This is a genomic window from Stenotrophomonas sp. Sm6012 (assembly GCF_030985895.1).
GTDB classification, from domain to species: Bacteria; Pseudomonadota; Gammaproteobacteria; order Xanthomonadales; family Xanthomonadaceae; genus Stenotrophomonas; species Stenotrophomonas forensis.
In genome coordinates this window covers 1-43,392 of record NZ_JAPTFX010000021.1, presented here as the reverse complement: position 1 = coordinate 43,392, position 43,392 = coordinate 1, and the positions used below count along the sequence as shown (strand labels likewise).

The following is a 43,392-nucleotide window of genomic DNA, read 5'->3' as shown; positions in this document are numbered from 1 at the left end:
CGCCCCCCCCCCCCCCCCCGCTACCCCCTACCTGATCGTCACCAGCTGCTTCAGCACGCCGTCCAGGCCGCCGAACACGGTGAGCGTGTCGATCTTCTCGGTGACCTTCTCCAGCGCCTCCAGCTCCTTCAAGCGCATCAGCACCGGGTTGTCCTCGATCAGCTTTGCGGTGTTGAGCTGCGAACGCGTGGCATTGGCCTCCTCGCGCCGGCGGATCACGCTGGCCTGGGCCTGCTTCTCGGCCAGCACCACGCCGTTGAGGATCTCCTTCATCTCGCCCGGCAGGATCACGTCCTTGATGCCGACGCCGAGCAACCGCACGCCGTGGCCCTCGATCGCCGCCTGCACATGCGCGGCGATCTCGCCGTCCAGTGCCGCCTTGTCGCCCAGCAGCTCGTCCAGGCTGCGCGCGGCGATCGCCTGGCGCAGGCCGAACTGCAGTTGCCGGTAGACGAACTCGTCGGCATTGCTGAGCGTGCGGTGTGCCCGCACCGGGTCAACCACCTGCACGGTCGCGGCCAGGTTCACCCGCAGGGTCACCTTGTCGCGGCTGAGCAGTTCCTGGCCGGACACGTCCAGCGAACGTGCACGCAGCTCCACGCGCTCCACCGACACGTTGCCGTTGAAGTTCCAGAACGCGTGCAGGCCGGCGTCCAGCGTCTGCCGCAGCGTGCCATCGATGAACAGCAGGCCGACCGACTCGCTCGGCACGGTGCTGATCACTGCCACACGCGGCAGCACACCCAGTTGGCCCAGGCGCTGCTGCACGTCCACCGCAATGCGCGGCTCGTCACCCAGCGCCATCACCCGCACCTGGGTGTCGACCGAACCCCGCCAATACAGGCGGCGGCTGCCCGGCGGCAACACTTCATCGATGCGGCCATTGCGCAGCAACAGGCCGACCTCGCTGGCGCCGACATTGGCCAGCACGAAGTGCGTGTCCAGCGTCGCGCCCAGTGCCTCGATCAGGCTGTCCTGATCGCTGCCGGTGTAGGCCGCGCCCTTCGATGCGGTGTGGATGTCCACGTGCGGGCGGCCGCCGAACGGCGACAGGCGGTGCACGCCCGGCAGCAGGATCTGCTGGAAACGACGGTTGCGATACACCAGGCCGCGCTCGCCGTCGCCGATCACGACCTTGATGGTCCAGAACATGGGAATCTCTCCTTGTATGGCTCTGGTGGTTCGACCCGATGCGATGAAACGCCATGACCCGGGCCGATCAGGTCGTGGCGTGGCCGGCTGCACAGCGTGTGCAGCCCGCGGAAGAGGGCGGCCATCGCGGGACGGTCCGCACGCGGAGCCTGCGGCGCGTCATCACCCGTGCCATCGTCGTTGCCGGCAGGCAGCGCCGGTGCGGAGCGGAGCAGCAGATGGCGACGGGCCAGGGCCCGGCGTGTGGTCCGTTGCCTTCCTGGCCGCGCCCGAAGGCGGTGGCAGGGAAGGCGACGATGGCCGCTGGGGCTTGCGCCCCGGGTGTTGCTTCAAGTCATGACGTGACAGGTCATGTGGTTGGAGTGGGAATCGAACCCACGACAGACGGAATCAGGATCCGTTGCTCTGACCAAGCTGAGCTATCCAGTTGGGAACCGCGCGGAATCGAACCGCGTACCGGCGAACCGGCGCCTGCGTCCAGCAGGCGATCCAGGCGATGGCCTGTCCGCGACCTCCGGCATACGCCACGGCAACGCCGCGCGCACCAGCCCGTGGTTGAAACGGGACCGTTGGAAAATCGAGGGTGCAGGCCGCCGACATTATCGCGAGCGATAATGTTTGGGTGCGATGCAGATAATGTCCAGGCGCTGTCGGTCGCGCGAAGTAAATCCTTCGGCGGGGCGGAGAACCTGGGTCAGTGAGCGGCGGGTTGCCGCGCGGGGTGCAGTTCTGGCATCGCGGGTCCTTGTGCCGACGCAAACGAAAACGCCCCCGGGACTTGCATTCCGAGGGCGTCGTCAGGCCTCGGAGATCGGGGTGGCCGATCTCCGCAGGGCGGGTATCAGGCCGTTGTCAGCTGGACGTCCTTGCCGAACGCGCGCGCCAGCACGTCCATGCGCAGGCATGGCAGCAGTTTGGCGATGGCGACGGAATGCGCGTTCAAGGGAAGTTTCCAGTGGTTGTTGAAACGAGGTGCGCACGATAAACCACGATTTAGTCGTGCGCAACCATTTTGTTCAACTATTTTCTTCGCTGTTGTGCGATGCCGGCCAGCGGCCGGCACTACACCTCAGCCCTCTTCGCTGGCGGCATCCAGCTGCGCGACATCCTGCACGCTCAACGACACGTTGGCCGCCGCCAGCAGGTCGTGCAGCTGCTCGACGCTGGTGGCGCTGACGATCGGTGCGGTGATCGAGGGCCGCGCGATCTGCCACGCCAGCGCGATCTGCGCGGCGCTGGCGTTGTGCTTGCTGGCCACATCATCCAGCGCTTCCAGGATGCGCAGGCCGCGCGGGTTGAGGTAACGCTTCACCACGTTCTCGCCCCGCGCCGGGCTCTTGGCCGCGTCGGCCGCGGTGCGGTACTTGCCGCTGAGGAAGCCACTGGCCAGCGCGTAGTAACCGATCACGCCGATCTGCTCGCGCTGCACCAACGGTTCCAGCTCCTTCTCGTAGCCGGCGCGGTCGTACAGGTTGTACTCCGGCTGCAGGGTTTCGTAACGCGGCAGCTTGTAGTCGGTGGACACCTTCAGCGCATCGGCCAGGCGCGTGGCGCTGTAGTTGGAGGCACCGATGGCGCGCACCTTGCCGGCTTCGATCAGCCGGCCGAACGCGGCCAGCGTGGCTTCCAGCGGCGTCGACTCGTCATCCTCGTGGGCCTGGTACAGATCGATCACGTCGGTCTGCAGGCGGCGCAGTGAATCCTCGACGGCGGCATTGATGTTGTCCGGGGTCAGGCCCGGGCGCTCGGCCCACTTGGCGACCTTGGTCGCCAGCACCACCTTGTCACGCTTGCCACTGCGGGCAAACCACTTGCCGATCAGCGTTTCCGATTCGCCGCCGGTATTGCCCGGCACCCACGCCGAATACACGTCGGCGGTGTCGACCAGATTGAAGCCGGCGTCGACGAAGGCATCGAGCAGGGCGAAGCTGGCCTTCTCATCGGCGCTCCAGCCGAACACGTTGCCACCGAAGGCGAGCGGACGTACATGCAGGCCGGAACGGCCCAGTTCGCGGGTTGCCGTCATGGGCACGGACTCCTTGGGGGGAAGTGTTCCAGAATAGAACGCGTTGTGTGACCGCGCTGCGGCGGCGACCACAAAACAGTGTTCCGCCGCACGACTCCGGCTAACGTTTTGTGAACACCTGGGACGCTGCGACTGCTAGTCTCGCCGCATCTTCCGCTGGAGTCGCCCCGATGATGCCTGCTTCGTCCCTGCGTGGTTGCCGCCTGCTGCTTGCCTCGGCCCTGCTCGCCGCTGTTCCCGCATTCGCCGCACCGGCCACGGTGGCGCCGGCGAAGATCCAGGTTTCTCCGGCCATCGATGCGGCGGTGAAGGCGCCCACCCGCGATGCCAACAACGTCAAGCGCGACACCTATCGCCATCCGGCGCAGACGCTGTCGTTGTTCAAGGTCGCGCCTGAAAAGACCGTCATCGAGATCACCCCCGGCAACGGCTGGTACTCGGAAATCCTGGCGCCGCTGCTGCATGACAAGGGCCACTACGTCGCCGCCGTGGTCGATCCGATGGCGGTGCCCGAAGGCCGTGGCCGTGACTACCAGCAGCGCAGCCGCGACAGCCTTGAGAAGAAGTACGCCGCTGCACCGGCACAGTTCGGCAAGACCGCCGTGGTCGCCTACGATCCGGCCAAGCCGGTGTTCGGCCCGGCCGGTTCAGCCGATGTGGTGCTGACCTTCCGCAACGTGCACAACTGGCGCAAGGCCGGCCAGGCGCAGGGCATGTTCCAGGGCTTCTTCAACGTGCTCAAGCCGGGTGGCGTGCTGGGCGTGGTCGAGCATCGCGCCAAGGCCGATGTGGCCGACGACGATGACACCGGCTACGTCGGCCAGCAGCAGGTGATTGCGATGGCCGAGGCGGCGGGCTTCAAGCTGGATGCGCGCAGTGAGGTCAACGCCAACCCGCGCGACACCAAGGACCACCCGAACGGCGTGTGGACGCTGCCGCCGACCAACCAGCACGACAAGGCCGACGATGCGAAGTACCAGGCAATCGGCGAAAGCGACCGCATGACCCTGCGCTTCATCAAGCCGTAAGGCGGCACGCCGCATTGCCAGCGCGGAGTGCCCACCACGGAGCCGGGCCCATGCCCGGCTCACCGCGCGCGCCGGAGTTCAATCGTATTCAAGGACATGGACTGTTGAAGAAGATCCTTTACATCGCCGTCGCGGTACTGGTGCTGACGCGGCTGATCGATTTCGTGTTCTACGGCGGTCACGCCCACGACCTGGTCGGGACTGTTGGTTTCGGAGTGCTGTTCGCCGGCGTCCTGCTGGAGGATCGTGCACGCAGCGCCCGCCCGCCGTCCGCACGCCTGCGCCGCCGCGCCACTATCATCGCGGCGTGCGGCATCGCGCTGGTGCTGGGGTCGTTCCTGCTGGAATGGAAGGTGTTCGGCTGAGCCGGCGGTGATCGCGGCGGCGGCGCGGGAATGGGACAATGCCATACCCGCCGCCTGCCGCACCCGCGATGCTGATTGCCTTCAACAAGCCCTTCAACGTGCTCTGCCAGTTCACCGACCGCAGCGTGCCGCCGCGGCCGACCCTGGCGGGATTCGGCCTGCCGCCGCGGGTGTACGCCGCCGGCCGTCTGGACCACGACAGCGAGGGCCTGCTGCTGCTGACCGACAACGGCACGCTGGCGCACAAGCTCACCGACCCGAAGCACAAGGCCGACAAGACCTACTGGGTGCAGGTGGAGGGAACGCCCAGCGACGAACAGCTGCAGCAGCTGCGCGACGGTGTGCTGCTCAATGACGGGCCGACCCTTCCGGCGAAGATCGAACGCCTCGATCCGGCGCCCTCGCTGTGGACGCGCGATCCGCCGGTGCGCTTCCGCAAGACTGTGCCCGATGCGTGGCTGGCGATCACGATCCGCGAGGGCCGCAATCGCCAGGTGCGGCGGATGACCGCGGCGGTGAACCTGCCGACGCTGCGGCTGGTGCGGGTGGCGATGGGGCCTTACCGGCTGGACGACCTGCAACCGGGGCAGTGGCGGCAGATCGGCTGAACCCAGCCGCAGAAACGGAAAGGGCCGGAGCGCCTCCCGTGGAAGCGGTCCGGCCCCGGCAACGCGCAATGCCTCAGGCGTCGCTGCCGATGTCGCTATGCTCGTCAACCACGGTGGCATTGCGGCGGTCACGTGCGCTGATGCGCTGCGCCTGCCCATTCACCACGTGGCCATTGGCGGCCTTCTTCTTCTGCTGCTTGCGGTACAGCGCATAGCCCAGCAGGCCGACACCCACCGCGGCTGCGGCCACGGCCACTGCCGGGTTGCGGCGCACGAACTTGGTGGCGGCCTTGCCGCCGGTCTTCACTGCGCCGATGGCGGCACCGGTCTTGATCCAGTCCGCATTGCGCAGGCTGCCACCGGCGCTCTTCAGGCCATCGCCGGCGGTGTGGGCCAGCTCCAGGGCGCGCTCCAGAGCGCGGTCGGTGATTACAGTCAGCTTGCTCATGCGGGGGTCCTTTGCCTCGGGTCGAAGTCCAGTGTCGCGTGTTGCCCGTAAACGGTATGTCAGGCGGGGCCGTGCGTGGCGTGACTCCAGCGCAGCCATTCAGGATCAGGCAGGGTCTGCAGCCGGCACAACCGGTCAGGTCCCGCGCGGCTTGGCGCGGTGCGTCGCGGTGGCCGTCCACGGGTCATCCGGCCACGGATGACGCGGGTAACGGCCCTTCATTTCCTTCTTCACTTCGGCGTAGGTGTTTTCCCAGAAATTGCGCAGGTCCTGGGTGACCTGCAGCGGGCGGCCGCCGGGCGAGAGCAGGTGCAGGGTCAACGGCACGCGGCCCTCGGCGATGCGTGGGGTGTCGGCCAGGCCGAACAGTTCCTGCAGCTTCACCGCCAGCACCGGCGGCAGCGGTTCGCCGTTCTCGCTGTCCAATGCATAGGCGATCGGCCGCTCCAGCCCGGAAGGCACGGTGATGCGGGTCGGCGCATGGCGTTCGACCTGCTGCCGTTGTGACCACTCCAAGGGCGACTTCAGCGCCTCGCCGAAACTGGCCTCGTCCAGCGCATCCAGGCGGCTCTTTCCGGCGAACGCGGGTTGCAGCCACTGCGCGCGGTTGGCCAGCAGGGCGGCGTCGCTGCAATCGGGCAGTTCCAGCTCCGGCATCCAGCGCCGCAGCGATTCCGCCCGGGCCTGCCATTGGCGCAGGCCTTCGGTCCACGGCAGCGCCTGCAGGCCGAGCTCGGCCACCGCATCGGTCAGCGCCTGCGCAGCCTGCTGCGGATCGACACGGCCGGCCGAGCGGCTGTCCAGCACGATGCGGTCGAAACGGGTCTCGCGCAGCGCCACCAGGGCGCGACGCTCGCTGTCCCAGCGCACCACATCTTCGGTCACGAAGCGTTCCGGCCACGCCGTGCGCAGCTGGCCTTCATCCACCGGTGCGGCGCGCAGCAGCAGCGCATCGCGCGCCTCGAAGCGCAGCTCGCTGGCCACCAGCCAGGGCTCGCCGCGCAGGTCGCTCAGCTCATGCAGGCGCGCGCTGCGGCCATTGGCCAGCAGATAGCGCAGCGGATCGCTGGGGTGCTGGACGCCAATGCGGTCGGGGAAGGCATGCGCCAGCAGGTCACCCAGTTCGTGCGCCTCGACGCTGTTGGGCGGGGTGGCCTCGCAACGCAAGCGTCGGCGCCACTGCTTGGCGGCCGCATCGATGGCGGCCAGCCCGCTGCGGTTGGCATCGCCCGGCGCACGGCCATTGCGGAACGCCGCCAGCGCCCGCCAGCGCGCCGCCAACGCGTCACCGCCCTGGCGCAGCGGATCGCGCGCCTCCAGCAGCGCGGCCAGATCGGCCGCCAGCGCCTGCGCACGTGGGTCCGGTGCGGCCAGCAGCATCGCCGCCATCCGCGGATGCGTGCCCAGCGCCAGCACGCGGCGACCGAGCGCGGTGATCGCGCCGGACTCGGACAGCGCGCCCAGTCGTTGCAGCAGTTCGCGTGCCGCGCCCATCGGGCCGGCCGGCGGCGGGTCGAGGAAGCGCAGGTCGCTGCTGCCCCAGGCCGCCAGTTCCAGTGCCAGCCCGGCCAGTTCCACCTGGTCGATCTCGGCACGGCGCTGTGGTTCCAGCCGCTGCGACTGCGGCCACAGCCGCCAGGCCACGCCTTCGGCCACGCGCCCGGCACGGCCGGCGCGCTGGTCGGCCGAGGCCTGCGCGATGGCCACCACATCCAACCGGGTGAAGCCGCTGTTGGGGTCGTAGCGCGGCTCGCGTGCCTGGCCGCTGTCGATCACCACGCGCACGCCAGGCAGGGTCACCGAGGACTCGGCCACGTTGGTGGCCAGCACCACGCGGCGGCGGCCATCGCTGGCGGCCTGCAGTACGCGCGCCTGCTGCTCCACCGGCAGTTCGCCGTGCAGGGCCAGCACCTCGACACCTCCATCGATAGATTCCTGCAGGCCGGCCTGCACCCGCGCGATCTCGCGCTGGCCGGGCAGGAACACCAGCAGGTCACCGGGATGTTCTGCCAGCGCCTGCTGCACCGCGCGGCGCACCTGCAGTTCCAGTGCTTCGTCGCGACGTGCCGGGAAATGGCTGATCGCCACCGGGTAGCTGCGGCCCTCGCTGCTCAAGCGCGGTGCATCGAGGAAGCGCGCCAGGCGCTCGCCATCCAGCGTCGCCGACATCACCACCAGGCGCAGGTCGTCGCGCAGTTGCGCCTGCACGTCCAGCGCCAGCGCCAGGCCAAGGTCACCACTGAGGTGGCGTTCGTGGAATTCGTCGAACAGGATCGCGCCGACCTGTTCCAGCATCGGGTCGTCCTGCAGCATGCGGGTCAGGATGCCTTCGGTGACGACCTCGATGCGGGTGCGCGCCGAGACCTTGTTCTCGAAGCGGATGCGGTAGCCGACCGTGCCGCCCACCTCTTCACCCAGCTGCCGCGCCATGAACAGCGCCGCGCTGCGTGCGGCCACCCGCCTCGGTTCCAGCAGGATGATCTTCCGTCCCTGCAGCCACGGCGCATCCAGCAGCGCCAGCGGCACCTGGGTGGTCTTGCCGGCGCCCGGCGGGGCTTCCAGCACCAGCCGCGGCTGTGCGGCCAGGTGCTGCTGGATCTGTGGCAGCAGCGGGGAAATCGGGAAGAGCGGGGCGTTCATGTGCAAAGGATAAGGGGCCACGGCGGGCGCAGGTACAATGCGCGGGCACTTTTCCCCCGCGATGACCATGCACCTGATCGATATCGGCGCCAACCTGACCCACGACTCCTTCGACCGCGACCGCGATGCCGTGCTGGACCGCGCGCGCCAGGCCGGCGTGGTGCAGATGGTGATCACCGGCGCCAGCCGCGAGCACTCGCCGCTGGCCCTGCAGCTGGCGCAGCAGCATCCGGGCTTCCTGTACGCCACCGCCGGCGTGCACCCGCATCACGCGGTGGAGTACACCGAAGAGTGCGATGCCGAGATGCGCGCGCTGCATGCCCACCCGGAAGTAGTGGCGGTGGGCGAGTGCGGGCTGGACTACTTCCGTGATTTCTCGCCGCGCCCGGCCCAGCATCGCGCGTTCGAACGCCAGCTGCAGCTCGCCGCAGACAATGGAAAGCCATTGTTCCTGCACCAGCGCGACGCGCACGCCGATTTCATGGCGCAGATGAAGAACTTCGAAGGCCGCATTGGTCCGGCGGTGGTGCATTGCTTCACCGGCGAACGCGATGAACTGTTCGATTACCTGGACCAGGACTGGTACATCGGCATCACCGGCTGGTTGTGCGATGAGCGCCGGGGCGCACACCTGCGCGAGCTGGTGAAGAACATCCCGGCCAATCGCCTGATGATCGAAACCGATGCGCCATACCTGCTGCCGCGCACGCTGAAGCCGCTGCCGAAGGACCGCCGCAACGAACCGATGTTCCTCTCGCACATCGTGGAGGAACTGGCACGCGACCGAGGCGAGGACGTGGCGATGACCGCAGCCAACGCGACCGCAGCAACCCGTGCGTTCTTCCGTCTGCCCGACGCCGGTTGATCCGGTAGTGCCGGTTCAACCGCGAAGATCCGCATCTGCCAATGCGCGCAGCCCTTCGCGATAGGTCGGAAACTGCGGCTTCCAGCCGAGCGCTGCACGCGTGCCACGGCTGTCGATGCGCTTGTTGCTTTCGTAGAAGCGCCGCAAGGTCGGGCCCAGCAGCGGGTCGTCCCACGCCACGGCAGGCGGCATCGCGAACCCGCCCAGCTGCGCGGCGAAGGCCAGCACGTCCTGCGGCGGCGCCGGCTCGTCATCGGCCGGCAGGTACACGGCATTGCGTGTGGGCCGTTGCATCGCAGCGATGATCACCGCTGCCAGGTCCTGCACGTGCAGCCGGTTGAACACCAGGCCAGGCCGCACCACATGGCGTGCGCGCCCCTGTGCCAGCTGCAGCAGCGCATTGCGTCCAGGCCCATACAGGCCGGGCAGGCGCAACACCGCCGAAGCGATGCCGCGTTGTTCGGCCAGTGCGCGCCACTGTGCTTCGGCGAGCCGGCGCTGCCCGCCCGCGGTCTCCGTGGCGTCCGCCACGCTGGTTTCGTCGATCCAGCCGCCCGCCCGGTCGGCGTACACCGAGGTCGACGACAGATAGCCGACCCAGCGCAGCGCGGGGCTGGCCTGCAGTGCCGGCAGCACCAGGCGCAGTGCAGGATCGCCTTCAGCGTCGGGTGGCACGCTGCACAACACCGCGTCGGCCTGCGCGACTTCGTCGAGCAGAGCCGGTGACAGTGTCGCGTCGGCCCGCAGTTGATGGCGCCGCACGCCGTCGTGCGGTGCCGACGCCGGATCACGCACCGTGCCAGCCACATGCACGCCCCGCGCCTGCAGCTGCGCGGCCAGCACGCGCCCGCTCCAGCCCAGCCCGAGGATCAGCACCCTTGCGGGCAAAGCATTCGCGGGCGAGGCCAGGCTCACGCGCTGCGCAGCGCCTGGTAGGCCTGCAGGCTGCTGTAGGCAACCTGCAGCAGCAGGGCTTCCTGGTCGGCCTTGCGCGCGCGCGCCAGCATGTTGCCGACGATCTGTTCGGCCTCCACCTGCTGGCCGGCTTCCAGGTCGCGCAGCATCGACGCCTTCAGCGCTGAACCCGGCTGGGTCAGTGTGCCGCGTGCGATCTCCTGCGCGGCATCGGGTATCGGCTCACCAGCGGCCTCGGCCACCGCCAGGCATTCGTCGTACAGCCCCCGCACGATGGCCTGCCCATCATCGGTGGCGACGATGCTGCCGATATCCGCGCGCAGCAGGCAGGTGGCGGCAGCCAACGCGGTGAGGAAGGTGTACTTGATCCACTGCTCCTGGCCGATGTGTTCGCTGGCCAGGTGATCGAGGCTGGCCTGCGCACAGGCGGCGGCGAAGGCCTGCACGCGCGCGGAGATCGCGCCGCCATCACGCTCGCCGAACGTCAGCTTGGCCGGCTTGCGCAGATGCAGCACCGCGCCATCGGGCGCCTTGGTGGCGCTGATGAAGCACAGGCCGCCGAGCACGGCGTCGCGGCCGAAGCGCGCGTCCAGCACGTTGTAGTGATGCAGGCCGTTGAGGATCGGCAATACGGTGGTGCTCAAACCCACCGCAGGGGCGATGGCGTCAATCGAGCTGTCCAGGTCGTAGGCCTTGCAGCTGAGGATGACCAGATCGAACGGTCGCTGCGCGGCGAGCGCGGGCAGGGCGTCGGCGGTGACGTGCTGCACCGGGAAACTGGCATCGCCCAGCGGACTGCGGATGACCAGGCCGTCGCGGTCCAGCTGGGCGGCGCGTGCAGGGCGGACCAGGAAGGTGACGTCCACGCCGGCCTGGGCCAGCCGACCGCCGAAGTAACCGCCGGTACCACCGGCGCCGAGAATCAGGATGCGCATTGCACGTTCACCGTTTCTGGGGGAATCAGGCCTGCGATTGTGCCGGAGATTGCAGGCAAGAAAAGAGCCGAGCATGGGCTATGCCGGTCGTCCTGACCGGCACCCTTTGGGCCGTCGCACGCGACGTTGGCAGCGGCTCCTGCCGCTGCCTTCGGCTCTACGGGTAATGCCTTGTCCACGCATGCCGTGAGTCCTTCGTGTCGACCAAGGTCGACACCCACCAGGAGCGGGTCATGCCACCCTGCCATCCCGCGGAATGCATGCTTTTGCTTTTGCCGGCCAGCGGCCGGCACTACCACTGCGGGTGCAGGGCCGCAGGCCCTGCGCGCAGAACTCAACTACGCATGCCCACGCCACGGCGAAGCAGCCACAGCGCCAGCGCCGTCAGCACCACCACGAAACCGATCATCAACCCGTAGGCCATCGGCAGCGGTACATCGCTGCTGCCCAGCAGGCCATAGCGGAACGCATTGACCATGTAGAAGATCGGGTTCGCGTGCGTGGCCGCCTCGGCCCAGCCCGGCAGCAGCTTCACCGAATAGAACACGCCACCCAGGTAGGTCAGCGGGGTCAGGATGAAGGTCGGCACGATCGCCACGTCGTCGAACTTCTTCGCATATACCGCGTTGATGAAGCCAGCCAGCGAGAAGATCGTCGCGCCCAGGATCACCGTGGTCAGCATCACGATCGGGTGCGGGATGCGCACCGGGGTGAAGAACATCGCGATGATCAGCACGATCACGCCCACCATCAGGCCGCGCAGCACCGCACCGGCCACATAGCCCCACAGGATCACCCAGTTCGGCATCGGGCTGACCAGCAGTTCCTCCACGTGGCGGCCGAACTTGGCGCCGAAGAACGAGGAGCTGATGTTGCCGTAGCTGTTCTGGATCACGCTCATCATCACCAGGCCCGGCACGATGAACTGCATGTAGGTGTAGCCGCCCATGTCACCCACGCGCGACCCGATCAGGTTGCCGAAGATCAGGAAGTACAGGGTCATGGTGATCGCCGGCGGCACCAGGGTCTGGCCCCAGATGCGCATGATGCGGGCGACTTCGCGGCGCACGATGGTCATCAGCGCGACGCGGTTGCGCTGGCCGTCGGTCAGCTCGGTGGTGCTCATGCGGAGGTCTCCAGGTTGCCGGTGAGGCGCACGAACAGCTCCTCCAGGCGGTTGCTCTTGGTACGCATCGAACGCACGCGGATGCCGGCCTCGTTGAGCGTGGCGAACACGCGGTTGAGGTCCATCGCGCGGGGCATGTCGATGTCCAGCGTGTGCGGGTCCGGTGCGGTCAGGATCGCGCCCTCGATCACCGGAAGCTGCGCGGGCAGCTCACCGTCGATGTCCAGCAGGAAGCCTTCCACGTCCAGCTTGGCCAGCAGGGCGCGCATCGGGCCCTGCTCGACGATCTGGCCGTGGTTGATGATCGCCAGGTGGCGGCACAGGTACTCGGCTTCTTCCAGGTAATGCGTGGTGAGGATGATCGTGGTGCCGGCCGCGTTGATTTCCTTGAGCACGCGCCACATGTCGCGGCGGATCTCGATGTCCACGCCGGCGGTCGGCTCGTCCAGGATCAGCAGGCGCGGGCGGGTCATCATCGCGCGCGCGATCATCAACCGGCGCTTCATGCCGCCGGACAGCGTGCGGCTCATCACCTGGGCCTTCTCCCACAGGTGCGCCCGCTTCAGTTCCTCTTCGGCGCGCTGCTCCGCTTCCTCGCGCGGCACGCCATAGAAGCCGGCGTAGTTCACCAGGATGTCGAAGGGCTTCTCGAACAGGTTGAAGTTGATCTCCTGCGGCACCAGCCCGATCAGGCGCATGGTGGCGCTGCGGTTGCGCACCAGGTCGCTGCCGAACACCTCCACCTGGCCCTCGCTGAGGTTGACCAGGGAACTGATGATGCCGATCAGGGTCGACTTGCCGGCGCCGTTGGGGCCGAGCAGGGCGAAGAAGTCGCCCGGGGCCACTTCCAGGGAAACCCCCTTCAGGGCCTGAGTGCCGTTGTCGTAGGTCTTGCGCAGGTCGCGCACGCGCAGGGCGGGCGCCATATCGTTCTGGGATGCCAAGCTCGAAGCCTTCGCGCCCATGGGCTGGCGCTGGAGAGGGGGCGGGGAGGGGCTATTATAGAAGACCCCGAGGGCTTGCCCCGGCTACACACTGTCCCGAAAAGTCGTGCCTGTTCAATTCCCCCTCAAGCTGGTCGGCCGCCGCATGCTGGCCCCGACCGTCGGCCACTACCAGTTCGTGCGTGATGACGGACAGCCGCTGGATTTCCAGCCCGGCCAGTTCATCCAGGTCCATTTCAGCTACGCCGACGGCACCGAGACCAAGCGCAGTTATTCGCTGGCGACCATCCACGACCACGCGCTGGGCCCGGGCGAGGCGGTGGATATCGCGGTCAGTTTCGTGCCCGGCGGCGCCGCCACGGCCCTGTTCGAGGCGCTGGAGGACGGTGGCCAGGTCAGCGCGTCCGGCCCCTATGGCCGCTTCTGCCTGAATCCCGGTGACCACAACGGCCGCTACCTGCTGATCGCCACCGGTACCGGCGTCACGCCCTACCGCTCGATGCTGCCGCTGCTGGAAACGGCGATGGCCGAGCGTGGCGTGCAGATCGTGCTGCTGCAGGGCGCGCGCAGCCCGGGCGAGCTGCTGTACAGCGAAGACTTCTACAGCTTCGCCGAAAAGCACCCGAACTTCCGTTATGTTCCGTGCCTGTCGCGCGAACTGCCGGCTGATCCGCACCCGGACGTACAGCACGGCTACGTGCAGCAGGCGCTGGCTGGCTTCACCCCGGACCCGGCCACCGACATCGCCTACCTGTGCGGCAACCCGGACATGGTCGATGCCTGTGCCGAGCTGCTCAAGGCCGCCGGCCTGGGCAACCCGCAGATCCGGCGCGAGAAGTACGTCAGCAGCAAATGATTGCGGGTCGTGCCGGCCGCGGGCCGGCAATCCGAACAACCGGAGGCGGCATCACGCCGCCCCCGGTGCCGTGACTCAGTACTCGATCCAGGCATCACGCCAGGCAGAGCCGGTGCCCGGGCGGTAGGCCTCGGCATTGATGTTGCACCAGGCGCCTTCCGGGAACGGGCGGCAGGCGTACAGCTTGCCATCGGTGCCCTTCACCACGGTCTGGCCCGGGATGTAGCTGCCGATACCCGCCGGGTACACGAAGTCGTAGTCGCCAGGCGGCGGATCGACCGGATCGACCGGACCCGGCACCTGGGTCTCGAGCTGGAAGCGGTTGCCCGGCTTCAGGTAGACGCGGTTGTCGCTGGCCGAAGCGACCGGGGTGACCACACCGTTCTTCATCAGGCCGACGCGAGCGTGCTGCGCGCTGGCATTGACCTTGCGGGCCAGGGCCAGCGGCCACTGTGTTGCGCCGGTCTGGCCGGCAGCCAGGATGATTTCCGGGCGTTCGAGGTCGTTGCCGTTGCCATTGAACACGCGCAGGGTCAGGGTCGTGCCCACTTCCAGCGCGCCACGGGCAGTGACCGGGCCGGCGTCCTGCCACTGCGGGGGTGGAGTCACGCCGCCACCGTCTTCAAAGCGCACGTCCATGCAGGTGTAGAACGCTTCGGTGGAATCGGAGCGCTGCCAGGTGTTGTAGATCACGTGCTGGCCGCTGCGCTTGGGCAGCGGGCAGTCCAGCTTGTAGACGTCGCCGGAAAGCGGCACGTTGCCCAGCGTGCAGAACTCCTGCAGGTCGGCCCAGCGCAGCGGGCTGCCCGGTTGCCAGCCCTCGCGGGTGACGTAGAACTTCCAGTCGCGGGTGGCGTGGGGTGCCGGTGCCTTGAATTCGAAGGTATAGCGACCGCGCGCGTCGGCACGGATCGGTGAGGTCTGCCAGTCACTGCGGTTCAGATCCAGCCCGCGGTACTTGCTGTTGCCACCGCTGCACAGCTCGCCATCGGGCACCACGGCCTGGTGGTTGCCATTGGCGCCGGCCTGGTTGACGCCTGCCCAGTCATAGAAGGGTTGCGCGCCACCGATGGCCTTGGCTGCCGCACAGGCCGGGTTGGTCGGGTTTTCAGGATTGCCCTGGTAACAGGAATAGACACGGCTGGATGGCTTGGACATGGTGCCGTGGGCGAACGCGCTGCCTGAAGCGGCTACGCCGGCGATCACGGACAGCGCGAGGACGGCCCGGTGGGACAGATGCATGGAGATCTCCTGTGGGTGGTGGAACCCGGTGAAGTCTCGGTATGCCGACTGCCTCTATCCATCGGATTACTTTGAAAAAAAAAGCTGCGTGATCTCGAGTGGGAACGACTTCACGCTTGCAAGCCAGTGCGTTTCACGATTTGCAGGGAACGGTGCTCAGGCACCGTTCCCTGCATCCGGTCTCAGTACGCGATCCACGCATCGCGCCAGGCTGCGCCCACGCCCGGCCGGTACGCGTCGGCGTTGACGTTGCACCAGGCGCCTTCCGGGAACGGGCGGCAGGCATACAGCTTGCCGTCGCTGCCCTTCACCACGGTCTGGCCGGGCACGTAGCTGCCGATGCCGGCGGGGTACACATGATCGAAATCGCCGCCCGGCGAGGGCGTGCCCGGCTCCGGTAGCTGGGTGTCGAGCTGGAAGCGGTTGCCGTTCTTCAGGTACACCCGGTTGCCGGTGGCCGAGGCGGCGGGTGTGATCACGCCGTTGCTGAGTACACCCACGCGCGCATGCTGGGCGCTGGCATTGACCTTGCGTGCCAGCGCCAACGGCCATTGCGCGGGCGCGGTCTGGCCACTGGCCAGCGTCGCCTCCACGCGCTCGACATCGTTGCCGTTGGCGTTGAACACCCGCAGGGCCAGGGTGGTGCCGACCGGCAGTTCGCCACGTGCGGTCACTGGGCCGGCATCCTGCCATTGCGGCACCGGCGTGGTGCCACCGCCGTTGCCTTCAAAGCGAACGTCCATGCACGTGTAGAACGCTTCGGTCGAATCCGAGCGCTGCCAGGTGTTGTAGATCACGTGCTGGCCGCTGCGCTGCGGCAGCGTGCACTGCAGCTTGTAGGTGCCATCTGCCGACAGCGGCGTGTTGCCCAGCGTGCAGAACTCCTGCAGGTCGGCCCAGCGCAGCGGGCTGCCCGGCTGCCAGCCGTCGCGGGTGACGAAGAAGCGCCAGTCGCGCGTGGCGTGCGGCGCGGTCGCCTTGAAGACGAAGGTGAACCTGCCATTGGCATCGGGCTGGATCGGCGTGGTCTGCCAGTCGCTGCGGTCCAGATCCAGGCCGCGGAAGGTCGGGTTGTTGCCGCTGCACAGCTTGCCGTCGGGGACCACGGCCTGGTGATTGCCGTTGGCATTGGCCTGGTTGATGCCGTTCCAGTCGTAGAACGCCTGCGAACCGCCCACTGCCTTTGCGGCGGCGCAGGCCGGGTTGGTCGGGTTCTCCGGGTTGCCCTGGAAACAGGCATAGACGCGGCTGACCGGCGTGGTCATGGTGCCGTGGGCGAACGCAGTGCCGGCCAGGGCCAGGCCTGCGGCAGCAAATGAGGTGGCCAGCAACAGCGGTGTGGATCGGAATGACATGGCGCATCCTTGTGGTCGTCGAAAGGGAGCGGTGACCGCAGGAACTGCGCTGCGCGGCGGACTTCCGGCGCCACCCCGGCGAGTATCGAGTCGCACTGCAGGGCGTGGAACCCTGGACGTTCCGATCCGTGACTGCGCATGTGAAGCCCTTCCCGCGGGCTTCACGTGGGGCTGAACGGATGCGCTGGGCATCACGCGATCGGCGTGGCGCCGATCACGTCGTGGAGGCCACGCTACGCGGCCTGTGCATCGACCCTGTCGGCCTGGCACGAGAAGCAGCCATGCGCGGCGTTGTGCAACTGCACGAACGCCACCGCCGCGTTGGCGAACAGCACATCCAGCTGCGCGGCGACCTCGCTGCCCGCGCAGACCCGGGCACCCAACATCAGCGCAGACCGGTCGTAGGCACGCACCGAGATCATCCGCCGCTGCACATAGGACGGCACCACGCCGGGTGGCAGCACGCACCGGGTCACGCCGCGCTGTACGAAGATCGGGCCGGACGCGTGATAGGGCGAGTGCAGGGGCAGATGGACATGCGACAGCAGGAGCAGTTCGCTGCCACTGGGCGGGTCGCTCAGGCTGATCCGGCAGGGATGGCCGCCGCCGTCGCCCGCCCAGCGGCGCTGGATGCCCAGCGTGGCAAGCGCAGTGTCGTTCTTCTCGAACAGGTGCTGGAAAGGGCGGTGGTCGAGGCCACCGAGGTACCACGCGTGCATGGGCAGCTCCTTGGGTTTGCGCAGATTCTGCGTGCGCATCGATGGCATTGCTCGCCGTTTTCCGACCTCGCATCCGCACCGGGCCACGGAACGCTGCAGGCATCGCGCGGCAAGGCGCTAAGATGCGCGCGCCGCCCCGGTCGACGAGCGCCGCATGTCCCTGGATTTCCCCACCATCACCGTGCTTGGTTTCCTGCTCTGCATCGGCATTGCCGTGGGCTTCTCGCTGCTGCTGGTGGTGCTGCGCGGGCAACCGGTACTGCGGCAGTGGACCATCAGCCTGTGGCTGCTGACGCTGGGGGTGACCCTGCTGGCACTGCGGCCCTACCTGCCGCTGGCGCCTGCGGTGCTGGCCGGCAATGCAGCGATGGCCGGCTGTGGCCTGATGATGCTGCGCGGGGTGGCGCTGCATCTGCAGCAGCCACTGCCGCTGTGGCGGCCGCTGCTGATGGCAGCGGCGTTCATGGCCTGCATTTTCGCGTTCCTGGTGCTCTGGCCGGACCTGCACATGCGCCTGCAGGTGTTCAGTGTGTTCGCACTGACCGTCGATGGCTGGATTGCCTGGCTGCTGCTGCGCCATGCGCCGGCGCAGCAACGCACCAGCTGCCGGCTGGCGGCGGTGGTGTTCCTGGCCGAAGCCACGCTGTATGCCGTGCGCCTGTTCCTGCCGGTGGCGCCCGGTGCTGGAGAGGACATCATGCGCACCGGCTCGCCGATGTTCGCCACCTATATTGCCGGGGTGATGCTGGAGCTGGCGCGCTGCTTCGCCATGGTGTTGCTGCTGGTCGAGCGCATGCTGGTCGACCTGCGGCACGCGGCGCGTACCGATGGCCTGACCGGCCTGCTCAACCGCAGCGCGGTACTGGCCGATGGCCAGGCGCAGTTGCAGCGCGTCCGCCAGCAGGGCCGTCCGCTGGCGTTGTTGCTGGTCGATGTCGACCATTTCAAGCAGATCAACGACCGTTGGGGGCACCTGGCCGGTGACCAGGTGCTGCGCCACTTCTCTGCCGTGCTGCAGCACTGCACGCAGGGGCGGGCCCACCTGCTGGGCCGCTATGGGGGAGAGGAATTCGTGCTGGTACTGGCAGGCAGCACGTCGAGCGACGCAATCATGCTGGCGGCGCTGATCCGCACCCGCCTGCAACGACACCCGGCAGTGCTGGCGACGGGGCCGGTTGCGGTCACCGCCAGCGTGGGGCTGGCCATGGACGAAGGCCGGGGTGACCTGTCCACGCTGCTGGCCGCCGCCGATGCGGCGCTGTACCAGGCCAAGGCCGCCGGGCGCGATCAGCTGGCCTGCGCACCGGCAGCGGCGATTTCGCCGTTTCCCATCGCCGTCGAGGCCGTGCCCGTGTAAGTTGGGTCACATCTTCCGCGGCAGCCCGTCGTGGTCGACAGGAACGCCTCCAGGGGAAACGAGCACGATGCAAAGACACCACCTCGCGCTGGCCGGAATGCTGGCCAGCCTGATGCTTGCCGGTTGCAGCCAGCCGCCGTCAGCCGACACCCGGGGCGACAGCGACGCCCCAAGCCGCCGCTTCGGCGCCATCGAATTCCAGCCCTGCACGCTGTCCACCGAAGGTGCCAGCGCCAATGTCGAAGCCCAGTGCGCGACCCTGCAGGTCCCAGAGGACCGCGCCCACCCCGGCGGCCGCCAGATCGACCTGCGCATCGCCTGGCTGGAATCGGGCAGCAGCGGAGCCGGCCAGCCTGATCCGGTGTTCTTCCTGGCCGGTGGCCCCGGGCAGGCCGCCAGCGAAGTGGCGGTCATCGTCGACAGCGCGCTGCGCCAGGTGCGCAAGCAGCGCGACGTGTTCCTGATCGACCAGCGCGGCACCGGCGGTTCCAACCCGCTCAGCTGCCTCGGCGTGGATGGCAAGGAACTGCAGATGGACGAGGACGCGGCCCCCACCGAGGCCTCGCTGCGCGATTACGCGCAGCGCTGCGCAGCCTCGCTGCAGGGGCGCGCCGATGCACGCTTCTACACCACCGCCGAGGCCATCGCCGATCTGGACGCCGTACGCCAGGCGCTGGGCGTGGACAGGTTGAACCTGGTCGGTGGTTCCTACGGCACGCGCGTCGCCCAGCGCTACGCGATCGCCTACCCGCAGCACACCCGCAGCCTGGTCATCGATGGCGTGGTGCCCAACGACCTGGTGGTCGGCGGCGAGTTCGCCCGCACGTTCGACAATGCGATCACCCTGCAGTCGGCGCAGTGCCGCAAGGATGCCGCCTGCAGCAAGCGGTTCCCGGTCGATACCCGGGAACAGCTGCGCGCCGTGGCCGAGACCCTGCGGCGTTCGCCCGTCACGGTCGATTACCGCGATCCCGGCACCAATGCGCCCCGCCAGGACGTGCTGTCTCCGGACAGCGTGGTCGGCCTGGCCTTCGCATTCTCCTACGTGCCCGAGTACTCCTCGCTGCTGCCGCTGGTGCTGGATGAAGCGGCGCAGGGCCGATACGCGCCGCTGGCCTCGCTGGTGCGCGGCGCGACCCGCAGCATGGATTTCCAGATCAACCGTGGCATGCAGTGGTCGGTGATCTGCAGCGAGGATGCGCCGCGCTTCCAGGCCCCGGCAGAGAGCGATGACGCCCTGTTCGGTGCCGAAGCGGCACGTGCGTTCTTCGCGGCCTGCCCGGTGTGGCCGCACCAGCCGGCGCCGGCTGCGCTGACCGCGCCGCTGAAGTCGGACCTGCCGGTGCTGCTGCTCTCCGGTGAACTGGATCCGGTCACCCCGCCGCGCTATGCCGAACAGGTGCTCAAGGGCCTGCCCAATGGCCGCGCGCTGGTCGCCCGCGGGCAGGGCCATGGCACGCTCAATGCCGGCTGCATGCCGCGGCTGCTTGGCCAGTTCATCGATACCACCGATGCCAAGGCGCTCGATGCCAGCTGCCTGGATACGCTGAGCTACGTGCCGGCGTTCACCTCGTTCAACGGATGGACCCCATGATCGTCGCCGACAACCTGCACAAGGCCTTCGACACCCGCACCGGCCGCATCCAGGCGGTGTCCAACGTCGGTTTCCGTGCCGCCGATGGCCAGATCACCGGGCTGCTCGGCCCCAATGGTGCCGGCAAGACCACCACCATGCGCATGCTGTACACGCTGATGACACCCGACCAGGGCAGCATCAGCGTCGACGGCATCGACGCCGCCCGCGACCCGGTGGAAGTGCGGCGCCATCTTGGCGTGCTGCCCGATGCGCGCGGCGTCTACAAGCGCCTGACCGCGCGCGAGAACATCGCCTACTTCGGCGAGCTGCACGGCCTGTCCGCGCAGCGCATCCGCGAACGCATCGACGTGCTGTCGCATGCACTGGACATGGGTGACATCCTCGACCGCCAGACCGATGGCTTCTCGCAGGGCCAGCGCACCAAGACCGCCATCGCCCGCGCGCTGGTGCACGACCCGCGCAACGTCATCCTCGATGAACCCACCAACGGCCTGGACGTGATGACCACGCGCGCGCTGCGCCGTTTCCTGCTGGGCCTGCGCGAGGAAGGCCGCTGCGTGATCCTGTCCAGCCACATCATGCAGGAGGTGGGCGCGCTGTGCGACCACATCGTGATCATCGCCAAGGGCACGGTGATGGCCGCCGGCAGTGCCGATGAACTGCGCGCGCAGTCCGGCGAATCCAACCTGGAAGACGCGTTCGTGAAACTGATCGGCAGCGAAGAGGGCCTGCACGCATGAGCATGATGTCGACCTTGATGACGGTGATGCGCAAGGAACTGCGTGACCTGTCGCGCGACCGCCGCACACTGGCGCTGACCCTGCTGTTCGGCCCGCTGCTGTACCCGCTGCTGATCCTGGGCATGGGCAAGCTGTCTGAAAGCCGCGTGCGCACCCAGATCGAGCAGCCGCTGCAGATTCCCACCATCGGTGCCGAACACGCGCCGAACCTGGTCCGCTTCCTGGCCGCCCAGGGCCTGAATGCCACTGCCGCGCCGAAGGATCTGGCCGAGGCCATCCGCTCGCAGGAGATCGATGTGGCGCTGCGCATCAGCCCGGAGTTCGGCCGCAACTGGGCCGACGGCAAGCCGGCGCTGGTGGAGGTGATCCGTGACAGCACGCGGCGTGCCGCGGAGGTGCCCACTGCGCGCCTGCAGGCGGCATTGGCCACCTACAACGGCCAGGTCGGCGCGTTGCGGCTGATGGCGCGTGGCATCGACGCCCAGGTTGCACGGCCACTGGACATGGCCAGCCAGGACATGGCCAGTGCCGAAGCCAAGCGTGGCCTGATGCTGTCGGCACTGCTGCCGATCCTGTTGACCCTGACCTCGTTCCTGGGCGGTGCCTATCTGGTGATGGACACCACCGCCGGCGAGCGCGAGCGGCAGTCTCTTGAACCGCTGCTGGCCACGCCGGGGTCGCGCAGCGCCATCGTCAGCGGCAAGATCGCCGCCGCCTGCATGGTCGGCTTCGCGTCGCTGCTGCTCACCCTGATCGCGTTCAAGGTCAGTGCCCAGATCGCGCCGGGCAACATCGGCCGCCAGCTCAACATGAACATCATGGCGATGGTGCAGATGCTGCTGGTGATGCTGCCGATGCTGCTGATCGGCACCTCGCTGCTGACCTTCCTGGCCGCTGCGGCCAAGAGCATGAAGGAAGCCCAGAGCCACATGACCTGGCTGATGCTGTTGCCGATGCTGCCGGGTTACGCGCTGATCGCCTATCCGGTGAAAAGCCAGCTGTGGCAGTACGCGGTGCCGTTCCTGTCGCAGAACCAGATGCTGCTGAAGGTGATCCGGCACGAGACCATCACTCCCTCGGTGTGGGCGATCTACCTCGGCGCCAGCCTGGGCCTGGCCGCTGTGCTGTGGTTCGCCGCCGTGCGCCGCTACCACAACGAACGCCTGGCCATCTCTGGCTGAGCCCAGGGCACGCACCGGCTACGCCCGGCGGATCTGAAGCGAGGCCCGGTCATTCCGGGCCTCGTCGTGTCCGGCAGCAGGGCGTCGGCACCGCCGTACGAAAAGTTGCAAAAGCGGAGCGATTGCGCGAACTGTCGCGTCTGCCTCTTAACGCCTCAGGTGCAGGGTCCTACCGTGGAATCACACTTTCCCATCGTGATCCAATGGACCTGGACTCACCAGACGCGGCCCCTGTCGACATGGGACACCGCACCTTCCTCGCGCAGACGCATGGCATCGTCGATCCGACGCAGGTTGCTGCCGCACAGTTCGCCGATCTTCCCGTCGAACCGCTGAACCCACCGCTGCTGTGCAGGCGACTGCACAATCCCCCCTTGCTGGTGCCACTGCATGCACTGCCTTGGCAGACGCGGCTTGAACTGCTTGAGCGGGCCGATGCCCAGCTGCGTGATCGCGGCCGGCCGCTGTTCTGCACCCTGCTTGAGAGTGACGTACCGGACCGGGTCCGAAACCATCTGATGAACCGGATGGCCCTTCTGCGACCGCATGCTGGAAGGGTGTTGTTCCGCATCCACGACGCACGGGTGTTCCGACACCTTCGGTGGCTGCTGGGTCCTTCGCAGATGGCACAGCTGATGGGACCGATCTCGGCATGGACCTGGCATGAGCCGCTGGGCAACACGTGGCGTACACACCCGCGGCCGGCTGCCGAGGGTCCGCCCGGCCCATTGATCCATCCAGACCAGTGGAGTGTTCTGGCCCAGGTCGCCTGCATCAATGGTTGCCTGAGAGATCTTTCCGAAGAGAGGGGCGGCCATGCAAGCACGCTGCTGCCTGCGGTGCTTCAGGCGATCGGCGAGGCCCAGAGCATGGGGCTGCAGGATCTGGACGATCAGCAGGCGTATGCGTGCCAGCGACTGCGCGGCACCGGGGATGCGGCCGAGCAGGCGGCACTGAACCTGCGGCTCACGCGTGTCCACCAGCAGGGGATGTCCTATCGCATGGCCTGCGAGCTGGGACGCCAACACGGTCTGCAGACGGAGGCGGCATGACTGGACTCGAAAGCGATCCCGACTACTGCCCGAACTGCATCACGTCCGGATTGCCGCTGCTGCTTGCGCGCTACGCGGTGGCGCGGGCAGATGCGGAGGTCCGTGAGGCAGCGCCGGTGCTGCAAGCGCCATTCGATGGCGTTACGGGCGAGCAGCCGTTGCCGGAAGTGTCTGCACGTTATGCACTTCGCCTGCTGCGCGGCGGCTATGTCTACAGCTACCACCAGGCGCGCGATGAGTGGAGGGCATGGCAGTTGAATGAATACGGCGACCTCAGTGCGTTCGACATCCGCGACCAGACCCCGCCGCCGCAGAACGATACGCAGCCGGCGAGGTGCTCGCGCCACGGCGAAACGCTGCTGTCCAAATGCATCATCGTGCCCGATGCCGCCCAGGCAACCCTGTTGTGGCTGGCCTACAGCAGCGCACCGTGGACGCGCAGGGTGTGGCGGAGGCATCAGGACGCTGCCTACCGCCAGCAGCATATGCGATGCATTGATGTTGCCGCGTGGCGGGGCAGTGGGCAGCCGCAGCCACACCTTGCCGAACTGGGGCAAGCTCCCGCCCTGGTAGCCGAACTCCATCTCGCCAAGCCATCCACGACATTGACAGTCTCACGCAATGATCGGGGAGTGCAGGGCATTCCGGCGATCAACGCAGTTCCCGGCGTGCATGCATTCGAGTACAGCCTGGATCAGTGGGCGAACTACTCGACTGCACAGGTCGACCAGTTGATCGCGCAGGCAGGCATCGCTGCCGGCCATCCGCAGGTATCGCTGCCTGCGCTGGTGGCGCTGGACGATCCGATCGGCATCATTTCCGATCTCAACCAGCTCGCAATCGAACGCATTCTCGAATGGGAGGCGGAGCCTGAGCGGCGGGAGAGGGTTGAGTCTGCGTCGTCCATCTCACTGATAGAGGGCGCCGTCCGGCGTGGCGCATTCGAGGATGTCGCGTACCGCCGCAGAGAGGCCGCCATGTTCGGTCGTGGCGTGGTCAGCATTCTGGGCGGGAAGACCAATGCGGAGCAGCTGGCCAGGCCCCTGCAAGCGTGGAATCACGACATATTTGCGGTTGAGGATGAGGAGGCGGTGCTGGCCCAGGCCGACAAGTCCTGGCGAAAGTACAGCCGTCACCTGCGCCAGGTCGATGCGCATACCCACTGGTTGGAGACGATCTACGCCCCCGCGCAGGCGCGGTTCCATGAGGACACCGTGGCCGATCTGGATCGGGCAATGATTGCATGGTGGCAGGCGCCTTCTTTCAAGCAGCACATGCAGAGCAATTACGACAGCAAGGACAGCACCAGCGGGGTGCTCTACCAGGAAGTCGTGACCAATCTGCTGCGCGACTCAGCCTCGCGCGGCCTCATCATGGGCTACCTGCTTGAGCGGCTGCAGCAGGATGATGTGCAGGACCCCGGAGCCATCCTCCTGCGAGCACAGATGTGGAACCAGGATGCGTTGCTGAAGACCTGGAGGGAAACCATCGAGAAGGCGAGTGTTGCACCGGGCACGCGGGACTGGCTGACAGCGGCCAACGGCCTGTCCAATGCGCTCAAAGCACTGCTGGATGCAGAGTCCTCCGGAAAGCTGAGTGCGATGTTCCAGGGGACGGCACGGCTGGTGGAGCAGCTATCCGGGCCACTGACACGAATGATCGGCGGCGGTGTTGGCAAGGTATTCGAAGGCGGCGCCATGCTGTTGCCCACCCGCATGCAGGTGGGAATGCTGACCGCACTCGCCCAGTCGGCGTCGCCGGGCACTGAGTTGGTGGACCTGAGCGGACATACGACCCCAAAGCGCGCACGGAATGCCTTGGCGATGGCCGTCAGTGAGCGCGCGGGGTTGAACGCGGCCAGCCAGGCGCGCGCCCTCGCCGCGCACGCCGTTGCCGCGGCTGATGCGGATATGGAAGGGAAGCGTTTCAGGGTCGGCCTCGTTGCCCTGGTGGACAGCGACCAGTTGCGGTTGTTCAAGGCGCTGAACGCGAAAGCGGTGATCACCGGAACGTCGCGCCATGCAGAGCTGTCACGAACGCTGACCACGGTGGATATGTATGACGCCATACGCGGTAGTTTCGCCAAACTGGGCAGCACCTCGTACGCCTATGGCACGGCCAGCCTGGTGTTTGCCTCCGCCAGCCTGTCCGAGCTGAGCCGGCAGTACAGCAAGGCACTGCCGCGTGAGCGCCCACTGTTGGGCGCCAACTTTGCTGCGGGCGTGGGTGCGCTGGTGGGAGACTCGGCGATGCTGCTGGGGGAGATGGGATCCAAGTTGCCTTGGTTCTCGCAGAAGCTTGCCGAGCCGATGGGGCGATGGGCGGCCTATGCTCAGACTCGTGCAGAAGCCGTCTACGCGTCGGGGCGGTGGTTGAGTGGGATTGCTGGCATGGTGTTGGGTGGACTCACGGTTTACGAGGGCGTGAGGGACTTCAAGCTCGATGCGGTCTACGGCATTGGTATGATTACTGGAGGAATCGCCACGATGGTTGCTGCCGGGTTGTTGCTTTGGGGCGCGGCAATACCACTTGCACTGATACTGATGCTTGTCGCGGCTGTCGTGACGGTCGTCGTAGGGTGGTTCAAGCCTGATGAAGTTGAGCGGTGGATGGACAAAACGATTCACTTTGGCGGCAATGATGCTGGCTTTTTCTCGACGGTTGAAGATCAACTGGCTTCGATGAAAAATCTTCAGAGGTCCGCATAGTGCTTACAGGATGGCAGCCACGCTTCCCCGTTGGACGACGGTTGAACCACCCGGAGCGCAGTTCGGAGTTGAGGCATGACATTCCGTCGCAGTTCTCGCCCGACGATGCATTCGGTCTGATTGCGATGAATTCGCAGTACATCGATTTCGTCGACAGGTCTTTCAAAGTAAAGGGTATGGCCGCGACGCTGTCCGCCTCGCTGATGGTCATCTTCTTTACTGGCGTAAACGTGAATTTGTTTATCCAGTCCTCTGAAATGAGAGAGGGGATAGCGGGCCTATGGCCACATCTGTTGGTCATCACCGTAGTCGTTTTTGCGGCAAACTTCGTATGCTGGTGGATGGTTCTCAGAAAAGACATCTTCCAGTACACGCACTATCCGGTTCGCTTCAATCGCATCACCCGCAAGATCTACTTCTTCAGGTACAACGGCCCTGGCGGCGTGACCGTCGTGCCTTGGGGTTCGCCTTACGCCTTCTTCCATATCGGCCGGGGCGCGCAAAATCGTGAGCTGCGTGATCTCAGGTGCCACCTGCTTGATCGCAATCAGCAGATACAGCAGACCTTCACCGTCGGACACTTCTGGCATCACGACGATCACATTCTCGAGGAATGGGCACTGATCTGCCGCTACATGCAGGACGGCCCGGAAAACTGTTACGACGACCCACGTGACAGGGTTATCACGCTCTCGTCGGACCCAACGATCCGCAACTGCTGGCTGATGGTCATCCTGATGATGGGCACGGCACTGATGCCGCTGCGTACCAACCTGATGTTCCCGGTCTATGGCGCACTCACGCTCTGCCGGTGGCTGACCTTCAAGACCTGCCGCAGGCCGGTCTTCCCACCTGAGATCGAGGCGGAATGCCAGATTGATCCTGAGGATCCCTATCGACTTCCAGAGCCAAGGTTCATGGCTGAATTTGCCAGCGATCCGGACATCTATGCGCGGGCGATGGAACGCCACAAGGAGCGGATGATGTGGCGCCCAGAGGAGTAGCATCTCTGGTGTGGCCGGCCCTTTTCCGGTCCACCATACCAAGTCTCACCCCGCACCATAGCGTGCCGGTGTCACCCCCATCTCGCGCTTGAACACGGCGATGAATGCACTGGGTGTTTCATAGCCCATCGACAGCGCGACTTCGATGACCGTTTCGCCTGACAGCAGGCGCGGTAATGCCAACAGTACGCGCAACCGCTGCCGCCAGTGGCTGAGCGGCATGCCCGTTTCGGCCAACCAATGGCGAGCCAGGCTGCGGCCAGACAGGCCGCTGGCAGCGGCCCAGTCCTGCACGCTGCGCGGATCATGTGGCGCGCGGGCCAGCGCGGTGGCGATCCGTCGCAGGCGGCGATCGCGTGGCTGCGGCAGTGCCAGCGGCAACGGAAGACCAGCTGCGATCTCATCGCCAATTACTCCGGCCAGCCTCAGCTGCGCATCCCCCAATGCGCCGTGCCTCCACTGCAGAGCGCGTGGCACCGCCGCCTGCAGCAGCATGCTGGGTTGGAACACGCGCGGTACAGTGGGCAATGGCGCGCAGGCCGAAGTACTGAAGTACAGGCTCCAGCCGTCGAAGTCACCGAGGCTGGCCAATGCATGCGGCAGGCGAGGCGGGACCCACGCTACGTGTCCCGCCGGAAGCAGCCAGTGCTGGTCGCCGGCTTCGATGCTCATAAGGCCGCGGCGCGCACCCAGCAGCTGCCCGCGTGCGTGCTGGTGACGCGGCGTGCGTCGCGTCCCCGGCATGGTCAGCTGTACGCCCAGCAGCCACGGCCCTGTGGCCGCATCGGCAAGTGCGGGATCGATCAAAGGCACTTGGGTTGGCTGATCTGCCATATACGTTGGCAGTTATACGGCAGAACGGTCGAACTGCAAGCCTGAGACTGGCGGCCCATTCCAAGGAGCCCATTCCCATGAAACCGCAGGACATCCTCCCCGATCATCAGGACGACGTGCACGTGAACGGCCTGACCGTGCGCAAGGGCAGCGTCGGCGCTTTCCTCGCCAGCGTGCGCGACTGGCAGGATCCTGCGGGCAGTGCTGCCACCCGTGCCGCGGCAGAGGTCGATCTTCGCGATCTGCTGCCGGCATTGCACGCGCTAGGCCTTTTCAGGGTAATGACGGCGCGCGATCCGGTCCTGCAACGGCTGATCGACGCGGCAGCCTGAAAAACACAAGGCCCGGGCATGCCGGGCCTTGATCCAGACCGCCGGGCGTGGCCCGGCGTTGCCGCGGCATCAGCCGCCCGGCGCGAACACCAGAGTACGGCGGGTGGTAACCGGGGCGCTGACCGGCTCGAAGCGCCAGCGCTTCACTGCATTGAGAGCTTCGCGGTCGAACACGCGGCCGGGTGTCGCGCGCAGCACGCGTGCGTTCACTACCGAGCCATCGGTGCCGACGGTGATCTCCACCAGCACTTCGCCCGAGGTGCCCGAGCGCAGGGCTTCGCCCGGATAACGCGGCGCCGGCGTGCTGACCGGGCGCAGGGTCGGTGCGGCCGGGGCTGCAGCCTGGCGTGCGGCGCTGGCCTGCTGCGCGGCGGCCTGCTGCTGCTTCTGCTCGGCTTCACGACGGGCGGCGGCCTGGCGCTCGGCCTCCTGCCGTTCGTTGTCGCGGCGTGCGGCATCCTGCTGCGCGGCAATCTGCTTGGCGGCATCGGCTTCCTTGGCGCGTTGCTCGGTCAGACGCTGCTGCTCGGTCTGCTGCTTGCTGCGGTCCTCGGCGTCCTTCTTCGCCTTTTCGGCTTCCGCTTCGGTGCGCTTGGCGGCGTTCTGCACGCCCTTGGCCAGGCCTTCCTTCAGGCGCGGCAGGGCCGGCGCGGACGCATCCACTTTCTCGATCAATGCCACCAGGCGCTGCGCCTCGGTGTAATCCTCGCGCGCCAGATGCTGCTCGGCGGCGATCAGGGTGTAGGGCAGCAGGTCGGTCAGCGCACTCTTCACCGAGGCGTCGTCTGGCGTCTTGTCACGCAGGGCGAGGTAGTACTCGATGGCGTTGTCACCGGCCGGCGCGTACATGCGGTTCTCGCGCAGCGCCTGGCTGGCCGATTCGCGCAGCTGTTCGGTACCCATCGACTGCACCTTGGCAGCGACCACCGGAGCGGCCGGTGCAGCAGCGGCTGGTGCCTTGTCCGGCGCGGAAGCCGGAGCTTCCTCCTTGCCCGAGCAGGCGGCCAGCGCCAGTGCCAGGGCAACCGGCAGCCACCGGCGCGCGGCGGTGATCATTGAGACGTGCGACATCCTGCTCCCCTCTAGAAGACGACGTGACGTAAATCATTGATATGCATGGCCGGGACCTGCGGTCCGGGCGCGGCAGGGTGACGTTTCCCGACGCCACCGCCGGCAACGGCGAGGGTGCAATCTAGCATCCCGGCCACCGCCGCGTACAAGGGGCGGTGGCCGGGACAGGCAACGGCGGTCAGGCCGCTGCCGGCGACGGCCTTAGTGATCGTTCGCCTTGTCGTGCGGCTTGCTGTGGCTGTTGGACATCAACTTGTCGGTCCAGGCGATGCCGATCGCCGACAGGATGAACACGCAGTGGATGATGGTCTGCCAGAGCACGCCTTCCTGGGTCATGGTCGTGCAGGTCTCGACGCCAGCGCTGTAGAAGCTGGTCGAAGCCGACGACACCGCGGCGGCCCATTGTTCCGGCTTGCACAGCGGCAGGCCCTTCAGCGCGCTGGTGGCGATGAAGGTCTTCAGCAGGTGGATCGAGGAGATGCCGATGATCGCCATCGCCAGCTTCACCTTCAGCACGCTGGCATTGACGTGGCTCAGCCATTCCGGCTGGTCCGGATGGCCTTCCAGGCGCAGGCGCGAGACGAAGGTCTCGTAGCCGCCAACGATCACCATCACCAGCAGGTTGGAGATCATCACCACGTCGATCAGGCCCAGCACGATCAGCATGATCTGCTGTTCGCCCATCGAGACGGAGTGGGACAGCAGGTGCCAGAGCTCCTTGCCGAACAGGAACACGTAGACGCACTGGGCGAGGATCAGGCCCAGGTACAGCGGCAGCTGCAGCCAGCGCGAGGCGAAGATCAGCGAGGACAACGGGGACAGGGGACGAGGACTGTGGCTCATGCAGGACAGTGCGTTTCGGGGGAGCCGCGAGGTTACCGGCCCGCCATGACGGTGCCAACCCAACTCACGCACTAGACTCCAGGTTCCTTTCCGCGCCCCGAGCCGCCGCCATGATCGACCTGTATTACTGGCCCACCCCGAACGGCCACAAAGTGACCCTGCTGCTGGAGGAAACCGGCCTGGAGTACCGCATCCACCCGGTCAACATCGGCTCGGGCGACCAGTTCAAGCCGGAATTCCTTGCGATCTCGCCCAACAACAAGATGCCGGCCATCGTCGACCAGGCCCCAGCCGATGGCGGTGCCCCGCAGAGCGTGTTCGAGTCGGGTGCGATCCTGCTGTACCTGGCCGAGAAGACCGGCCAGTTCCTGCCCAGCGACCCGCGCGGCCGCGTCACCACCCTGGAATGGCTGTTCTGGCAGATGGCCGGTCTGGGCCCGATGAGCGGCCAGATGGGTCACTTCAATGTGTACGCGCCGGAGAAGATCCCGTATGCGATCGAGCGCTATGACAACGAAGTGCGCCGCCTGCACGGGGTGATGGACAAGCGCCTGGCCCAGCACGCCTTCCTGGCCGGTGATGAATACACCATCGCCGACATGGCCAGCTACCCGTGGATCGGCGCCTACGACAAGATCCCCGTCGATTTTTCCGCGTTCCCGAACCTGAAGCGCTGGCATGAAGCGATCGCCGCGCGCCCGGCCACCCAGCGCGCCTACGCCCTGCGCCAGCAGGTGAATCCGAACGCAGGCAAGCCGCTCAGCGACGAAGAACGCAGGCACCTGTTCGGCCAGCGCTGACCCGGGACGGTGGGTGCCGACCGCTGGTCGGCACCCCATACGGGCAGGCCTTATGGGCAAAAGGTCATGCTGTCTTCCTGCACGGGCTTGGTTAGGATGGGGGACGACCGCCCCGCATCCATCGTGGTGGGCGGACCTGCCGTTTGCCGGGATTCTTCATGCGCCACCTGTTCGCTTCGCTCGCCCTCATGCTCGCCACCAGTACCGCCGCCCACGCTGAAAAGCTGACCCTGGAAGCCATCACCGGCCCGCTGCCGTTGTCCGGCCCGACCCTGATGAAGCCGAAGGTCGCTCCCGACGGTTCGCAGGTCAGCTTCCTGCGCGGCAAGGACAGCGACCGCAACCAGCTGGACCTGTGGACCTACGACATCGGCAGCGGCCAGACCCGCCTGCTGGTCGACTCCAAGGTGGTGCGGCCGGGCACCGAGACCCTCAGCGATGAGGAAAAGGCCCGCCGCGAGCGACAGCGCATCGCCGCGATGACCGGCATCGTCGATTACCAGTGGTCGCCGGACGCGCAGCGCCTGCTGTTCCCGCTCGGCGGCGAACTGTATCTCTATGACCTGAAGCAGCAGGGCCAGGCGGCGGTTCGCCAGCTGACCCACGGCGAGGGTTTCGCCACCGACGCCAAGCTGTCGCCGAAGGGCGGTTTCGTCAGCTTCATCCGCGGCCGCAACCTGTGGGTGATCGACCTGGCCAGCGGCAAGCAGCTGCAGCTGACCCGCGACGGCAGCACCACGATCGGCAACGGCGTGGCCGAATTCGTCGCCGATGAAGAGATGGACCGCCACACCGGCTACTGGTGGGCGCCGGACGATTCGGCCATCGCCTTCGCGCGCATCGATGAATCGCCGGTGCCGGTGCAGAAGCGCTACGAAGTCTATGCCGACCGCACCGACGTGATCGAGCAGCGCTATCCGGCCGCGGGCGACGCGAACGTGCGCGTGCAGCTGGGCGTGATCGCGCCGGCCGCCGACGCACAACCGCGCTGGGTCGACCTGGGCAAGGAACAGGACATCTACCTGGCCCGCGTCGACTGGCGCAATGCGCAGCACCTGAGCTTCCAGCGCCAGTCGCGTGACCAGAAGCAGCTGGACCTGGTGGAAGTGGCGCTCGATTCCAACCGCCAGCGCGTGCTCGCCCACGAAACCAGCCCGACCTGGGTGCCGCTGCACAACAGCCTGCGCTTCCTGGAAGACGGCAGCGTGCTGTGGTCGTCCGAGCGCACCGGCTTCCAGCACCTGTACCGCATCGACAGCAAGGGCAAAGCCACCGCGCTGACCCGCGGCAACTGGCCGGTGGACGAACTGCTGGCGGTCGATGAGAAAGCCGGCAAGGCCTACTTCCGCGCCGGCATCGAGACCTCGCGCGAAAGCCAGATCTACGCGGTGTCGCTGCAGGGCGGCGAGCCGCAGCGGCTGTCGAAGGCGCCGGGCATGCACAGCGCCAGCTTCGCGCGCAACGCCAGTGTCTATGTCGACAGCTGGTCCAACAGCAGCACGCCACCGCAGATCGAGCTGTTCCGTGCCAATGGCGAGAAGATCGCCACCCTGCTCGAGAACGACCTGGCCGATCCCAAGCATCCGTATGCGCGTTACCGTGACGCGCAGCGCCCGATCGAGTTCGGCACGCTCACCGCCGCTGATGGCAAGACGCCGCTGAACTACAGCCTGATCAAGCCGGCCGGCTTCGATCCGTCCAAGCGCTATCCGGTAGCGGTGTACGTCTATGGTGGCCCGGCCAGCCAGACCGTCACCGACAGCTGGCCCGGCCGCGGTGATCACCTGTTCAACCAGTACCTGGCCCAGCAGGGCTACGTGGTGTTCTCGCTGGACAACCGCGGCACACCGCGTCGTGGCCGTGACTTCGGCGGCGCGCTGTACGGCAAGCAGGGCACGGTGGAAGTGACCGACCAGCTGCGCGGCGTGGCCTGGCTGAAGCAGCAGCCGTGGGTGGACCCGGCACGCATCGGCGTGCAGGGCTGGTCCAACGGCGGCTACATGACCCTGATGCTGCTGGCCAAGGCATCGAACCAGTACGCCTGCGGCGTGGCCGGTGCGCCGGTCACCGATTGGGGGCTGTACGACAGCCACTACACCGAACGCTACATGGATCTGCCGGCGCGCAATGAAGCGGGCTACCGCGAAGCGCGCGTACTGACCCATATCGAGGGCCTGCGTTCGCCGCTGCTGCTGATCCACGGCATGGCAGACGACAACGTGCTGTTCACCAACTCGACCAGCCTGATGAGCGCGCTGCAGAAGCGTGCCCAGCCGTTCGAACTGATGACCTATCCGGGTGCCAAGCATGGCCTGTCCGGTGCCGATGCGCTGCATCGCTACCGCGTGGCCGAAGCCTTCCTGGGACGTTGCCTGAAACCCTGATCCGCAGCCGGGAAGGAGCCCGCCGATGACCCTGCCACCGCCGATTCCCGCCCATCAGCAGCGATCTGCTGGTTGGTGGTGCCGCCACTGGCGCTGGGCGATGCCGTTGACCGTGGTGCTGGTGCTGGGCACGGTCGCCGGCGTGGTGGCCTGGAGCGTGCTGGGCTGGAGCGAGGCGGCGCGCGGAAGCCCGCCGATGCGCGAAGCACTGCGCCGCGCCGGCTGCAGCATCGAGCTGGTGGACGCGTTCGGCGAGCCGTTGCGTGCCGGGTCGATGCCGCTGGGCAGCATGCAGACCGCGATCAATGGCCAGCGTGATGTCGGCCTGACCGTCTCGCTGGAAGGGCCGCACGCGCACGGCCGGTTGTTCGTGAAGGGCACCCGCAGCGACGATGTGTGGGATTACCCGGTGATGTACGTGCTGGCCGAGGACAAGCAGACCTTCGACCTGACCGCGCTGGATGATGATGAAGCGGCGCACGAATGCGAGCTGCAGGCCTGCCGTGATCGTGGCGAGTGCCCGCTGACCGCCGCATTGTGACCTCCGGCCGATTGTCGCCGCCGCACTGAACGCGTAGGGTGCGGGCAACCCTGTCCTGGAGTGCACCATGAAGCCGATCGCGTTGGCCGTTGCCCTGGCCCTGACTGCCGCCCCGCTGCTGTCCGCACCGCCGGCGCTGGCGGCACCCGCCGCCAAGGCCACCACCCCGGCCAGCCCGGCCTGGGTCGCCCGCAGCAATGCGCTGGCGCAGATCCTGCTGGATGCGCAGGGGCCGTTCCAGCCGGAAGAAACCGGCTTCTTCGGCGTGCCCGGCTACGACGACAAGGTGGCCGACCTGGGCCCCGACAACGGCAAGCGCTACCGCGCCGCGATGGCCAAGGCACGCGACGAACTGAAGGCGAAGCTGGCCACCGAGCAGGATCCCAACGTCCGCCAGGACCTGGAGATCATGATCCATGCCGCCAGCCAGAACATCGAAGGCAGCGAGCTCAACGAGAAGTACCTGCTGCCGTGGAGCGACGCACCGCAGACGGTGTTCAGCGGCCTCAACCTGCTGCTGTCCGACCAGGTGCCGGCCGAGCGCCGGGCCAAGGCGGTCGATCGCCTGAAGGCCTATGCCGGCCTGCAGCCGGGTGGCACCGCCTTCACTACGCTGGCCCGCCAGCGCTACGAAGAGCGGCTGAAGGACAGCACGCTGCTGCAGCCGACGAAGATCGAAGTGCAGCAGTCGCTGGACAACGTCGAGACCTACATCACCGGCATCGAGTCGCTGCTGAAGAAGTACCAGATCGCCGGCGCCGACGAGGCGATGAAGACCCTGGCCGGGCAGATGAAGGACTACGCGGCCTGGACCCGCACCGAGGTGCTGCCGAAGGCACGTGCCGACGCGCGCCTGCCGGCGCCGCTGTATGCGTACCAGCTCAAGCAGGTGGGCATCGACATCGACCCGAAGCTGCTGATGCAGCGTGCGCAGCTGGAGTTCATGGAAACCCGCTCGGCGATGCAGCAGCTGGCGCCGCTGGTGGTGAAGGACAAGGGCCTGAAGGTGGCCGATCCGAGTGACCCGGTGGCGGTGATCCGCGCGCTGAAGGCCGACAAGATCGCTGACGATCATCTGGAAGGCCATTACCGCAAGGTGATCGATGCGATCGACCCGCTGATCCGCGAGCACGCCATCGTCGACGTGCCCAAGCGCGCGATGCAGATGCGCCTGGGCTCGGCCGCCGAGAGCGCGGCCAGCCCGGCCCCGCACTTCCTGCCGGCGCCGCTGGTCAACAACACCGGGCAGCAGGGCACCTTCGTGCTGCCGCTGGGCAACCCGGCCGCGGGCCCGGGCGCGCAGTACGACGACTTCAACTTCGGGGCAGCGGCATGGACGCTGAGTGCGCATGAAGGCCGCCCGGGCCACGAGCTGCAGTTCACCGCGATGGTCGAGCGCGGCATCTCGCTGGCGCGCACCATGTTCGCGTTCAATTCGGTGAACGTGGAAGGCTGGGCGTTGTATGCCGAAGCCGAGATGGTGCCGTACGAGCCGCTGGACGGGCAGATGATCGCGCTGCAGTTCCGCCTGCTGCGCGCCGCACGCGCGATGCTTGACCCGATGCTCAACCTCGGCCTGACCGACCGTGCCAACGGCGAGCGCGTGCTGATGGAGCAGGTCGGCCTGTCCAAGGCGATGGCCACCCAGGAACTGGATCGCTACATGGTGCGCATGCCGGGCCAGGCCGGCAGCTACTTCTACGGCTATACCCGCATCCTGGAGCTGCGCATGCAGACCGAGCTGGCGCTGGGTGCGAGGTTCGACCGCCTGGCGTTCAACAACTTCCTGCTCGACCAGGGCCTGCTGCCGCCGGACCAGCTGGCCGATGCAGTGAACAAGGTGTTCGTGCCGAAGTACAAGCGCTGAACATCGCCGGGCAGTGCCGGCGGTGGCGCAGTCGCGTCACCGCTGCGGCGGCGGTGGCGGCGTGATCACCTGCGTCGGCAGCCGTGCCGGCGGCTGCGGATTCGGTACCCAGATCGCGACACCGGCGGCGCGCTTCTGCGTGGTCGGAATGCCGATGCCGACGCCGCCACCGACATGCGAGCCGAACGTACCGGCGCCGACCGACATGCCCACCGGCGAACCGCTGCTGCCGACACCCATCAGCACCACACCATTGGCACCCAGCGCCGCGGCCTCGCGCTTCAGGCGTGCCACCGCCGCATCGGTCTGGCCCTGGGTGCCGAAACCCACCGCGGACGCCGATTCCAGCTGGGCGATTTCCTGGGAGCCGGCCGGCGGCGTCGAATAGATCTGCACCTGGGCTGGGTCGATCGGCGCGCGGGCACGGCCCAGCATCACCTTGGAGGTACTGGCACAACCGGCGGCGGCCAGCAGCATGGCCGCCAACGCGGCCCAACGAATGTTCATGGCATCACCCCTGCAGGACTGGTTGCGATCATCGGCGGGCCACTCTGAATCGGGGCCAACACCCGGGCCAGGGCACGCACCACCGCACGCTAGCACGGCCCTGGTGACAGCCCCGCCAATGGCAGTAGGCGGCAGCGGCGGGAACGTCTATGGTGGGCCCAGGAACCAACGGCGGGAGAGCGGCATGGGTGTGATCAGTCTGTTGTGGGGCGTACTGGCGCTGTTGTGGATGATCCTGGCGCTGATTCCGCTGCTGGGCTGGGGCAACTGGTTCCTGATCCCGTTCGCTGCCGTCGGCGCGGTGATCGCCGCGCTGGGCATCCTGTTCACCCACCCGAGCAAGCGCGGGCGGGCCTGGGCCGGGCTGGTCCTGAACGGCATCGTGGTGGTGGTCGGCATCCTCCGTCTCGGCCTGGGCGGCGGCGTGATCTGAGCCCGTCCCCGGGTGCGACAGGGCGTCGCAGGCACACGGCCCACAGCCGGGCGGGGGCGTACAATGAATGGCTGCGCGAGCCCCCCGCGTGCCTGTGAATCCGCGCCCGGCGCGGCTGCCCCATGATCATCCGACCCCGTCCCCACGGCTGGCAACTGCTCTACATCCTGCGCGGTTCGATCGTCAAAGCGATCGCACCCAAGGTGCTGGCGATCCTGATCCTGTCCATCGCAGTGGCTGCGGTGGTGGAACTGGCGCCGCCGACCGGCATCGAGCGCGTCTCGGTGACCCCGTTCACCCTGCTCGGCCTGGTGCTGTCGATCTTCCTCAGCTTCCGCAACAGCGCCTGCTACGAGCGCTGGTGGGAAGGCCGCAAGCTGTGGGGCCAGCTGGTCTTTGAATCGCGTTCGCTGGCCCGCCAGGTCAACCTGCTGCTGGCCGATGACACCGGCCGTCGCCGCCGCATTGCTTACCTCACCACTGCTTTCGCGCATGCGCTGGCGGCGCGCCTGCGCGGACGCATCGTCGCCCTGGCGGCATTGCCCTGGCTGGACAAGCCGCAGCGCGAACAGCTGGGCCAGCGCGAGAACGTGGCCGATGCGCTGCTGGCGATGATCGCCGCCGAGCTGGCCCAGGCCCTGCGTGCCGGTGCGCTCAATCCGATCCTCTACGCCCAGCTGGAGGAGCGCCTGCACGCGATGTCGTCGATCCAGGCCGGCTGCGAGCGGATCCTCACCACCCCGCTGCCATTCGCCTACACCCTGCTGCTGCACCGCTGCGCGTGGATGTTCTGCGTGCTGCTGCCGTTCGGCCTGGCCAGTTCGCTGGGCTGGGGCACGCCGGTGCTGTCGGCGGTGCTGGCTTACGCCTTCTTCGGCCTGGACCAGCTGGGCGAGGAAATGGAAGACCCGTTCGGCCTGGAGCCGAACGACCTGCCGCTGGACGCGCTGGTACGCACGATCGAGATCGACCAGCTCGACGCGCTCGGCGAACGCCCCTTGCCCGAACCCCTGCTGCCGCAGGGTTACCTGTTGCAATAGCCACTCCTCGGAGCCTGCCATGTCCCACCCGCTTTACCGCCCGCGCCGCATGCGCCATGACGAGTTCTCGCGCCGCCTGATGCGCGAGAACACGCTGACCACCGACGACCTGATCTACCCGGTGTTCGTGCACGAGCTTGCCGGCCGCACCGCGGTGCCGTCGATGCCGGGCGTGGAGCGGCTGTCGATCGAAGAACTGCTGAAGGTGGCCGAAGAAGCGCTGGAGCTGGGCATTCCGGTGATCGACCTGTTCCCGGTGATCGACCCGTCGCTGAAGTCGTTGGACGCGTCGGCGGCGTGGGCCGAGGACGGTCTGGCGCAGCGGGCGATCCGCGCGCTGAAGTCGCGTTTCCCGGAACTGGGGGTGATGACCGACGTCGCGCTGGACCCGTACACCACGCATGGCCAGGACGGCATCATCGACGACAAGGGCTACGTGCTGAACGACATCACCGTCGACGCACTGGTCAAGCAGTCGGTGTCGCATGCCGAGGCCGGTGCGGACATCGTCTCGCCGTCGGACATGATGGACGGCCGCATCGGCGCGATCCGCCGCGGGCTGGATGCCTCCAACCACATCAACGTGCGCATCATGGCCTATTCGGCCAAGTACGCTTCGGCGTTCTACGGCCCGTTCCGCGATGCGGTGGGCAGCGCGGCCAGCCTCGGCAAGGCCGACAAGAAGACCTACCAGATGGACCCGGCCAACGGCGACGAAGCCCTGCGCGAAATCGCGCTGGACCTGGAAGAGGGCGCCGACATGGTGATGGTCAAGCCAGGCATGCCCTACCTGGACCTGGTACGCCGGGTCAAAGAGACGTTCGGCGTGCCGACCTTCGCTTACCAGGTCAGCGGCGAGTACGCGATGATGAAGGCCGCCTTCGCCAACGGCTGGCTGGACGAGCGCGCCTGCGTGATGGAGTCGCTGCTGGGCTTCAAGCGGGCCGGTGCCGATGGCGTGCTGACCTATTTCGCGCCGCAGGTGGCGCGATGGCTGCGCGAGCGCTGACAATAGCGCGACGATAGACGGAGGAATGCGCGATGGGCCCCGAACTGGGATGGATGCAATGGCTGATCTGGGGCATCGGTACGCTGGTGTTCGGCGCCATCATTGTCGGTGTCTTCATCGCGGCCTGGCGGGCCGGCAAGCGGCCGCCGGAGCAGCTGTCGGCGGCCCGCCACGTGGCCCGTGAGCAGGCGCTGCCGGACAGCGTGCAGGCCGAACTGGCCGCGTTGAACCAGCGCAGGGACAACGGCCAGCTGAGCGAGGTCGAGTACGAGCGGCAGCGCGCCAGGGTGTTGTCGCGCTGACGGCGATGCTCTGGTAGTGGCCAACCTTGGTTGGCGGTTTTGCTTCTGTGCCGACCAAGGTCGGCACCTACCAAACGATCGTCCACGCTGGGTGCCAACCTTGGTTGGCACTTTCCTGCATGCCAACCAAGGTTGGCATCTACCAAACGATCATCCACGCATGGCGTGGATCTACTGCACGCACCCGGGCACCGCCGCCACCTTCGGTACCGCCAACCGGTACACATCCACGCCGCCGGCACGCGGTGCCTTGGCCGCACTGCTGGCGACCAGCATCTCGCCCGGCCTGGCGTTGTCGATCACCGGCGCGCCGGTCCATCCGCCGGCCTGGTTGAACGACAGCCCCAGCGGTTGCAGCGCCACGCCGCTCCATGCGCAGCCGCTGCTCCAGACCTGCGCGGTCGCGCCGCTGCCGCGGCTGAACACCACCGCGCCATCATTGCCGAGCCAGTCAGCGTCGGTCTCGTCCTCGGTGCTGTTCAACGTGCTCAGTGCGGTGACGGAACTGCGCCTGCCCTCGGCGTCCAGCGCGGCCACGAACAGGTCCCAGCCGGCGCCACGTCCCTGCTGGCGGGCAAACAGCAGGCGCCGGCCATCCGCGCTCAGGGCCGGCCCGCGCTCTTCCTGGCGCCCGCCATCACCGGCCAGGGCCTGCGCAGTGCCCAGCCGGCCATCGGCGGTCAATGCAGCGCGATACACCGCCAGCGTGCCTTGGCGGCCGGCCGCGAACAGCAGCCAGCGCCCATCGCGGCTGAAGTAGGGATCGCGGGCCTCACCGGCCACGCCCACCGGCAGGGGCTGCGCCTGCTGCCAGCGGCCATCGGCCACGCGCGCTTCCCACAGGCCCCAGCCCGCCTCGCTGCGGCGCGCGAACACGATGCGCTGGCCATCGGCACTGATCGTGGCGCGGCCCTCGTCGGCGCGGGTCGAGACCACGCCCATGCCTTCGATGCCGTACTCGTTCAACGCCATCGCCACGGGGGCAGAGAGTAGACTGGCGGCGAGCACCAGCAGGGGAGGGGTGATGCGCATCATCCGGGTCCGTGCACGAAAGAGCATCAGTCTAGCCAGCTTGAGGATTCCATGACCGACCGTTACGCCGTCTTCGGACACCCCGTTGCCCACTCGAAGTCGCCGCAGATCCATGCGACGTTCGGTCGCCAGGAAGGCATCGCGGTGGATTACCGCGCGATCGACCTGGCCCCGGATGCGTTCCTGGCCGGCCTGGAGGCGTTTGCCGCCGAAGGCGGTGTCGGCGCCAATGTCACCCTGCCGCACAAGGAAACCGCGTTCTCGGTATGCACCACGCTGACCGCACGGGCGCGCCGCGCCGGCTCGGTCAACACCCTGCTGCGCAAGGGCGATCGCTGGCACGGTGACACCACCGATGGCATCGGCCTGGTGCGCGACCTGACCGACCGCCACGGCCTGGACCTGCGTGGCCGCCGCATGCTGCTGATCGGTGCCGGTGGCTCCGCACGCAGCGTCGCCCCGGCGCTGCTTGATGCCGGCATCACCGAGCTGGTGGTGGTCAACCGCACGCCGGAACGCGCCGATGAACTGATCGACGCGATGGGCGAACCGGGCCGCGCGATCAGCCGCTACTGGGAAGATCTGCGCGACCTTGGCGACTTCGAGCTGATCGTCAACGCCACCTCGGCCGGCCGCGACCGCGATGTCGAGTTCAAGCTGCCGCTGTCGCTGGTCAATTCGATGACCACCGCCGTCGACCTGAACTACGGCGAGGCGGCCATCGCCTTCCTGGCCTGGGCGCGCGCGGCGAACTGCCGCAATACCGTCGATGGCCTCGGCATGCTGGTCGAACAGGCCGCCGAGAGCTTCCTGCAGTGGCACGGCGTGCGCCCGCAGACCGACGAGGTCTACCAGTCGCTGCGCAAGGGTGCGGCGGTACTGGCCGGCGAGGATTGAGCCATGGACAACGCAACCCTGCTGGTGACGGTGCTGAGCATGGTGGGCGTGCGCCTGCCGATACTGATTGCGCTGTGCGTTGGCCTGGTCTGGGTGGTGGGTGCACCGCGCGACGCCACCCGGACCGGCGCCCTGGTCGGCCTGCTGCTGTTGCTGCTGTCCAGCCTCGGTGGGATGGCGGCGGGCATCCTGCCGATGTGGATCATCCGCAGCGGTGATTTCAGTGCCGTGTCGGGCCTGAGCACCCTTCTGGGCGTGCTGCACTTCGCGCTGGCGATGGTCGAGGCCATCGGCGTGGTGCTGCTGGTATGGGCGCTGGTGCGCCTGCTGCGGCTGCGCGGCAATCCGGTGCAGTGACGCCCCGGTGACGGCCCTGGGCCGTCGCCTGTACCGCCCGGCGTGTTCATCCCGCTGCCGGGCGTCGTCGCTGCCCCGTTCAGGGTGCCAGCGGCGGCGGACGTCGCCGGCCATGCGACAATGACCGGCCTGATCCAGCCACGGTAATTCCCGGCGTGACCGAAACCGTCGCCGCTCCGCGCACGCTCGATGACCCCTTGAAGGACGCGATCCGCAAGGCGTACACGACGCTGCAGGCCAATACCCCCGGCTTTTCCACCCGTCGCTCGCAGAGCCAGATGATCGGCGTGGTGTCGCGCGCGCTGTCGAAAAGCGGTGGTGTCGGCGTGGTCGAGGCGCCGACCGGCGTCGGCAAGAGCCTGGGCTACCTCACCGCGGGCGTGCCGATCGCGCTGGCCAGCAAGAAGAAATTGGTGATCAGCACCGGCACCGTGGCGTTGCAGTCGCAGCTGGTCGAGCGCGATATCCCGAATTTCCTCAAGGCCACCGGCCTGGAAGCGACCGTGGCGCTGGCCAAGGGCCGTACCCGCTACCTGTGCACGCGCAATGCTGCCGAGGCGCAGGGCGAGGGCTCGCAGGGCGGCATGTTCGAGGATGACGCGCCGCTGTTCGACCGGCCGCTGGCGCCGATCGAGATGGACATTGCCAAGCGCCTGACCGATGCCTTCACCGGCGGCAGCTGGGATGGCGACATCGACAACGCGCCGGAGACCATCAGCCCCGGCCTGCGCAGCCGCATCACCACGCCGGCCTCGGGCTGCGCAGGGCGTCGCTGCGCCTATTCGGCGCAATGCGCGGTGCTGCGTTCGCGCAATACGGTGCGCGACGCACAGATCGTGGTGACCAATCACGCGCTGCTGCTGTCGGCGCTGTCGATCGGCGACAGCGACAATGGCCAGCCGCTGATCGCGGCGCCGTCGGACATGCTGCTGGTACTGGACGAAGGCCATCACATCGGCAACGTGGCGATCGACCAGGGCGCGGCCAGCCTGGCGCTGGACGAGATGGCCAAGCGCACCGGCCGCCTGCAGATCCTGATTGCCGGCGCCTACCGTGCGGTCGACAAGGACCGCCTCGGCAACCTGCTGCCCAACGAAGCGATCGAGGTGGCCAGCAACGTGGCCAAGCAGCTGCGCGCCTTCCGTGACCACATCGAACGGGTGTGGATGCCGGCGCCGGCCGACGAGGAGCCGATGTGGCGCGCCGCCAATGGTCGCTTGCCGGAGGCCTGGCGCGAGCCGATCGAAGCGCTGGCCGACGATACCCGCAGCCTCTACAACTGGGCGCATGCGGCCACCGCGCAGGTGGCCAAGGGCAAGCCGGACGATGCCGCGCGCGAGCGCCTGCAGCGCAACCTGGGCATGGCGCTGGAAATGATCGAGCAGCAGTACAACCTGTGGCAGGCCTGGCGCCGCGAGGACAAGGACGGTGCGCCGCCGATGGCGCGCTGGGTCACGGCCACCCGCGACGGCGACCTCGTGCTGCACGGCTCGCCGGTGTCGGCCGCGCACGTGCTGCGCAAGCTGCTGTGGGACGAAGTGGATTCGGTGGTGATGACCTCGGCGACGCTGACCGGCGGCGGCGACTTCCAGTCGCTGGCGATCGACAACGGCATTCCCGAAGAGGCCGAGATGGTCTCGCTGTCCTCGCCGTTCGACCTGCCCAACCAGGCCGAGCTGATCGTGCCGAAGTTCCCGGTCACACCGGATGATCGCGAAGGCCATCCGCGCGAAGTGGCGCGCTACCTCGACACCGAGCTGGACTGGGCCAAGGGCTCGATGGTGCTGTTCACCTCGCGCTGGAAGATGGAGAAGGTGGCCGGCCTGATGCCGGCCGCGCGCCGCAAGCAGGTGCTGGTGCAGGGCGAGATGTCCAAGACCCGGCTGATCGACGAACACCTGCGCCGCGTCGCGGCGGGCGAGGGCTCGGTGCTGTTCGGCCTGAACTCGTTCGGCGAGGGCCTCGACCTGCCCGGCGAAGCCTGCACCACGGTGGTGATCACCCAGGTGCCGTTCGCGGTGCCGACCGACCCGCAGACCGCCACGCTCAGCGAGTGGTTCGAAGGACGCGGGCTCAACGCGTTCAACCTGATCGCGATTCCGCACGCGCTGCGCACGCTGACCCAGTTCGCCGGCCGCCTGATCCGTACCTCCACCGACACGGGTCGCGTGGTCATCCTTGATTCGCGGCTGCTGACCCGTCGCTACGGCAAGCGCATCATCGACGCGCTGCCGCCGTTCAAGCGCGTGATCGGCTGACCGGTAGTGCCGGCCGCTGGCC

At 67.4% G+C, this 43,392-nt stretch carries 40 protein-coding genes and 1 tRNA gene; 24 read left to right on the top strand and 17 right to left on the bottom strand.

The window, feature by feature from the left end:
• Positions 1-27 precede the first annotated feature (27 nt).
• The 3 genes from O0J73_RS06220 to O0J73_RS06210 all read right to left on the bottom strand — a co-directional run bounded on the left by O0J73_RS06220 (position 28) and on the right by O0J73_RS06210 (position 3,178).
• Positions 28-1,152, bottom strand: a complete 1,125-nt coding sequence (locus O0J73_RS06220) for a slipin family protein (RefSeq protein ID WP_308308252.1) — start codon at positions 1,150-1,152, stop codon at positions 28-30.
• 354 nt (positions 1,153-1,506) lie between these two features.
• Positions 1,507-1,578, bottom strand: a tRNA-Gln gene (locus O0J73_RS06215).
• A 643-nt stretch (positions 1,579-2,221) separates the two neighbouring features.
• Positions 2,222-3,178, bottom strand: coding sequence for an aldo/keto reductase (locus O0J73_RS06210; protein ID WP_308308251.1), 957 nt, complete (start codon positions 3,176-3,178; stop codon positions 2,222-2,224).
• Between the two features lie 170 nt (positions 3,179-3,348).
• Here O0J73_RS06210 and O0J73_RS06205 point away from each other — a divergent pair, with 170 nt between their 5' ends.
• From O0J73_RS06205 to O0J73_RS06195, 3 genes are all read left to right on the top strand, one after another.
• The gene (locus O0J73_RS06205; protein WP_006475846.1) at positions 3,349-4,206 is read left to right on the top strand and encodes a class I SAM-dependent methyltransferase; all 858 of its coding nucleotides are present in this window, start codon (positions 3,349-3,351) and stop codon (positions 4,204-4,206) included.
• Between the two features lie 104 nt (positions 4,207-4,310).
• Positions 4,311-4,571 (top strand): hypothetical protein, encoded by a 261-nt coding sequence (locus tag O0J73_RS06200; RefSeq protein ID WP_308308249.1) that lies wholly within the window; start codon positions 4,311-4,313, stop codon positions 4,569-4,571.
• Positions 4,572-4,639: 68 nt separating this feature from the next.
• Positions 4,640-5,179: a pseudouridine synthase gene (locus O0J73_RS06195; RefSeq protein ID WP_008264992.1), complete on the top strand. Its 540-nt coding sequence runs from the start codon at positions 4,640-4,642 to the stop codon at positions 5,177-5,179.
• Positions 5,180-5,252: 73 nt separating this feature from the next.
• Here O0J73_RS06195 and O0J73_RS06190 read toward each other — a convergent pair whose 3' ends face one another.
• Both O0J73_RS06190 and hrpB read right to left on the bottom strand, forming a co-directional pair.
• Entirely contained in the window at positions 5,253-5,627 is a 375-nt protein-coding gene (locus tag O0J73_RS06190) for a hypothetical protein (protein WP_008266133.1), read from the bottom strand.
• 135 nt (positions 5,628-5,762) lie between these two features.
• On the bottom strand, positions 5,763-8,267 hold the full coding sequence (hrpB, locus tag O0J73_RS06185) for an ATP-dependent helicase HrpB (protein WP_308308248.1): 2,505 nt from the start codon (positions 8,265-8,267) through the stop codon (positions 5,763-5,765).
• Positions 8,268-8,334: 67 nt separating this feature from the next.
• On the opposite strand from hrpB, the gene O0J73_RS06180 reads away from it, so the two are divergent.
• Positions 8,335-9,132 carry a TatD family hydrolase gene (locus O0J73_RS06180; RefSeq protein ID WP_308308247.1) on the top strand — a complete coding sequence of 266 codons (798 nt, stop codon included), beginning with the start codon at positions 8,335-8,337 and terminating at the stop codon, positions 9,130-9,132.
• Positions 9,133-9,147: 15 nt separating this feature from the next.
• Here the strand turns inward: O0J73_RS06180 and O0J73_RS06175 are convergent, their stop codons facing one another.
• The 4 genes from O0J73_RS06175 to O0J73_RS06160 all read right to left on the bottom strand — a co-directional run bounded on the left by O0J73_RS06175 (position 9,148) and on the right by O0J73_RS06160 (position 13,073).
• Entirely contained in the window at positions 9,148-10,047 is a 900-nt protein-coding gene (locus tag O0J73_RS06175) for an NAD-dependent epimerase/dehydratase family protein (protein ID WP_308308246.1), read from the bottom strand.
• Positions 10,044-10,982 (bottom strand): 2-dehydropantoate 2-reductase, encoded by a 939-nt coding sequence (gene panE, locus O0J73_RS06170; protein WP_308308245.1) that lies wholly within the window; start codon positions 10,980-10,982, stop codon positions 10,044-10,046. Before panE ends, O0J73_RS06175 begins: the two co-directional genes overlap by 4 nt.
• Positions 10,983-11,316: 334 nt before the next feature.
• Positions 11,317-12,108 (bottom strand): ABC transporter permease, encoded by a 792-nt coding sequence (locus O0J73_RS06165; RefSeq protein WP_008267475.1) that lies wholly within the window; start codon positions 12,106-12,108, stop codon positions 11,317-11,319.
• Complete coding sequence (locus O0J73_RS06160) at positions 12,105-13,073, bottom strand: ABC transporter ATP-binding protein (RefSeq protein ID WP_274511319.1); 969 nt, start codon at positions 13,071-13,073, stop codon at positions 12,105-12,107. Before O0J73_RS06160 ends, O0J73_RS06165 begins: the two co-directional genes overlap by 4 nt.
• An 85-nt stretch (positions 13,074-13,158) precedes the next feature.
• Here O0J73_RS06160 and O0J73_RS06155 point away from each other — a divergent pair, with 85 nt between their 5' ends.
• A complete protein-coding gene (locus O0J73_RS06155) occupies positions 13,159-13,908 on the top strand; it encodes a ferredoxin--NADP reductase (RefSeq protein ID WP_133935880.1) in 750 nt (249 codons plus the stop codon).
• A 75-nt stretch (positions 13,909-13,983) separates the two neighbouring features.
• Here O0J73_RS06155 and O0J73_RS06150 read toward each other — a convergent pair whose 3' ends face one another.
• The 3 genes from O0J73_RS06150 to O0J73_RS06140 form a co-directional block, all read right to left on the bottom strand.
• Positions 13,984-15,150, bottom strand: a complete 1,167-nt coding sequence (locus O0J73_RS06150; protein WP_308308244.1) for a lytic polysaccharide monooxygenase — start codon at positions 15,148-15,150, stop codon at positions 13,984-13,986.
• A gap of 182 nt (positions 15,151-15,332) precedes the next feature.
• Positions 15,333-16,505 carry a lytic polysaccharide monooxygenase gene (locus tag O0J73_RS06145; RefSeq protein WP_197564833.1) on the bottom strand — a complete coding sequence of 391 codons (1,173 nt, stop codon included), beginning with the start codon at positions 16,503-16,505 and terminating at the stop codon, positions 15,333-15,335.
• A gap of 233 nt (positions 16,506-16,738) precedes the next feature.
• Positions 16,739-17,224, bottom strand: coding sequence for a DUF1203 domain-containing protein (locus tag O0J73_RS06140; protein WP_308308243.1), 486 nt, complete (start codon positions 17,222-17,224; stop codon positions 16,739-16,741).
• A gap of 154 nt (positions 17,225-17,378) precedes the next feature.
• Between O0J73_RS06140 and O0J73_RS06135 the strand changes: the two genes are divergently transcribed.
• From O0J73_RS06135 to O0J73_RS06105, 7 genes are all read left to right on the top strand, one after another.
• Positions 17,379-18,581, top strand: a complete 1,203-nt coding sequence (locus tag O0J73_RS06135; protein WP_197564835.1) for a GGDEF domain-containing protein — start codon at positions 17,379-17,381, stop codon at positions 18,579-18,581.
• Positions 18,582-18,648: 67 nt separating this feature from the next.
• On the top strand, positions 18,649-20,175 hold the full coding sequence (locus tag O0J73_RS06130) for an alpha/beta hydrolase (RefSeq protein WP_308308242.1): 1,527 nt from the start codon (positions 18,649-18,651) through the stop codon (positions 20,173-20,175).
• Positions 20,172-20,918, top strand: coding sequence for an ATP-binding cassette domain-containing protein (locus O0J73_RS06125; protein WP_197564836.1), 747 nt, complete (start codon positions 20,172-20,174; stop codon positions 20,916-20,918). The genes O0J73_RS06130 and O0J73_RS06125 overlap by 4 nt, the downstream gene beginning before the upstream one ends.
• The gene (locus O0J73_RS06120) at positions 20,915-22,099 is read left to right on the top strand and encodes an ABC transporter permease (protein ID WP_049455978.1); all 1,185 of its coding nucleotides are present in this window, start codon (positions 20,915-20,917) and stop codon (positions 22,097-22,099) included. The genes O0J73_RS06125 and O0J73_RS06120 overlap by 4 nt, the downstream gene beginning before the upstream one ends.
• 203 nt (positions 22,100-22,302) lie before the next feature.
• Entirely contained in the window at positions 22,303-23,151 is an 849-nt protein-coding gene (locus O0J73_RS06115) for a hypothetical protein (protein WP_308308241.1), read from the top strand.
• Entirely contained in the window at positions 23,148-25,859 is a 2,712-nt protein-coding gene (locus O0J73_RS06110; protein WP_308308240.1) for a T6SS effector BTH_I2691 family protein, read from the top strand. Before O0J73_RS06115 ends, O0J73_RS06110 begins: the two co-directional genes overlap by 4 nt.
• Positions 25,860-25,900: 41 nt before the next feature.
• Positions 25,901-26,863: a DUF6708 domain-containing protein gene (locus O0J73_RS06105; RefSeq protein ID WP_308308238.1), complete on the top strand. Its 963-nt coding sequence runs from the start codon at positions 25,901-25,903 to the stop codon at positions 26,861-26,863.
• A gap of 45 nt (positions 26,864-26,908) precedes the next feature.
• Here the strand turns inward: O0J73_RS06105 and O0J73_RS06100 are convergent, their stop codons facing one another.
• Complete coding sequence (locus O0J73_RS06100; RefSeq protein WP_053451109.1) at positions 26,909-27,697, bottom strand: helix-turn-helix transcriptional regulator; 789 nt, start codon at positions 27,695-27,697, stop codon at positions 26,909-26,911.
• A gap of 77 nt (positions 27,698-27,774) precedes the next feature.
• On the opposite strand from O0J73_RS06100, the gene O0J73_RS06095 reads away from it, so the two are divergent.
• Entirely contained in the window at positions 27,775-28,029 is a 255-nt protein-coding gene (locus O0J73_RS06095; protein WP_006475840.1) for a hypothetical protein, read from the top strand.
• A 69-nt stretch (positions 28,030-28,098) separates the two neighbouring features.
• Here O0J73_RS06095 and O0J73_RS06090 read toward each other — a convergent pair whose 3' ends face one another.
• Complete coding sequence (locus O0J73_RS06090; RefSeq protein WP_006475839.1) at positions 28,099-29,100, bottom strand: energy transducer TonB; 1,002 nt, start codon at positions 29,098-29,100, stop codon at positions 28,099-28,101.
• 201 nt (positions 29,101-29,301) lie between these two features.
• Positions 29,302-29,943 (bottom strand): TIGR00645 family protein, encoded by a 642-nt coding sequence (locus tag O0J73_RS06085; protein WP_197564993.1) that lies wholly within the window; start codon positions 29,941-29,943, stop codon positions 29,302-29,304.
• Between the two features lie 110 nt (positions 29,944-30,053).
• On the opposite strand from O0J73_RS06085, the gene O0J73_RS06080 reads away from it, so the two are divergent.
• From O0J73_RS06080 to O0J73_RS06065, 4 genes are all read left to right on the top strand, one after another.
• Positions 30,054-30,743 carry a glutathione binding-like protein gene (locus O0J73_RS06080; RefSeq protein WP_006475826.1) on the top strand — a complete coding sequence of 230 codons (690 nt, stop codon included), beginning with the start codon at positions 30,054-30,056 and terminating at the stop codon, positions 30,741-30,743.
• Positions 30,744-30,901: 158 nt separating this feature from the next.
• Positions 30,902-33,127: a S9 family peptidase gene (locus O0J73_RS06075; RefSeq protein WP_308308237.1), complete on the top strand. Its 2,226-nt coding sequence runs from the start codon at positions 30,902-30,904 to the stop codon at positions 33,125-33,127.
• Positions 33,128-33,152: 25 nt separating this feature from the next.
• Positions 33,153-33,668, top strand: coding sequence for a cytochrome c oxidase assembly factor Coa1 family protein (locus tag O0J73_RS06070; RefSeq protein WP_308308235.1), 516 nt, complete (start codon positions 33,153-33,155; stop codon positions 33,666-33,668).
• 67 nt (positions 33,669-33,735) lie between these two features.
• The gene (locus O0J73_RS06065; RefSeq protein WP_308308234.1) at positions 33,736-35,535 is read left to right on the top strand and encodes a DUF885 domain-containing protein; all 1,800 of its coding nucleotides are present in this window, start codon (positions 33,736-33,738) and stop codon (positions 35,533-35,535) included.
• 36 nt (positions 35,536-35,571) lie between these two features.
• Here the strand turns inward: O0J73_RS06065 and O0J73_RS06060 are convergent, their stop codons facing one another.
• Positions 35,572-36,042 carry a hypothetical protein gene (locus tag O0J73_RS06060; RefSeq protein ID WP_133935868.1) on the bottom strand — a complete coding sequence of 157 codons (471 nt, stop codon included), beginning with the start codon at positions 36,040-36,042 and terminating at the stop codon, positions 35,572-35,574.
• A gap of 184 nt (positions 36,043-36,226) precedes the next feature.
• Here O0J73_RS06060 and O0J73_RS06055 point away from each other — a divergent pair, with 184 nt between their 5' ends.
• From O0J73_RS06055 to O0J73_RS06040, 4 genes are all read left to right on the top strand, one after another.
• On the top strand, positions 36,227-36,475 hold the full coding sequence (locus O0J73_RS06055; RefSeq protein ID WP_006475755.1) for a hypothetical protein: 249 nt from the start codon (positions 36,227-36,229) through the stop codon (positions 36,473-36,475).
• Between the two features lie 122 nt (positions 36,476-36,597).
• A complete protein-coding gene (locus O0J73_RS06050; RefSeq protein ID WP_006475754.1) occupies positions 36,598-37,515 on the top strand; it encodes a bestrophin family ion channel in 918 nt (305 codons plus the stop codon).
• 19 nt (positions 37,516-37,534) lie between these two features.
• Positions 37,535-38,524, top strand: coding sequence for a porphobilinogen synthase (hemB, locus tag O0J73_RS06045; RefSeq protein ID WP_133935866.1), 990 nt, complete (start codon positions 37,535-37,537; stop codon positions 38,522-38,524).
• A gap of 32 nt (positions 38,525-38,556) precedes the next feature.
• The gene (locus O0J73_RS06040; RefSeq protein ID WP_308308233.1) at positions 38,557-38,826 is read left to right on the top strand and encodes an SHOCT domain-containing protein; all 270 of its coding nucleotides are present in this window, start codon (positions 38,557-38,559) and stop codon (positions 38,824-38,826) included.
• 171 nt (positions 38,827-38,997) lie between these two features.
• Here O0J73_RS06040 and O0J73_RS06035 read toward each other — a convergent pair whose 3' ends face one another.
• Entirely contained in the window at positions 38,998-39,861 is an 864-nt protein-coding gene (locus tag O0J73_RS06035; RefSeq protein ID WP_308308253.1) for a hypothetical protein, read from the bottom strand.
• Between the two features lie 48 nt (positions 39,862-39,909).
• Here O0J73_RS06035 and aroE point away from each other — a divergent pair, with 48 nt between their 5' ends.
• From aroE to dinG, 3 genes are all read left to right on the top strand, one after another.
• Positions 39,910-40,755 (top strand): shikimate dehydrogenase, encoded by an 846-nt coding sequence (gene aroE / locus O0J73_RS06030; protein WP_308308232.1) that lies wholly within the window; start codon positions 39,910-39,912, stop codon positions 40,753-40,755.
• Positions 40,756-40,758: 3 nt separating this feature from the next.
• Entirely contained in the window at positions 40,759-41,112 is a 354-nt protein-coding gene (locus tag O0J73_RS06025) for a hypothetical protein (RefSeq protein WP_308308231.1), read from the top strand.
• A gap of 155 nt (positions 41,113-41,267) precedes the next feature.
• Positions 41,268-43,370: an ATP-dependent DNA helicase DinG gene (dinG, locus tag O0J73_RS06020; RefSeq protein WP_197564970.1), complete on the top strand. Its 2,103-nt coding sequence runs from the start codon at positions 41,268-41,270 to the stop codon at positions 43,368-43,370.
• Positions 43,371-43,392: the final 22 nt, after the last annotated feature.

Bases quoted from the DNA above. Each gene is read 5' to 3' on its own strand.
- O0J73_RS06220 (WP_308308252.1), bottom strand. From the start codon at position 1,152: ATGTTCTGGACCATCAAGGTCGTGATCGGCGACGGCGAGCGCGGCCTG.
- O0J73_RS06210 (WP_308308251.1), bottom strand. From the start codon at position 3,178: ATGACGGCAACCCGCGAACTGGGCCGTTCCGGCCTGCATGTACGTCCG.
- O0J73_RS06205 (WP_006475846.1), top strand. From the start codon at position 3,349: ATGATGCCTGCTTCGTCCCTGCGTGGTTGCCGCCTGCTGCTTGCCTCG.
- O0J73_RS06195 (WP_008264992.1), top strand. From the start codon at position 4,640: ATGCTGATTGCCTTCAACAAGCCCTTCAACGTGCTCTGCCAGTTCACC.
- O0J73_RS06190 (WP_008266133.1), bottom strand. From the start codon at position 5,627: ATGAGCAAGCTGACTGTAATCACCGACCGCGCTCTGGAGCGCGCCCTG.
- hrpB (WP_308308248.1), bottom strand. From the start codon at position 8,267: ATGAACGCCCCGCTCTTCCCGATTTCCCCGCTGCTGCCACAGATCCAG.
- O0J73_RS06180 (WP_308308247.1), top strand. From the start codon at position 8,335: ATGCACCTGATCGATATCGGCGCCAACCTGACCCACGACTCCTTCGAC.
- panE (WP_308308245.1), bottom strand. From the start codon at position 10,982: ATGCGCATCCTGATTCTCGGCGCCGGTGGTACCGGCGGTTACTTCGGC.
- O0J73_RS06165 (WP_008267475.1), bottom strand. From the start codon at position 12,108: ATGAGCACCACCGAGCTGACCGACGGCCAGCGCAACCGCGTCGCGCTG.
- O0J73_RS06160 (WP_274511319.1), bottom strand. From the start codon at position 13,073: ATGGGCGCGAAGGCTTCGAGCTTGGCATCCCAGAACGATATGGCGCCC.
- O0J73_RS06150 (WP_308308244.1), bottom strand. From the start codon at position 15,150: ATGCATCTGTCCCACCGGGCCGTCCTCGCGCTGTCCGTGATCGCCGGC.
- O0J73_RS06145 (WP_197564833.1), bottom strand. From the start codon at position 16,505: ATGTCATTCCGATCCACACCGCTGTTGCTGGCCACCTCATTTGCTGCC.
- O0J73_RS06140 (WP_308308243.1), bottom strand. From the start codon at position 17,224: ATGCACGCGTGGTACCTCGGTGGCCTCGACCACCGCCCTTTCCAGCAC.
- O0J73_RS06135 (WP_197564835.1), top strand. From the start codon at position 17,379: ATGTCCCTGGATTTCCCCACCATCACCGTGCTTGGTTTCCTGCTCTGC.
- O0J73_RS06130 (WP_308308242.1), top strand. From the start codon at position 18,649: ATGCAAAGACACCACCTCGCGCTGGCCGGAATGCTGGCCAGCCTGATG.
- O0J73_RS06125 (WP_197564836.1), top strand. From the start codon at position 20,172: ATGATCGTCGCCGACAACCTGCACAAGGCCTTCGACACCCGCACCGGC.
- O0J73_RS06120 (WP_049455978.1), top strand. From the start codon at position 20,915: ATGAGCATGATGTCGACCTTGATGACGGTGATGCGCAAGGAACTGCGT.
- O0J73_RS06115 (WP_308308241.1), top strand. From the start codon at position 22,303: ATGGACCTGGACTCACCAGACGCGGCCCCTGTCGACATGGGACACCGC.
- O0J73_RS06110 (WP_308308240.1), top strand. From the start codon at position 23,148: ATGACTGGACTCGAAAGCGATCCCGACTACTGCCCGAACTGCATCACG.
- O0J73_RS06100 (WP_053451109.1), bottom strand. From the start codon at position 27,697: ATGGCAGATCAGCCAACCCAAGTGCCTTTGATCGATCCCGCACTTGCC.
- O0J73_RS06095 (WP_006475840.1), top strand. From the start codon at position 27,775: ATGAAACCGCAGGACATCCTCCCCGATCATCAGGACGACGTGCACGTG.
- O0J73_RS06090 (WP_006475839.1), bottom strand. From the start codon at position 29,100: ATGTCGCACGTCTCAATGATCACCGCCGCGCGCCGGTGGCTGCCGGTT.
- O0J73_RS06085 (WP_197564993.1), bottom strand. From the start codon at position 29,943: ATGAGCCACAGTCCTCGTCCCCTGTCCCCGTTGTCCTCGCTGATCTTC.
- O0J73_RS06080 (WP_006475826.1), top strand. From the start codon at position 30,054: ATGATCGACCTGTATTACTGGCCCACCCCGAACGGCCACAAAGTGACC.
- O0J73_RS06075 (WP_308308237.1), top strand. From the start codon at position 30,902: ATGCGCCACCTGTTCGCTTCGCTCGCCCTCATGCTCGCCACCAGTACC.
- O0J73_RS06070 (WP_308308235.1), top strand. From the start codon at position 33,153: ATGACCCTGCCACCGCCGATTCCCGCCCATCAGCAGCGATCTGCTGGT.
- O0J73_RS06065 (WP_308308234.1), top strand. From the start codon at position 33,736: ATGAAGCCGATCGCGTTGGCCGTTGCCCTGGCCCTGACTGCCGCCCCG.
- O0J73_RS06060 (WP_133935868.1), bottom strand. From the start codon at position 36,042: ATGAACATTCGTTGGGCCGCGTTGGCGGCCATGCTGCTGGCCGCCGCC.
- O0J73_RS06055 (WP_006475755.1), top strand. From the start codon at position 36,227: ATGGGTGTGATCAGTCTGTTGTGGGGCGTACTGGCGCTGTTGTGGATG.
- O0J73_RS06050 (WP_006475754.1), top strand. From the start codon at position 36,598: ATGATCATCCGACCCCGTCCCCACGGCTGGCAACTGCTCTACATCCTG.
- hemB (WP_133935866.1), top strand. From the start codon at position 37,535: ATGTCCCACCCGCTTTACCGCCCGCGCCGCATGCGCCATGACGAGTTC.
- O0J73_RS06040 (WP_308308233.1), top strand. From the start codon at position 38,557: ATGGGCCCCGAACTGGGATGGATGCAATGGCTGATCTGGGGCATCGGT.
- O0J73_RS06035 (WP_308308253.1), bottom strand. From the start codon at position 39,861: ATGATGCGCATCACCCCTCCCCTGCTGGTGCTCGCCGCCAGTCTACTC.
- aroE (WP_308308232.1), top strand. From the start codon at position 39,910: ATGACCGACCGTTACGCCGTCTTCGGACACCCCGTTGCCCACTCGAAG.
- O0J73_RS06025 (WP_308308231.1), top strand. From the start codon at position 40,759: ATGGACAACGCAACCCTGCTGGTGACGGTGCTGAGCATGGTGGGCGTG.